44 protein-coding genes, 1 tRNA gene and 1 pseudogene (1 of these 46 cut by a window edge) are annotated in these 57,671 nt (G+C 72.1%); 30 read left to right on the top strand and 16 right to left on the bottom strand.

Translation table 11 applies throughout. The annotated features are described in order from the left end of the window. Nucleotides 1-128 carry the 5' portion of a hypothetical protein gene (locus tag ACIQAC_RS26825; protein ID WP_360215009.1) on the bottom strand. Its footprint begins 25 nt before the window's first position, so 128 of the gene's 153 nt are visible here — the first part of the coding sequence; it begins with the start codon at nt 126-128; the stop codon falls past the left edge of the window. Nucleotides 129-352: 224 nt separating this feature from the next. Between ACIQAC_RS26825 and ACIQAC_RS26820 the strand changes: the two genes are divergently transcribed. Further along, the gene (locus ACIQAC_RS26820; protein WP_402194980.1) at nt 353-1,246 is read left to right on the top strand and encodes an NYN domain-containing protein; all 894 of its coding nucleotides are present in this window, start codon (nt 353-355) and stop codon (nt 1,244-1,246) included. 4 nt (nt 1,247-1,250) lie between these two features. On the opposite strand, the gene ACIQAC_RS26815 is transcribed toward ACIQAC_RS26820, so the two are convergent. Further along, nucleotides 1,251-2,102 (bottom strand): alpha/beta fold hydrolase, encoded by an 852-nt coding sequence (locus ACIQAC_RS26815; RefSeq protein WP_402195119.1) that lies wholly within the window; start codon nt 2,100-2,102, stop codon nt 1,251-1,253. A 280-nt stretch (nt 2,103-2,382) separates the two neighbouring features. Beyond that, nucleotides 2,383-4,728 carry a DEAD/DEAH box helicase gene (locus tag ACIQAC_RS26810; RefSeq protein ID WP_402194977.1) on the bottom strand — a complete coding sequence of 782 codons (2,346 nt, stop codon included), beginning with the start codon at nt 4,726-4,728 and terminating at the stop codon, nt 2,383-2,385. A gap of 527 nt (nt 4,729-5,255) precedes the next feature. On the opposite strand from ACIQAC_RS26810, the gene ACIQAC_RS26805 reads away from it, so the two are divergent. Then, nucleotides 5,256-6,002: a ferritin-like fold-containing protein gene (locus tag ACIQAC_RS26805; protein WP_402194976.1), complete on the top strand. Its 747-nt coding sequence runs from the start codon at nt 5,256-5,258 to the stop codon at nt 6,000-6,002. Between the two features lie 137 nt (nt 6,003-6,139). On the opposite strand, the gene ACIQAC_RS26800 is transcribed toward ACIQAC_RS26805, so the two are convergent. The 4 genes from ACIQAC_RS26800 to ACIQAC_RS26785 all read right to left on the bottom strand — a co-directional run bounded on the left by ACIQAC_RS26800 (nt 6,140) and on the right by ACIQAC_RS26785 (nt 8,051). Further along, the gene (locus tag ACIQAC_RS26800) at nt 6,140-6,409 is read right to left on the bottom strand and encodes a hypothetical protein (protein WP_402194973.1); all 270 of its coding nucleotides are present in this window, start codon (nt 6,407-6,409) and stop codon (nt 6,140-6,142) included. Nucleotides 6,410-6,593: 184 nt separating this feature from the next. Next, a complete protein-coding gene (locus ACIQAC_RS26795; RefSeq protein WP_402194971.1) occupies nt 6,594-6,821 on the bottom strand; it encodes a DUF3107 domain-containing protein in 228 nt (75 codons plus the stop codon). A gap of 150 nt (nt 6,822-6,971) precedes the next feature. Further along, the gene (locus ACIQAC_RS26790) at nt 6,972-7,619 is read right to left on the bottom strand and encodes a TetR/AcrR family transcriptional regulator (protein WP_402194970.1); all 648 of its coding nucleotides are present in this window, start codon (nt 7,617-7,619) and stop codon (nt 6,972-6,974) included. 207 nt (nt 7,620-7,826) lie between these two features. Further along, nucleotides 7,827-8,051 (bottom strand): hypothetical protein, encoded by a 225-nt coding sequence (locus tag ACIQAC_RS26785; RefSeq protein ID WP_402194968.1) that lies wholly within the window; start codon nt 8,049-8,051, stop codon nt 7,827-7,829. A 225-nt stretch (nt 8,052-8,276) separates the two neighbouring features. Between ACIQAC_RS26785 and ACIQAC_RS26780 the strand changes: the two are divergent. The 7 genes and pseudogenes from ACIQAC_RS26780 to moeZ all read left to right on the top strand — a co-directional run. After that, a pseudogene (locus ACIQAC_RS26780) lies at nt 8,277-9,222 on the top strand (alpha/beta fold hydrolase); the annotation flags it as partial. 622 nt (nt 9,223-9,844) lie between these two features. Continuing rightward, nucleotides 9,845-11,563, top strand: coding sequence for a DUF3152 domain-containing protein (locus tag ACIQAC_RS26775; protein ID WP_402194966.1), 1,719 nt, complete (start codon nt 9,845-9,847; stop codon nt 11,561-11,563). A gap of 201 nt (nt 11,564-11,764) precedes the next feature. Further along, entirely contained in the window at nt 11,765-13,525 is a 1,761-nt protein-coding gene (locus ACIQAC_RS26770) for a DUF3492 domain-containing protein (RefSeq protein WP_402194964.1), read from the top strand. Next, entirely contained in the window at nt 13,522-14,796 is a 1,275-nt protein-coding gene (locus tag ACIQAC_RS26765) for a hypothetical protein (protein WP_402194962.1), read from the top strand. Before ACIQAC_RS26770 ends, ACIQAC_RS26765 begins: the two co-directional genes overlap by 4 nt. A 343-nt stretch (nt 14,797-15,139) precedes the next feature. After that, the gene (locus ACIQAC_RS26760) at nt 15,140-16,099 is read left to right on the top strand and encodes an NAD-dependent epimerase/dehydratase family protein (protein ID WP_402194959.1); all 960 of its coding nucleotides are present in this window, start codon (nt 15,140-15,142) and stop codon (nt 16,097-16,099) included. Continuing rightward, nucleotides 16,087-16,839 carry a spherulation-specific family 4 protein gene (locus tag ACIQAC_RS26755; protein ID WP_402194957.1) on the top strand — a complete coding sequence of 251 codons (753 nt, stop codon included), beginning with the start codon at nt 16,087-16,089 and terminating at the stop codon, nt 16,837-16,839. The genes ACIQAC_RS26760 and ACIQAC_RS26755 overlap by 13 nt, the downstream gene beginning before the upstream one ends. Before the next feature lie 63 nt (nt 16,840-16,902). Next, nucleotides 16,903-18,081: an adenylyltransferase/sulfurtransferase MoeZ gene (moeZ, locus tag ACIQAC_RS26750; RefSeq protein WP_402194954.1), complete on the top strand. Its 1,179-nt coding sequence runs from the start codon at nt 16,903-16,905 to the stop codon at nt 18,079-18,081. An 86-nt stretch (nt 18,082-18,167) separates the two neighbouring features. On the opposite strand, the gene ACIQAC_RS26745 is transcribed toward moeZ, so the two are convergent. The 3 genes from ACIQAC_RS26745 to ACIQAC_RS26735 form a co-directional block, all read right to left on the bottom strand. Further along, nucleotides 18,168-19,721, bottom strand: coding sequence for an alpha/beta hydrolase (locus tag ACIQAC_RS26745; RefSeq protein ID WP_402194951.1), 1,554 nt, complete (start codon nt 19,719-19,721; stop codon nt 18,168-18,170). Between the two features lie 135 nt (nt 19,722-19,856). Then, entirely contained in the window at nt 19,857-21,404 is a 1,548-nt protein-coding gene (locus ACIQAC_RS26740; protein WP_402194949.1) for an alpha/beta hydrolase, read from the bottom strand. 113 nt (nt 21,405-21,517) lie between these two features. Beyond that, nucleotides 21,518-24,235, bottom strand: coding sequence for a YbhN family protein (locus tag ACIQAC_RS26735; protein WP_402194946.1), 2,718 nt, complete (start codon nt 24,233-24,235; stop codon nt 21,518-21,520). 186 nt (nt 24,236-24,421) lie between these two features. Here ACIQAC_RS26735 and ACIQAC_RS26730 point away from each other — a divergent pair, with 186 nt between their 5' ends. From ACIQAC_RS26730 to nudC, 5 genes are all read left to right on the top strand, one after another. Beyond that, the gene (locus tag ACIQAC_RS26730; protein ID WP_402194943.1) at nt 24,422-24,808 is read left to right on the top strand and encodes an MGMT family protein; all 387 of its coding nucleotides are present in this window, start codon (nt 24,422-24,424) and stop codon (nt 24,806-24,808) included. A gap of 305 nt (nt 24,809-25,113) precedes the next feature. Beyond that, complete coding sequence (locus ACIQAC_RS26725; protein ID WP_402194941.1) at nt 25,114-28,599, top strand: ATP-dependent helicase; 3,486 nt, start codon at nt 25,114-25,116, stop codon at nt 28,597-28,599. 91 nt (nt 28,600-28,690) lie between these two features. After that, nucleotides 28,691-32,317: a UvrD-helicase domain-containing protein gene (locus ACIQAC_RS26720; RefSeq protein ID WP_402194938.1), complete on the top strand. Its 3,627-nt coding sequence runs from the start codon at nt 28,691-28,693 to the stop codon at nt 32,315-32,317. Nucleotides 32,318-32,327: 10 nt separating this feature from the next. Next, nucleotides 32,328-33,731 carry a dipeptidase gene (locus ACIQAC_RS26715; protein ID WP_402194937.1) on the top strand — a complete coding sequence of 468 codons (1,404 nt, stop codon included), beginning with the start codon at nt 32,328-32,330 and terminating at the stop codon, nt 33,729-33,731. Nucleotides 33,732-33,884: 153 nt separating this feature from the next. Next, nucleotides 33,885-34,829, top strand: a complete 945-nt coding sequence (nudC, locus tag ACIQAC_RS26710) for an NAD(+) diphosphatase (RefSeq protein WP_402194936.1) — start codon at nt 33,885-33,887, stop codon at nt 34,827-34,829. Between the two features lie 66 nt (nt 34,830-34,895). On the opposite strand, the gene ACIQAC_RS26705 is transcribed toward nudC, so the two are convergent. Beyond that, complete coding sequence (locus ACIQAC_RS26705; RefSeq protein WP_402194934.1) at nt 34,896-35,150, bottom strand: mycoredoxin; 255 nt, start codon at nt 35,148-35,150, stop codon at nt 34,896-34,898. Nucleotides 35,151-35,249: 99 nt separating this feature from the next. On the opposite strand from ACIQAC_RS26705, the gene ACIQAC_RS26700 reads away from it, so the two are divergent. The 5 genes from ACIQAC_RS26700 (at nt 35,250) to ACIQAC_RS26680 (ending at nt 39,244) form a co-directional block, all read left to right on the top strand. Continuing rightward, nucleotides 35,250-37,556, top strand: coding sequence for an ATP-dependent DNA helicase UvrD2 (locus ACIQAC_RS26700; RefSeq protein WP_402194931.1), 2,307 nt, complete (start codon nt 35,250-35,252; stop codon nt 37,554-37,556). A 143-nt stretch (nt 37,557-37,699) separates the two neighbouring features. Beyond that, the gene (locus ACIQAC_RS26695; protein WP_402194929.1) at nt 37,700-38,029 is read left to right on the top strand and encodes a hypothetical protein; all 330 of its coding nucleotides are present in this window, start codon (nt 37,700-37,702) and stop codon (nt 38,027-38,029) included. A 177-nt stretch (nt 38,030-38,206) separates the two neighbouring features. Then, a complete protein-coding gene (locus ACIQAC_RS26690) occupies nt 38,207-38,575 on the top strand; it encodes a WhiB family transcriptional regulator (RefSeq protein ID WP_361264358.1) in 369 nt (122 codons plus the stop codon). After that, on the top strand, nt 38,572-38,898 hold the full coding sequence (locus tag ACIQAC_RS26685) for a hypothetical protein (protein ID WP_402194928.1): 327 nt from the start codon (nt 38,572-38,574) through the stop codon (nt 38,896-38,898). Before ACIQAC_RS26690 ends, ACIQAC_RS26685 begins: the two co-directional genes overlap by 4 nt. Before the next feature lie 136 nt (nt 38,899-39,034). After that, entirely contained in the window at nt 39,035-39,244 is a 210-nt protein-coding gene (locus tag ACIQAC_RS26680; RefSeq protein WP_402194926.1) for a hypothetical protein, read from the top strand. 12 nt (nt 39,245-39,256) lie between these two features. Here the strand turns inward: ACIQAC_RS26680 and ACIQAC_RS26675 are convergent, their stop codons facing one another. Both ACIQAC_RS26675 and ACIQAC_RS26670 read right to left on the bottom strand, forming a co-directional pair. Further along, nucleotides 39,257-40,645: an ABC1 kinase family protein gene (locus tag ACIQAC_RS26675; protein WP_402194924.1), complete on the bottom strand. Its 1,389-nt coding sequence runs from the start codon at nt 40,643-40,645 to the stop codon at nt 39,257-39,259. Continuing rightward, nucleotides 40,638-41,852, bottom strand: coding sequence for a TOMM precursor leader peptide-binding protein (locus ACIQAC_RS26670; RefSeq protein ID WP_402194922.1), 1,215 nt, complete (start codon nt 41,850-41,852; stop codon nt 40,638-40,640). The genes ACIQAC_RS26675 and ACIQAC_RS26670 overlap by 8 nt, the downstream gene beginning before the upstream one ends. A gap of 263 nt (nt 41,853-42,115) precedes the next feature. Between ACIQAC_RS26670 and ACIQAC_RS26665 the strand changes: the two genes are divergently transcribed. From ACIQAC_RS26665 to ACIQAC_RS26650, 4 genes are all read left to right on the top strand, one after another. Next, nucleotides 42,116-42,703, top strand: a complete 588-nt coding sequence (locus tag ACIQAC_RS26665) for a M48 family metallopeptidase (RefSeq protein ID WP_402194920.1) — start codon at nt 42,116-42,118, stop codon at nt 42,701-42,703. A 202-nt stretch (nt 42,704-42,905) separates the two neighbouring features. Beyond that, on the top strand, nt 42,906-44,570 hold the full coding sequence (locus ACIQAC_RS26660; RefSeq protein ID WP_402194917.1) for a TerD family protein: 1,665 nt from the start codon (nt 42,906-42,908) through the stop codon (nt 44,568-44,570). A gap of 8 nt (nt 44,571-44,578) precedes the next feature. After that, nucleotides 44,579-45,256, top strand: a complete 678-nt coding sequence (locus ACIQAC_RS26655; RefSeq protein ID WP_402194915.1) for an AIM24 family protein — start codon at nt 44,579-44,581, stop codon at nt 45,254-45,256. A gap of 27 nt (nt 45,257-45,283) precedes the next feature. Beyond that, nucleotides 45,284-46,036 carry an AIM24 family protein gene (locus ACIQAC_RS26650; protein WP_402194914.1) on the top strand — a complete coding sequence of 251 codons (753 nt, stop codon included), beginning with the start codon at nt 45,284-45,286 and terminating at the stop codon, nt 46,034-46,036. 123 nt (nt 46,037-46,159) lie between these two features. Here the strand turns inward: ACIQAC_RS26650 and ACIQAC_RS26645 are convergent, their stop codons facing one another. Together ACIQAC_RS26645 and ACIQAC_RS26640 are read right to left on the bottom strand one after the other, a co-directional pair. Continuing rightward, entirely contained in the window at nt 46,160-46,687 is a 528-nt protein-coding gene (locus tag ACIQAC_RS26645; protein WP_402194913.1) for an NUDIX hydrolase, read from the bottom strand. Next, nucleotides 46,684-48,141, bottom strand: coding sequence for a zinc-dependent metalloprotease (locus ACIQAC_RS26640; protein WP_402194911.1), 1,458 nt, complete (start codon nt 48,139-48,141; stop codon nt 46,684-46,686). The genes ACIQAC_RS26645 and ACIQAC_RS26640 overlap by 4 nt, the downstream gene beginning before the upstream one ends. A 193-nt stretch (nt 48,142-48,334) precedes the next feature. Between ACIQAC_RS26640 and ACIQAC_RS26635 the strand changes: the two genes are divergently transcribed. The 4 genes from ACIQAC_RS26635 (at nt 48,335) to ACIQAC_RS26620 (ending at nt 51,719) form a co-directional block, all read left to right on the top strand. Beyond that, complete coding sequence (locus tag ACIQAC_RS26635) at nt 48,335-49,495, top strand: SDR family oxidoreductase (protein WP_402194909.1); 1,161 nt, start codon at nt 48,335-48,337, stop codon at nt 49,493-49,495. A gap of 248 nt (nt 49,496-49,743) precedes the next feature. Continuing rightward, nucleotides 49,744-50,205, top strand: coding sequence for a molybdenum cofactor biosynthesis protein MoaE (locus ACIQAC_RS26630; protein ID WP_402194907.1), 462 nt, complete (start codon nt 49,744-49,746; stop codon nt 50,203-50,205). Between the two features lie 147 nt (nt 50,206-50,352). Beyond that, nucleotides 50,353-50,553: a hypothetical protein gene (locus tag ACIQAC_RS26625; protein ID WP_402194905.1), complete on the top strand. Its 201-nt coding sequence runs from the start codon at nt 50,353-50,355 to the stop codon at nt 50,551-50,553. Nucleotides 50,554-50,621: 68 nt separating this feature from the next. Next, nucleotides 50,622-51,719: a PDZ domain-containing protein gene (locus ACIQAC_RS26620; RefSeq protein WP_402194904.1), complete on the top strand. Its 1,098-nt coding sequence runs from the start codon at nt 50,622-50,624 to the stop codon at nt 51,717-51,719. A 78-nt stretch (nt 51,720-51,797) separates the two neighbouring features. Here ACIQAC_RS26620 and ACIQAC_RS26615 read toward each other — a convergent pair whose 3' ends face one another. Further along, on the bottom strand, nt 51,798-52,340 hold the full coding sequence (locus ACIQAC_RS26615; protein ID WP_402194901.1) for a PPA1309 family protein: 543 nt from the start codon (nt 52,338-52,340) through the stop codon (nt 51,798-51,800). A gap of 162 nt (nt 52,341-52,502) precedes the next feature. Between ACIQAC_RS26615 and ACIQAC_RS26610 the strand changes: the two genes are divergently transcribed. The 3 genes from ACIQAC_RS26610 to ACIQAC_RS26600 all read left to right on the top strand — a co-directional run bounded on the left by ACIQAC_RS26610 (nt 52,503) and on the right by ACIQAC_RS26600 (nt 57,631). Further along, nucleotides 52,503-55,460: a UPF0182 family protein gene (locus tag ACIQAC_RS26610; RefSeq protein WP_402195117.1), complete on the top strand. Its 2,958-nt coding sequence runs from the start codon at nt 52,503-52,505 to the stop codon at nt 55,458-55,460. Between the two features lie 42 nt (nt 55,461-55,502). Continuing rightward, nucleotides 55,503-55,576, top strand: a tRNA-Met gene (locus ACIQAC_RS26605). A 228-nt stretch (nt 55,577-55,804) separates the two neighbouring features. Next, entirely contained in the window at nt 55,805-57,631 is a 1,827-nt protein-coding gene (locus ACIQAC_RS26600) for a sel1 repeat family protein (protein WP_402194899.1), read from the top strand. Nucleotides 57,632-57,671: the final 40 nt, after the last annotated feature.

The following is a 57,671-nucleotide window of genomic DNA, read 5'->3' as shown; positions in this document are numbered from 1 at the left end:
CGGATCCACAGTCGCTGCCCGATGGCGGCGGCCTGCTGAACGATCCGGTTGACGGAGGCGGCGTCCACAACGGTGGTGTCCACGGGCGTGCCGTCGACGTCGTCGAGTCGCATGATCTCGAAGCGCATGGCTTCTCCCTTCGTCTGGTCATCCTCCTGAGGAGAACTACTGATGGGGGTCGATGAGGCGGCTGTGCCCCATGTTCCGTTCATTCACAACCGGCCGCGCGCCAGAAAGATTCCCTACGCTAAGGAAATTTTTCGAACGACTAAATACTGGCCGGTAAGCGGCTTTTCTGAGACTGATCGGGACCGGTTGTGTTCGCAGCGTGACCGCCGGGACAATGGACCCGATGAACGACGACCCGGCGGCGCTGTCCGCCCGCATCGACCGCACCAACGAGCTGCTGCAACGCATGCTGGCCGAGGTGGCGAAAACGCCCTCGACCCATGCGATCTTCGTCGACGCGGGCTATCTGTACGCGGCCGCCGGCCGGCTCGTCGCCGGCACCGAGGACCGCCGCGCCTTCGACCTCGACGCCGAGGGGCTGATCGAGGCGCTGATCGACAAGGCCCGCCAGATCTTCGCCGACAGCCGGCTGCTGCGCGTCTACTGGTACGACGGCGCCCGCCGCCGCATCCACACCGCCGAGCAGCAGTCCATCGCCGAACTCCCCGACGTCAAGGTCCGCCTCGGCAACCTCAACGCCAACAACCAGCAGAAGGGCGTCGACTCGCTGATCCGCACCGATCTGGAGTCCCTCGCCCGGCACCGCGCCATCAGCGACGCGGCCCTGCTCGGCGGCGACGAGGACCTGGTGTCGGCGGTCGAGGCCGCCCAGGGCTACGGCGCCCGCGTGCACCTGTGGGGCATCGAGGCCCCCGAGGGCCGCAACCAGGCCGAGCCGCTGCTCTGGGAGGTCGACAGCCAGCGCACCCTCGACCTCGACTTCTTCAAGCCCTACGTCAGCAGACGCACCACCGCCGCCTACGAGGCCGCCGCCACCCGGCCCGGCCGCGAGGACGTCCGGTTCGTCGGCGCCCAGATCGCCGCGAAGTGGCTGGCCTCACGCGGTCGCGAGGCCCTCGTCGAGCTGCTGCCCGGCCACCCCTACCTGCCCGGCTCGGTCGACCAGGACCTCCTGGTGGAGGCGGAGGGCATTCTCCAGTACTCGCTGCGCGGCCAGGCCGATCTGCGCCGCGCGCTGCGTGACGGCTTCTGGGAGCATCTGCGCACGCTCTACTGAGCGCTCATCGCCCTACGGTGTCCCAGAAGCCGGCGATCGCACGGGCCGTCGGCAGCGGCTGGTCCACGTTCGGCGAGTGCTCGGCGTCCGCCACGACCGAGCGCCGCGCGTGCAGCCGTTCGGCCATCTCGTCCAGCAGCGGCACCGGCCAGGTGTCGTCGACGGCACCGGACAGCACGTGGAACGGCAGCGGGAGCGCGGCCAGTTCCGCGACCCGGTCCGGCTCCGTGCACAACTGCCGTCCCGTGGCGATCAGCTGGGCCGGCTTGTTGCCCATCCAGCGGCGGCGCAGATGGTCCCGGCCGCCGACCCCCAGCGCCGGACCACCGACGTCCTCCGGGGGGCCCATCGCCTCCATCGCCACCCACACGTCGGCCATCGACATCACCGCGAGCGCGTCCCGCAGCAGCTTCACACGGTCCTGCTGGGGCGGCGAGATCTGCGCCGGGCCCGACGACATGAGGGTCAGCGAGACGAAGGGGGAGTGGTCGAGCAGTACGGCCGCGCGGGCGATCTGTCCGCCGAGCGAGTGCCCGAACAGATGCAGCGGGCCGCCGCCCAGCGCCTCGGCCTGCGCGAGGACGTCCTTCGCCAACTCCGGTTGCGCGTACGCCGATTCGTCCTCCGCCGGCCCGTCGGACTCGTACTGGCCACGGCCGTCGACGGCGACCGTACGGTAGCCGCGGGCCGCGAGCGGTTCGTGCAGGAGGCGGAAGTCCTCCTTGCTCCCCGTGAAGCCCGGCAGCATCAGCGCGACGCCCCTTTGCTCGGCGTCGGGCGCCGCGGGATGGTCCACCACGGCGAAGTCACCGCGCGCGGTACGCAGCGGGTAGGCGCGGGCGGCCGGCGGCGGCATCAGGGTGTGGGGTCGGCTCACGGTTCCGAGGGTAACCGGCGGGGGTTTCGGGGGTGGGGCGGGTGCGGGTTCGTCGTGGCTTGGCGCGCAGTTCCCCGCGCCCCTCAAAAGCGGCAGCTCATCGCCGCTGAGCAAGTAAACGCCGGTTGTGCAGCCCCCTGGGGGCGCGGGGAACTGCGCGACCAGCCACCACGCACCCGCACTCGCCCACCGCTTTCACGGGAACGGCGACGGCCCGGTCCCCCTGGTGGGGGCCGGGCCGTCGACGGTCGGATCCGGGTCAGCCGTCCGCGGACTCCGCTGACGCCGTCGCCTTGCGGGTCCTGCGGACCCTCGGCTTGACCTCGGCCTCGTCGGCCGTGGCCTGGGCCGGGATCGCGGCGGCGGCCTTCTTACGGGTCCGCTTGGGCGCGGCCTCGGCCGCCTCGGGCTCCACGGCCGCAGTCGTGGCCGCGGTCTTGCGGGCGCGGCGCGGCTTGGCCTCGGCGCCCTCGACCGTGTCGACGGCAGCCTCCGCGGCGGTCGCCTTCTTGCGCGTGCGCTTCGGCTTGGCCTCGGCGGCCGCCTCAGCGGCCTCCGGCGCCTCCGGGGCCACGGCGGCGGCCTTCTTACGGGTCCGCTTCGGCTTGGCCTCGACGCCTTCGACGGTGTCGAGGGCCGCCTCGGCGGGCGCCGCGGCCTTGCGGGTCCGCTTGGGCGCGGCCTCGACGGCCTCGGGCTCCACGGCCGCAGTCGCGGTCGTGGCCGCGGTCTTGCGGGTGCGGCGCGGCTTCGTCTCCGTGGCCTCGGCCGTGTCGACCACCGCCTCGGCGGCTTCGGTGGCCTGGGCGACCTTGCGGGTACGGCGACGCGGCTTGGTCTCCGTAGCCTCCACGGCCTCGACGGGCGCGACCGTCTCCACGGCCTCGACCGCAGCGGTGGTCGCCGCGGTCTTGCGCGTACGGCGACGCGGCTTGGCCTCGGCCGTGTCGAGCGCGACCTGCGGAGCCTCTACGGGGGCCTCCGCGACCGGAGCCTCCGTCACGACCGGCGTCGTCTCCGCGGTCTTGCGGGTACGGCGGCGGCGCGACTTGGCGGGCGCCTCGGCGGTGTCGGGGGCGTCGTCCAGGACGGCCGGGCCCTCCGAGACACTCACGGCGGCCTCGGCCTCGACCGGCGTCGCGACGGCGGCCGGTGCCTGCTCGCCCGCTGCTCCGTTACGGGTGCGGCGACGGCGGCGCGGGGTGCGCGGCCCGGCGACGGCCTCCGCCCCGGCGGTGCCGGCGGTCTCCGCGACCGGAGCCGGCGTACCGGCCTGGGCGTCCCCGCCCTCCAGCGGCGTACCACTGCGGGTACGGCGACGGCGGCGCGGTGTACGGGCCGGACGCTCGCGCTCGGCGGTGCGGGACTCGTCCCGGCCGCCACGACCGCCACGGCCGCGCGGACCACGGCCGCCCGTCTCGCCCAGGTCCTCCAGCGCCTCCGCCTCCAGCCCGGCGAGCGTGCGCTCCGAGCGCGGCAGCACACCCTTGGTGCCGGCGGGGATGCTGAGGTCGGTGAAGAAGTGCGGGGACGTGGAGTACGTCTCCGGCGGGTCGTTGAAGTTCAGCTGCAACGCCTTGTTGATCAGCTGCCAGCGCGGGATGTCGTCCCAGTCGACGAGGGTGACCGCGATGCCCTTCTTGCCCGCGCGGCCGGTGCGGCCGATGCGGTGGAGGTAGGTCTTCTCCTCCTCCGGCGACTGGTAGTTGATGACGTGGGTCACGCCCTCGACGTCGATGCCGCGCGCGGCGACATCGGTGCAGACGAGGACGTCCACCTTGCCGTTGCGGAAGGCGCGCAGCGCCTGCTCGCGGGCGCCCTGGCCGAGGTCGCCGTGGACCGCGCCGGACGCGAAACCGCGCTGCTTCAGCTGGTCGGCGAGGTCGGCCGCGGTGCGCTTGGTGCGGCAGAAGACCATGACCGGGCCCCGGCCGTCCGCCTGCAATATGCGGGCGACCAACTCGGGCTTGTCCATGTTGTGCGCGCGGTAGACGTACTGCGCGGTGTTCGCGACGGTCGCGCCCTCGTCGTCGGGCGAGGTGGCCCGGATGTGCGTGGGCTGCGACATGTACCGGCGGGCCAGGCCGATGACCGCGCCCGGCATGGTCGCCGAGAACAGCATGGTCTGGCGCCGGACCGGAAGCAGGTTGATGATCTTCTCGACGTCGGGCAGGAAGCCCAGGTCGAGCATCTCGTCGGCCTCGTCGAGGACCAGGCACCGCACGTGCTTGAGGTTGAGCTTCTTCTGGCCCGCGAGGTCGAGCAGCCGGCCCGGGGTGCCGACGACGACGTCGACGCCCTTGCGCAGGGCCTCGACCTGGGGCTCGTAGGCGCGACCGCCGTAGATCGCGGTCACGCGCACGTTGCGCACCTTGCCCGCGGTCAGCAGGTCGTTGGTGACCTGCGTGCACAGCTCGCGGGTGGGGACGACGACGAGCGCCTGCGGGGCCTCGGTGAGGGCGTCGGGGGCGGCGCGTCCGGCCTCGACATCCGCGGGGACGGTGACGCGCTCGAGGATGGGGAGGCCGAAGCCCAGCGTCTTGCCGGTGCCGGTCTTGGCCTGGCCGATGACGTCCGTGCCGGAAAGGGCGACGGGGAGGGTCATCTCCTGGATGGGGAAGGGAGTGATGATGCCGACGGCCTCAAGGGCCTCGGCGGTCTCGGGAAGGATCCCGAGCTCTCGGAACGTAGTCAGGGTGCTGCCTCTTCTGTGTGCGCGGTGCGAGGCGAGCGCGGGGGTCGTGTCGGACCGTGCCGGGGACGTCGGCCGCCGTACGGCGAGCCGTATGGCACGGGACCTCTGCCGACGCTCTAGCGCTCGTACCGCTGAGGGGGTCCCTCCGATCGTCGTACGCAGGAAGCCGTACGGTCAGGGAAGGCTGTCGGGTCGGAGCCGATCGGGCCAACGACCGGGCATCCTCATACGTGTGGCCTGACCGGAGCGCTGACGTGTCAAGACGTCCCTGTGCTCAGCAGGCGCATTACCACCATACCCCGGATTGGCGCACATGCGATGGCCGATTGGGTCACGTTGTGGTCGTCACACTTGGCGGGTCCGTTCACCAGGTCGTCGTTGTCACACTGACTGACCAGGGACTTCCGCTCCGGAACGAGCGGGCTATTGTGCGCTTCATGACGACCGCTGACAAGCCTCACAACGCCTCCGACACCCCCGACGCCCCCACCGGCGTCGCCGCGCAGGACTGGGCGCGGGCCGCCGCGGATCCGCAGTACCGGGCAGCGGTCGTGGACCTGCTCGGCGCGCTCGCGTACGGGGAACTCGCGGCGTTCGAGCGGCTCGCCGAGGACGCCAAGCTGGCGCCCACGCTGGCGGACAAGGCGGAGCTGGCGAAGATGGCGTCGGCCGAGTTCGGCCACTTCGAGCGGCTGCGCGACCGGCTGACCGAGATCGGCGCGGAGCCGACCGAGGCGATGGACCCGTTCGTCGCCGCGCTCGACGGCTTCCACAAGCAGACCGCGCCCTCGGACTGGCTGGAAGGCCTGGTCAAGGCCTACGTCGGCGACTCGATCGCCAGTGACTTCTACCGTGAGGTCGCCGCCCGTCTCGACTCCGACAGCCGTCAGCTGGTCCTCGCCGTGCTCGACGACACCGGGCACGCGAGTTTCGCCATCGAGAAGGTGCGTGCCGCGATCGACGCCGACCCGCGTGTGGGCGGGCGGCTCGCGCTGTGGGCGCGGCGGCTGATGGGGGAGGCGCTGTCCCAGTCCCAGCGGGTGGTCGCCGAGCGCGACGCGCTGTCGACGATGCTGGTGGGCGGGGTGGCCGACGGGTTCGATCTCGCGGAGGTGGGGCGGATGTTCTCGCGGATCACTGAGGCGCACACCAAGCGGATGGCGGCGCTGGGGCTGGCCGCCTAGGGGTTCGGGGCGCCTTCGGTGGGGGTGGGCGGCTGCCGGGGGGCGGGTGCGGGTGTGTGGGGGCTTGTCGCGCAGTTCCCCGCGCCCCTTCTGGCGGCGTTGCGCCACCCGGCGTTGCTCCGGGCCGTTCCCTGTTCCTACGCCGGTGCTGAGCGGCGGCGTAGGCGGGCTGCCGGGCGGAGCAGCAGGGAGAGCGAGGCTGCTGAGACCGTGACTGCGCCGGCCAGGATCAGGAGGAGGCTCGCGGTCTCCAGGGCGCTGTGGGTGACGAAGGCGCCGAAGAGGGAGCCCGCGACGCCGGTCGACAGGACGAGGGGGCGGGCGGGCAGGCGGTGCGGCAGCCGGCTGGTGGCCACCCAGGCCAACGCCAGACCGAGCAACGCGGAACTGATCGCTTCCAAGAGCATGTCGGGGTTCCTCCCACCCGGCCGTCCTGCCCTAAACGGTCGTAGCCCGTCATACCCCTGACCTGCGGAATGCAATCCTCCCCTGTGCGTGAACCGTGTTCGATTCGTGAAGAGCGGACAGGCCGGAGGGCCCGGGGTTCTCGACCCCGGGCCCTCCGGCCTGCTCAAGCTCTTCGCGTGCGTCCTACAGCGCGCCGAAGCCCACCTTGCGCGGGGCCTGCTCGCCGATCTCGACATAGGCGAGACGCTCGGCCGGGACGAGAATCTTGCGGCCGTGCTCGTCCACGAGGCTCAGCAGCTGTGCCTTGCCCGCCAGTGCCTCGGCCACCACGCGCTCGACCTCTTCGGCGGTCTGACCGCTCTCCAGAACGATCTCGCGGGGCGCGTGCTGCACGCCGATCTTGACCTCCACGGCTATGTCCCTCCGACGGTCAGTGAAGTGCGCGACCTTCCGCGCCGTACGCAGCACACATTAGCCCGGTGAGGGGACGTACACGCTCCGCCCTGCCACGCCAGGAGCGAACAGCGGTCGGGAACAAACGGCCCCGGCCGTGCCGCGCCCTCAGTGGTGGTGCTGGTCGCTGCCGTGCAGCGGGAAGCCGGCGATGCCCCGCCAGGCCAGCGAGGTGATCAGCTGGACCGCCTGGTCGCGCGGGACGCTGCGGTCGCTGTGCAGCCAGGAGCGGGCCACGACCTGCGCGAGACCGCCCAGACCCGACGCCAGCAGCATCGACTCGGCCTGCGAGAGGCCGGTGTCCTCGGCGATGACCTCGCAGATGGCCTCGGCGCACTCGTTGGTGACCTTGTCGACGCGCTCGCGCACCGCGGGCTCGTTCGTCAGATCCGACTCGAACACCAGACGGAAGGCGCCGCCGTCGTCCTCGACGTACGCGAAGTACGCGTCCATGGTCGCGCGGACCCGCTGCTTGTTGTCGGTCGTCGACGCGAGCGCGTGGCGCACGGACTGGATCAGCGACTCGCAGTGCTGGTCCAGCAGCGCGAGATAGAGGTCGAGCTTGCCCGGGAAGTGCTGGTAGAGCACCGGCTTGCTGACGCCGGCGCGCTCGGCGATGTCGTCCATCGCGGCCGCGTGGTAGCCCTGCGCCACGAAGACCTCCTGCGCGGCGCCCAGCAGCTGGTTGCGTCGGGCACGGCGCGGCAGGCGGGTGCCTCGCGGGCGGGCCGCCTCTGTCTGCTCGATGGCTGTCACGCCGCCTCCCAAAATCGTCCACATGCGGTGTGCGCCGCGCGGCCATCGTACTTTTCGGTAACCGTGCTGTGCGCGGTGCGAGCGCAGAATTTCACGGACCGGACGGTCATGAAAGCCGCGCGTACACGGTCGAACGCGCTCCGACCGGGCGATAACGGCGGGCCGGACAGGAACTCGACAGGTATACCGGGAGGCGGTGCCGTCCGGTCACCGGTAGTCGTCCTCGTCGAGGGAGACGACCCGGGCCTGCTCGGCCAGGTCCCCCTCGTCGGCCTCGTCCGTGTTCACGCCGGTCAGCGGGTCGTCGCGGTCCGGGCCGACAGCGGTCGCCTGCTCGGCGGCGTCGGCGTCCGGGGCCTCGACGTCGATCTCGTCGGCGTGCTGCGCGATCTCGTCGGCGAATGTCTCGGGATCGGTGGGGTCGACGGCCATGGTGGGCTCCCTTCCTACGAACGTCCCTGTTGAATGCAGGGGTCCCACGCGGGTGCCCTCTTTTTGAGCGTAGGAGACACCGGAGCGGGGCGCTATGCGATCCGCGTCCGAATCGTCACCCGTCGCGCAGGGGCCGTTCCGTCCGTCTCCGGGTTACTCGACGCCGATCGAGCTTGTGATGGCGAACACATGAGCCACTGCGTGATCGTCTCGTAACATTGCCGCATGTCTTCGACCGAGTTGCCGTCCGTAGCAACTGCCAACGCGCTTCCCAAGGTGTTGCCCGTCAGGGTCGCGGAAGGCGAACGACTGAGGTCGGTGCGGCTGCCGGGAGTCACCCTGACGCTGCGTTCGAGGCCCCCGGCGCGCAAGGGACTGCCGCCCGCGCTCTACGTCCATGGACTGGGCGGTTCCTCGCAGAACTGGTCGGAGCTGATGGAACGGCTCGACGGCACCGTGGACAGCGAGGCCCTCGACCTGCCGGGCTTCGGCGACTCCCCGCCGCCGGACGACGGCGACTTCTCGGTCACCGGGCACGCGCGTGCCGTGATCCGTTATCTCGACGCGGCCGAGCGGGGCCCCGTCCACCTCCTCGGCAACTCGCTCGGCGGCGCCGTCACCACCCGGGTGGCCGCCGTACGCCCGGACCTCGTCCGGAGCCTCACGCTGATCTCGCCGGCCCTGCCCGAGCTGCGGATCCAGCGCAGCGCCCTGCCGACCGCGCTGCTCGCGATGCCCGGCATGATCCGGCTGCTGACCCGCTTCTCCCAGGGCTGGACGGCCGAGCAGCGGGTCCGCGGCGTCCTGGCGCTCTGCTACGGCGACCCCGGCCAGGTCACGACGGAGGGCTTCGAGCACGCCGTCGAGGAGATGGAGCGGCGGCTCCAACTGCCGTATTTCTGGGACGCGATGGCGCGTTCCGCGCGGGGGATCGTCGACGCGTACACGCTCGGCGGCCAGCACGGGCTGTGGCGCCAGGCGGAACGGGTGCTCGCACCGACCCTTCTCGTCTACGGCGGCCGGGACCAGCTCGTAGGCTTCCGCATGGCACAGAAGGCAGCGCGTTCCTTCCGCGACAACCGGCTGCTGTCGCTGCCCGACGCCGGGCACGTGGCGATGATGGAGTACCCGGGGACGGTGGCCACGGCGTTCCGTGAACTGCTCCGGGACGTGGACGCCGCATCGGGTACGGATGCGGAGCCCGCGGCGGCGCGGGGCGCGGTGGTGCGGGCCGTGGAGGACGGCGGGAGCGGCGGGAGCGGTGTGACGGTGGGTGGATTCGGCGGGAGCGGGGCTCGGGGTCCGGGGAGTTCGGGTGCCTCGGCGGCCTCGGGGCGTTCCGGGGATTCCGCCGGTTCCGCCGGTTCCGGGAGGGGCCGTTCGGGTGGCAATCGGGCGGCGGGGGACTCCGGGGCTTCCGCCGGTGGCGGTGGGGCCAGTAACGGTTTGCGTGGCAACGCTCCTGCGGGCGGCGACGGCGGCAGGAGCGGCAGCGGCAGCAGCAGCGGTGGTGGCGGTGGTGGTGGCTCCGTCGGGCGTGGCGGGGACGAGGGTCAGGCGCGTGGTTCGCAGACGCGTCGCGGTGAGGGGCAGACCGCCGGGCGCGGTCGGCCGAACAACGGACTTGGTGAGAATTCGGCCGGGCGTGGTCAGGCACAGAGCGGGATCGGGCACACTGAGTCCGGGCGCGGTCAGGCCCAGGCAGGGCGCGGTCAGGCGCAGACAGGGCACGGCCAGGGCCAGAGCGGTCCCGGCGGGGCCGATTCCACGACGACAGGGAGCTGAGGCGCAGAGTGGGACGCCACAGCCGCCGCGGGTCCGCCCCCAGGGGCGACGCCGCGGACACCGGGAGTCGTCGTAAGGGATCGGAACCGGGCCGAAGTACCGGGGCACCGGGATCCGCCGGCCCGAACTCCGGTCGGCAGCAGGGGCCGTCCGTGCCGGGTGCCGGCGGCGGACAGGGACCGGGAGCGAGACCGGGGTACGGGTCGCCGCGGTTCCCTGACGGTTCGCCACCTCATGGCTCCCCGCGGTTTTCTGACGGGACGTCGCGGTTTTCCGAGGGCACGCCAGGATCTGGCGTGCCCCGCTTCTCGGACGGCACGCCGGCCCACGGACTTCCGCGGCTGCCGGACGGCACCCCGGCCCACGGCTTCCCCCGGCTCCCGGACGGCACTCCCGCGTACGGCTTCCCGCATCTTCCGGACGGCACGCCTCCGCACGGCCATCCCCGGCTGCCGGACGGCACCCCCGCCCAGGGCATCCGCAGGTTCCCCGACAGCCCGCCGCCGCGCGGTGCGCAGCGGATGCCCGACGGCACCCCGGCGCACGGCATGCCGCGGGTGCGCGGCGGACACCCCGAGCAGCACGAGACCGGAGGCGGCTGGGGCGAGTTGAGAGGTCGCGGGCCCGGTGCCGGACTCGGCGGCGGCTCCGCCCCGGGACCCGGTGGCGGTGGCATACCGCGACAGCGGCCGACGTCGCCCGGGGGTCCCCGGGGGCCCCGGCAGGACTACGTCGACGCCTTCGACGCCGACGACGACTTCTTCACGTCGCGCCACCCGTCCGCGGGCCGCGCCGACGACCCGTACGCCTCCGTCACCGAGTGGGAGACGGGGTCCCGTACGCGGGTCGGTCTGCTCACCGACGCCCGTGCGGACCACGAGGACGCGCCGCCGTACGACGAAGCCGAGCGGGGCAGGGGCGGCAAGGGGCGGACCTTCGTCGGTATCGCCGCCCTCTCCGTCACCACCGTGCTGGCGCTGATCGTCGCCGGGCAGATCGACGACGGCGGGGACGACGACGCCGTGCAGTCGCAGTCCGCCACCGACCAGGCGCGGGACGCCCGGGACCCGGCCTCGCGCAGCGACGAGCGGCCGACGCCCACCGAGCCGCCGGCGCCGGTGCCGCTGACGTACGACCAGATGATGGCGAAGACGTACCCCCTGAGCGCCTCGATGGACGGCCCGGGGAAGTTCGACGCGATCCCCGGGATCGCCAAGGCGCCCGGTGACGGGCAGAAGTTCACGTACCGCGTCGATGTCGAGAAGGGGCTCGGGCTCGACGGCACGCTGTTCGCGCAGGCCGTGCAGAAGACGCTGAACGACGAGCGCAGCTGGGCCCACGACGGGGCCCGTACGTTCGAGCGCATCTACTCCGGCAACGCCGACTTCGTGATCACCCTGGCCAGCCCCGGCACCACCGCCGAGTGGTGTGCCAAGTCCGGCCTGGACACCACCGTCGACAACGTCTCGTGCGACTCCGCCTCCACCGAGCGCGTGATGATCAACGCCTACCGCTGGGCCCAGGGCTCGGAGACGTACGGCGACGAGGAGATCCACGCCTACCGGCAGATGCTGATCAACCACGAGGTCGGCCATCGGCTCGGCTTCTCCCATGTGACCTGTGACAAGGACGGCGATCTCGCCCCCGTGATGCAGCAGCAGACCAAGTTCCTGGACTACGACGGCATCCACTGCCTCCCCAACGCCTGGGCGTACCCCGGAAGCTGACGCTCCGTGTTCGCTGTGTAGTCGCCTGATCGCCTAGCGCGACCGAACGCGATCCGCACGGGAAAGTTACGACCGTTCACCCCTTCTGGTGGCGCGATGGACAACCGTCCGTCGCGCCACGGTCATGTCCGCATACGTTCGTCCCGCTGCGAGCCGCCGGTTCAACGGCGGCTCCCCATACGGGAGAACGGGGGTGCACTCGTGCGCATCGGACTGCTTACGGAGGGTGGCTATCCGTATGTGAGCGGTGACGCCAGGCTCTGGTGCGACCGGCTCGTACGCGGGCTCGGGCAGCACGAGTTCGACCTCTACGCGCTCAGCCGCAGTGAGCGCCAGGAGGGCGAGGGCTGGCTGCCGTTGCCGCCCCAGGTCAGCCGGGTGCGGACCGCACCGCTGTGGACGGCCGAGGACGACGGGGTCGCTTACGGACGGCGTGCGCGCCGGCGGTTCGCGGAGGCGTACGGGGAGTTGGCCTCGGTGTTGTGCGCCGGGGGCGCCGGGGGCGTGGGGGGCTCCGGGGGTGCTGGGGGTGCTGAGGCGGGGGTGCCGGGTGAGGCCTCCCGTGGGGCGTCCGCCCTTGAGGCGGACCGTTTCGCCAACGCGCTCTACGGGCTCGCCGAACTCGCCCGCGACGAGGGCGGATTGGTCGGCGCTCTGCGCTCGGAGGTCGCCGTACGTGCGCTGGAGCGCGCCTGTCGTGCACCCGGAGCCCTGCGCCCGGCGCGCGAGGCGCGCGTACCGGATCTCCTCGCCGTCGCCGCCCACCTCGAACGCGCCCTGCGCCCCCTCTCCCTCGACTGGTACGAGGACGACGGACTCGGCTCGGTCGACCTGTGCCACGCCGCGTCCGGCGGCACCGCCGCGCTCCCCGGCCTGCTGGCCCGGCACTTCGGCGGGATACCACTGCTCGTCACCGAGTACGGCGTGCAGTTGCGTACGCACTACCTCGCGTCCGGCGCCGACGCGGCCGCCCCCGCCGTACGCGCCCTGCTCGCCGCCTTCCACGGCCGCCTCGCCGCCGAGGTCTACCGCTCCTCCGCCCGCGTCACGCACGGCAACGCGCACGCCCGGCGCTGGCAGGAGCGGTGCGGCGCCGACCGGGCGAAGCTGCGCACGGTCTACCCCGGCATGGACGCCGCGCCCTTCGCGGAGGCCGGGGAGTCGCCCCAGCACGCCGACCCGGACACCCTGCTCTGGGTCGGCCGTGTCGAACCCGCCAAGGACCTCGTCTCCCTGCTGCACGCCTTCGCCGACGTCCGCCGGGCCGAACCCAAGGCGCGACTGCGGGTCGTGGGCGCCCCCTCGGGCGCCGAGGGCGCCGCCTATCTCGCCCACTGCCGGGCCCTCGCCGCCCAGCTGTTCCCGGACGAGGCCGCCGGTCCGCACTCCGTCGGCGAGAACCCGGTGTCCTTCGAGGAGTTCGGCGACCCCGACGTGCCGACGCCCGCCGCGGCCTACGCCTCCGGCGCGGTCGTGGTGCTGTCCAGCGTCGTCGAGGGCTTCCCGATCAGCCTGGTCGAGGCCATGTTCAGCGGACGCGCCACCGTGTCGACGGATGTCGGAGCGGTCGTCGAGGTCATCGGCGGTACGGGACTCGTGGTGCCGCCGCGCAATCCGCGGGCGCTCGCCGAGGCGTGCGTGTCCCTGCTGCGCGACCCCGAGCGCCGTGAACGCCTGGGAGCCGCCGCGCGCGCCCGCGCACTCGAACTGTTCAGCGCCGAGCAGAACATCACGGCATTTCACGGCATTTACCTGGATATCGTCTCGCAGTGCCCGGTCCGCCGTGTTGTCCTCGGCGACTCCGGTGAGCCGCTCCCCTTCGCCGTCCCGGCCGAGGTGCACGTCCCGGGCCGCTGGACCGACCTCACCGACCGTGTCGTCGCCCGTGGCGGCCCGACCTGGGCGGCGGGGCCACCGGTGCGGGCCACCGGGATGGCACCGGCTCCGGAGGGAGCGCGATGAGCGACCTCGACAGGCCCGGTGCGCCGGTCGGCGCCGGGGCGTGGGACGCCCGGTCGGAGGCGCTTCTCGGCGCGCAGCCCAAGGGTGCCGGGTCGGAGGCCTTTTCCGGTGCGAAGTCCGAGGCCGCCGGGTCCGAGGCCCTTCCTGGCGCGCAGCCGCAGAAGACGGCCGTCCCCCGCCGGGGCGCGGCCGACCCCGTCAAGGCGCTGATGCACCGCCACCGCGAACTGTGCGAACAGGCCGTCGACCCGCTGGAGATCGCGGCCGGCCTGGAGGCGCACGGCGTCACCGACCGCACCGCCGCCCGCTTCCGTCACCGTGACGTCTTCTCCCTCGCGGAGGAGATGTACGCCCGCGTCTCCCGTGACGACGAGACCCGCCCCCGCCCCGACGGCCCGGGCGGGCCGAGCGTGCGTGTCGGCTGGGTCGTCCGCACCCTGCTGCCCGGAGCGCTGTGCGCCGCCGGGGTGGCCGGACTGCGGATCACCGACGGTCAGAACCGCCTGCTCGTGGCCGCCGCTGCCGTCGTCGCCGTGGGCCTCGGCCTGCGCGCGGCCCTGTCCAACGGCCCGCTGCGCACCCGCCGCACCTCGTCCGGCCCCTACCCGTCCACCGGCACCTGGACCTGCTGGCTCCTCGCCTACGCCGTCCTCGGCGACGGTCTGCTCCGCGTCGCCGCCGGCGGCGGCCCCGACACCCTGCCGACGGGCGGCGCCGACGACACCTGGCCCCTGGCCACCGCCCCGCTGCTCGCGCTCACCCTGGCCTGCGCGCCCGCCGCCTGGACCGCCCACCTCTTCGCGGCCGGCGCCCGCCGCAGACTCACCGCCAGCCGCGGCCTGGAGGACTTCGCCGGTTCCGTACGACCGCTGTTGCTCGGCGCGTTCGCCCTGTACCTCGGCGCCCTCGCCGCCCTGCTCGCCGGCTGCGCGGCCGTCCTCGACGAACCGGCCGCACCCTTCCAGACCCTCACCCTCGGCGCCCTCCTCCTGCTCGCCCGGCTCCTCCACATCCACGGTTTCACCTACGCCCCGGCCGTGATCCTCACCTGCGCGGCCGGCGCCGAGGCGCTCGCCCTGGCCAGTGTCTTCGCCGCCCGGCTGCCCGGCTGCGACTTCCTCGCCACCCCGGTCCAGGCACTCGTCGACACCTGGGGACCGGGCAGCGTCCCGGCCCTGGCCTGCGCGGCCGGTGCGCTCGTCCTCCTCGTCCACGCGGCCCGCGCCCTGACCCGCGCCTCCGCCCACGCCGAGCCGGAGCCCCCACGATGACCCGGCCTCCGGCACACCCCGAGGCCGCCCCCGAGGACCCGGCCGGCCCCGGCCCCGCGGCCGGAACGCCCGTACGGCCGCCCCCGCCGTCGTCCCCGTCGACGCCCACGACCGCGTACCGGCACGGGCACCCGCCGGCCGGCATCCGTGCCGACCCGCACGGCCACCCCCACGCACCACACCCCCGACCGGCCCAGGACGCCCGGCCCGTCCGCCGCAGGCACCCGCACCACCCCCTCGAAGGAGAACACCAGATGACCACCTCCCGACCCGGAACAACCGGAGCACCAGGACCCGCTGGCGTCTTCGGCACCACCGGAGCGCACACCCCGGGAGCCGCGCGATGAGGGTCCTGCTGATCGGAGCCAACGGATACATCGGCCGGTTCGTCGCCGACCGGCTGCTCGCCGACCCGGCCGTCCAGCTCACCGCGCTCGGCCGCGGCGACGACGCCGACGTCCGCTTCGACCTCGCGTCCGGCAGCCCCGGCGCGCTCACCCGCTTCCTGGACGCGGTCCACCCGGGCGTCGTCGTCAACTGCGCCGGCGCCACCCGCGGCGGCGCCCGCGACCTCGCCCGGCACAACACCGTCGCCGTCGCCACCGTCTGCGAGGCCCTGCGGCGCAGCGGCTGCGGCGCCCGGCTCGTACAGATCGGCTGCGCCGCCGAGTACGGGCCCAGCCAGCCCGGCTCGTCCACCGCCGAGGACGCCGTGCCCCGCCCCGGCGGCCCCTACGGCGTCAGCAAACTCGCCGCCACCGAACTCGTCCTCGGCTCCGGCCTCGACGCCGTGGTGCTCCGCGTCTTCTCACCGGCCGGCCCCGGCACCCCCGCGGGCTCCCCGCTCGGCCGGCTCGCCGAGGCCATGCGCCGCGCCATGCAGTCCGGCGACGGCGAACTCAAGCTGGGAGGCCTCGGCGCACAGCGCGACTACGTCGACGTACGCGACGTGGCCCGCGCCGTGCACGCCGCCTCGCTCTCCGCCGCACAGGGCGTCATCAACATCGGCTCCGGACGCGCCGTACGCCTGCGCGACGCCGCCGCGACTCTCGCCCGCGTGGCCGGCTACGGCGGCGCGCTGCACGAACTCGACGGCCCACCCGGCCCGTTGCGGGCCACCATCGGCCACCCGCGCAGCGAGTCCGACCACGCGGCCCCCGTCGCCTACCCGTATCCCGACGGCTGCGGCAGCTGGCAGCAGGCCGATGTGCGCACCGCACGCGACCGGCTCGGCTGGCGCCCCCGGATCAACCTCGAAGAGTCCCTCGCAGACATCTGGATGGAGGCGGCATGCCGTATCTGACCAGCACCACTCCGAGCACCGCGAGCACCGACGTCCGCACCGGCTTCGGCGTCCCCGGCTATGCGCACCCCCTTGTCGCCTCCGCCGAGTGGGCCGGACTCGCCCGCCCCGGCACCCCGCTGCACTGGGTCGTCCTCGACGTCGCCGACGGCCCCGGCGACCGCCCCGACCCGCACTGCCTGGAGGCGGCCGGCCGGCTGCGCAACGCCGGCATCCGCGTCCTCGGCCATATCGACACCGGCTACGGCACCCGCGGCTTCGGCGACGTGATCTCCGAGGCCCACCGCTATCTCGACTGGTATCTCGTCGACGGCTTCCTCCTTGACCGCTGCCCCGCCGAGCGCGACGCGCTCCCCGAGATCCGCCGCACCATCACCACCCTGCGCGCGATCAGTGACGGCGAACCCCATGTCGTCCTCGGCCACGGCACCCACCCGCACCCCGGCTACGCCGAGAACGCCGACCAACTGGTCACGTTCTCCGGCCCCTGGAGCGACTACCGCTGGTCGCAGGTGGCCGAGTGGACCGCCTCCTATCCGCCCGAGAAGTTCTGCCACTTCGTCCACGGGGTGCCCGGCGGCCATCTCGACGAGGCGCTGCGCATCGCCCGCTGGCAGGGCGCGGCCACGATCTGGTTCACCGACCGCACGGACCGCTCCGGCCGCCAGGACCCCTGGGAGGCCGTGCCCGGCTACTGGGACGAGATCGTCTCGCGGATTGGAACAGGTGTCTCGGAATGAAAAAGGCCGTGGCACTGTTACGGGGAGAACAACTGTAGTGATCGACCGACCAACGGAGTCCCCGTGTCGCTGCCACCCCTGGTCGAGCCCGCCGGCGAGCTCACCGTCGACGAGGTCCGCAGGTACTCCCGCCACCTGATCATCCCCGACGTGGGCATGGACGGGCAGAAGCGGCTGAAGAACGCCAAGGTGCTCTGTGTGGGCGCCGGCGGCCTGGGCTCGCCCGCGCTGATGTACCTGGCCGCGGCCGGCGTCGGCACGCTCGGCATCGTGGAGTTCGACGAGGTCGACGAGTCGAACCTTCAGCGCCAGATCATCCACAGCCAGGCCGACATCGGCCGCTCCAAGGCCGAGTCCGCCCGCGACAGCGTCCTGGGCATCAACCCGTACGTGAACGTGGTCCTGCACGAAGAGCGGCTCGAGGCCGAGAACGTGATGGACATCTTCAGCCAGTACGACCTGATCGTCGACGGCACGGACAACTTCGCGACCCGCTACCTCGTCAACGACGCGTGCGTGCTGCTGAACAAGCCGTACGTCTGGGGTTCGATCTACCGCTTCGACGGCCAGGCGTCGGTCTTCTGGTCCGAGCACGGCCCGTGCTACCGCTGCCTCTACCCGGAGCCCCCGCCCCCCGGCATGGTCCCCTCCTGCGCCGAGGGCGGCGTCCTGGGCGTGCTGTGCGCGTCCATCGGCTCCATCCAGGTCACCGAGGCCATCAAGGTCCTCACCGGCGTCGGCGACCCGCTGGTCGGCCGCCTGATGATCTACGACGCCCTGGAGATGCAGTACCGCCAGGTCAAGGTCCGCAAGGACCCCGACTGCGCGGTCTGCGGCGACAACCCGACCGTCACCGAGCTCATCGACTACGAGGCCTTCTGCGGCGTCGTCTCCGAGGAGGCCCAGGAGGCGGCCGCCGGCTCGACGATCACTCCCAAGCAGCTCAAGGAGTGGATCGACGACGGCGAGAACATCGAGATCATCGACGTCCGCGAGATCAACGAGTACGAGATCGTCTCCATCCCGGGCGCCAAGCTGATCCCGAAGAACGAGTTCCTGATGGGCACCGCCCTCGAAGGCCTCCCGCAGGACAAGAAGATCGTCCTGCACTGCAAGACCGGTGTCCGCAGTGCGGAGGTCCTGGCCGTCCTCAAGGCCGCGGGCTTCGCCGACGCCGTCCACGTCGGCGGCGGCGTGATCGGCTGGGTCAACCAGATCGAGCCGGACAAGCCCGTCTACTAGACCGGCCGGCCGGTCCACCGGTCCGGCCCCACCGACCCACCGGCGGGGGTCCCTGGCACCACGGGTGTCCGGGACCCCCGCCGTCGTCATGAGCAGACCGTGCCGTCCTTCGGCGCCCTGCCGTCCAGCAGATAGGCGTTCACCGCGGAGTCCACACAGTCGCTGCCGCTCCCGTACGCGCCGTGGCCCTCGCCCTTCCAGGTGAGCACCACACCCACGCCCTTGCCCAGTTCGTCGGCCATCTCGCGGGCACCCTCCACGGGCGTCGCCGGGTCGCCGGTGTTGCCCACCACCAGGATCGGCGCCGCGCCCGGCGCGCTCACCTCCGGGGTGTCGTGCTGCCCCGCCACCGGCCAGTCGTGGCACCAGCCGGCCGTGTCCCAGCCCAGGAACTGCCCGAAGACGGGCGAGATCCTCTCGAACTCCGGCAGCAGCTTCTTGGTCTCCGCCACGGTCGGCCGCTGCTTGTCGTCCAAGCACGATATGACCCGCTGGGAGTGGGTCGTCGTGCCGTAGTTGCCCGCCGCGTCCCGCTCGTTGTAACCGTCGGCCAGCGCCAGCAGCTCCGAACCGTCGCCCTCCTCGGCGGAGGCCAGCGCGCTGGTCAGGCTGGGCCAGCCCGACTCGCTGTACAGCGGCAGCACGATGCCGGTGATCGCGAGCGACTGGGTGAGCTTGCGGCTGGTCGACGTGGACAGCGGCTCGGCGTCGATCCGCTCCAGCAGATCCGCGATCCGCGCCGTGCCCTCCTTCGGGTCCTCGCCGGTGGAGTCCAGATAGTCGTTCAGGGCGCGCTGGAAGCCCCTCGTCTGGTTCTTGGCGTGGCCGACGGTGTCCGCGGCCGGGTCGACGACCGCGTCCAGGATCAGCCGCCCCACGTTCTTCGGGAACAAGTGGGCGTAGACGCCGCCCAGTTCGGTGCCGTACGAGATGCCGAAGTAGTGCATCTTGTCGTCGCCGAGGACCTGGCGCATCAGATCCATGTCCCGGGCGGTGTCCGTCGTCGACACATGCGCGAGCAGCGGACCGGCGCTCTTCTCACAGCCCTCGCCGAACGCGGTCGCGTCCTTGAGATAGGCCTGCTCCTCGGCCGGTGTGTCCGGTGTGGCGTCCACCGACGCCTCGGCCGCCTGGATCGCCTTGTCGTCGCGGCAGCGCACCCCCTCGCTCGCGCCGACACCACGCGGGTCCCAGCTCACCAGGTCGTACCGCTCGTGCAGCGCGGAGACCGTCGACGCGTACGACGGCATCGACGACACCCCGGAGCCGCCCGGCCCGCCGAAGTTGAACAGCAGCGAGCCGATGCGGTCGTCGCCCTGCGCCGCGGCCCGGATCAGGGCCAGATCGATGGTGCTGCCGTCCGGCTTCGCCCAGTCCAGTGGGACCTTGAGCGTGGCGCACCGCCAGTCGTCGCCCGGCGGAGGCGAGTCGGAGGTCCCCTCGCACTCGCCCCAGTCGAGCTTCTGTGCGGTCAGCGAGGACGGCAGCGCCGAGCCCCCGGACGAGGACGCGCCCGTCGAAGGATCGGAACTCCGGCCGCCCTCACTGCTTTTCCCGTCGTCCGACGAGCCCGAGCTGCAACCCGTGGCCAGCAGCGCGGCGGCGGCACCGAGCGCCGTCCACCGTACGAAACGCGTCATCGCACATCCCCCCTCGCAGGCCGTCCGCACTTCGGAGGCGAACGGTGTCAGGCCATCGTAGGCGGGGATCGCGGAATCCGTTGAAGCCTGTGGATAACGTTCTGACCTGCTATTTCTCCGGGGCAGACGGTGCTTTTACGAGCAGACCGTGCCGGCCTTCGGGATCCGGCCGTTCAGCAGATAGCCGTCGACCGCGGATCGCACACACTTGTTCTTGCTGTCGTAGGCCCCGTGCCCCTGGCCCTCGTAGGTCAGCTCGACGCCGACACCCTTGCCGAGCGCGGTCACCATCTTGCGCGCGCCCTCGTACGGGGTGGCCGGGTCGCCGGTGTTGCCCACGACGAGGACCGGCGCCGAGCCGTTCGCGGAGACGTCGGGGTGGTCGGCGGCGCCGGGCACCGCCCAGTCGGTGCAGCTGACCATGGACCAGGCCAGGTAGTCGCCGAACAGCGGTGACGCGGCGCGGAACTCGGGCAGTCTCTCCAGCACGTAGTCGGTGGTGTAGCGGGGTTTGTCGTCGGCGCAGTTGATGGAGATGTTGGCCGCGGCGAGATTGCTGTACTCCCCGTTCTGGTTGCGGCCGTTCATCGAGTCGGCCAGCAGCATCAGGACCTGGCCGTTGCCGTCGTACGCCTGCTCGAGGCCCTCGGTGAGGTACTCCCAGAAGTCCTGCGAGTACAGCGACTGCGCGATGCCGCTCGTCGCCGCGGTCTGGGTCAGCTCACGCGGGAAGATGCCCGGGATGGGCTTGCCGTCGAGGTCCTTGAGCAGCTTGGCGATACGGTCCTTCACGTTCTGCGCGCTGTCGCCGACGGGGCAGTCCTCGGTCTTGGAGACACAGTCCTCGGCGAAGTTGTCGAGCGCGAGCTGGAAGCCCTCGGCCTGGCCGAGCGAACCCTGCTCCGAGTTCTGCGTCGGGTCGACGACCGCGTCGAACACCGCCCGGCCCACTCTCTTCGGGAACAGATGGGCGTAGACGCCGCCGAGTTCGGTGCCGTACGAGATGCCGAAGTAGTACAGCTTGTCGTCGCCGAGGACCTCGCGCATCAGGTCCATGTCCCGGGCCGCGTCGGTGGTGCGTACGTGCGGCAGCACCCGGTCGGAGTTCTTCTCGCAGGCCGCGTTGAAGTCCTTGACGTTGTCGAGGTACTCGGTGCGCTCGGCGGAGTCGTCGGGGGTCGCGTCCTGCTGGAAGTACGCGTCCAGCTGTTGGTTGTTCTCGCAGCGCACGCCGGCGCTCCGGCCGACTCCGCGCGGGTCGAAGCTCACCAGGTCGTAGCGGGTGCGCAGGGTGTCGTAGTCCGTCCCGAAGGCGGGCAGCGTGGTGACGCCGGAGCCGCCGGGTCCGCCGAAGTTGAAGATCAGCGAGCCGATCCGCTTGCTCTGGTCGCCGCTGGTCTTCGCCCGGATCAGCGCGATGTCGATCGTGTCGCCCTTGGTGTCGGCCCAGTCCAGCGGCGCCTTCATCGTGGCGCACTGCCACTTGGCGCCCCCCGGCAGCGGCGAGGGTGCGTCGCCGCCGCCCTCCGCCTCGGAGGGGGCAGGGCAGTCCTTCCAGCCGAGCTTCTGGGCCGTCAGATCCACGTCCTTGGTGTCGTCGTCACTACAGGCCGCCAGCGCGGAGGCCAGGAGTACGGCGGTGGCGGTCACGGCGGCTGCGCGCAGGCGGGATCGTTTCGGCATGAACCCATCCTGCGGCGCGGCCGGTCGGGGCGCTCGGGGCACGGGCCGTACGAGGTACGCGCGCGGGGAGGGGCGGAGGGGATGCGCGATGAGCGTGCCGCTGGAGGCGGCTGTCAGAGGGCGCCCTTGCGGCTGAGGTGGTTGAAGGCCAGCCAGCCCGGCAGCACCGGCAGCCAGAGCGTCAGCAGACGGAACATCAGTACGGCCGGGGCGGCCACCTCGCTGGGCAGGCCGACGGCGATCAGACCGACCGTCAGGGTCGCCTCCACCGCGCCGACACCGCCCGGCGTGGGCGCCGCGGACCCCAGCGCGTTGCCCGCGAGGAAGACCACCGCGACGCTGGCCAGGCTGATCGAGGCGGACTCGTCGCCGAAGGCGCGGATCGAGGCGTCCAGGCACATCACGAAGCAGGCCGTCAGCAGCAGCATGCCGCCGATGCCGGTGACCAGCTTCTGCGGCCGCTGGAGCACGTCGAGCATGCGCGGCACGACCCCGGCGAAAAGGGATCGCACGCGCGTGGCGACGAATTTCCGCAGGAACGGCACCGACGTGACCACCAGCACCAGCACGGCCACGGTGAGCAGACCCGCGATGACGGTCCGGGACGGCGAGAGGGACGGGGTCTTCTCGGTGCCGGTCAGATAACCGAAGGACAGCAGCATCAGGATGTGGCAGCCCAGCCCGAACAGCTGCGACGCGCCGACGCTCGCCACCGCCAGGCCCGGCCGCACACCCGCGCGCTGGAGGAACCGCGTGTTGAGCGCGACACCGCCCACCGCGGCGGGCGCCACGATCTTCACGAACGACCCGGCGACCTGCGCCGCGATGGTCCGCACGAACGGCACCCGTTCCGGCACGAACCCCAGCAGGCTCATCGCCGCCGCGACATAGCTCAGCGCCGAGAACAGCACCGCCGCGGCGACCCAGCCCCACTCCGCGTTGGCGAACAGCGTCCCGAACTCGATGTGGGTGAGCTGCGACAGCAGGAAGTACGCGGCGATCGCGCCCGCGATGATGCTCAGCAGCGTGCGCGGCCGCACCCGCTCCAGGCGGGCCGGTTCCACCGGAGCCTGCGGCCTGATGCGCAGCACCTGGTGCCGGATCTGCGTCAGCAGATCCTCCTCGCGTGCCTCGTCCAGCGCCTCGTCGATGGCCCGCTTCTCGGCCCGGGACTGCGCGCGGGCGGCCTTCTTGTCGAGTTTTTCGAGGACGACCATGGAGTCGCTCTCGGCCGCCTCCGCGCGGGCCAGCTTCGCGTGCCTGGACGCCTCAAGAACCGCCTCGCGCTCCCGCTCGGCGCGCTCCCGGCCGAGACGGCGCAGCGTCGCGCGCGTGGAGCGGGTCAGGCCGATCGGCTGAAGCATCGGCAGACAGTCGGCCACGGCGTCCGGGCCCAGCACGCTGAGCGCGGAGTCGACGGCGCGTTCGGCGCCCACGCGCAGGCCGAGGGTCGTCACCAGCTGGGCGATGTCCATCCGCAGCAGCAGATCGCCGGCCGCGATCTCGCCGCCGCGCAGGTCGGTGAGGATCACCTTGCCGGAACGATCCACCAGAATCGCGTCACCGGCGAGCCTGCGGTGGGCGATCCGCCGGGACTGGAGCGCGCGCACCTGGTGCCAGGTGCTGCGCAGCAGATCGTCGGTGATCTCCTCGTCCGCGAGGGTGTCGAGCGAGCGTCCGCCCGTGTGCTCGTAGATCAGCATCACGGCGTCCGGGCCGAGCTCGGAGGTCGCGATCAGCTTCGGCGCGTGGGCGCCCGCGGCGATCGCCGCGTACGCCAGCAGGGCCTCCTGCTCCAGCGCCTGGCGCAGCGACTGAAGGCTCCGGCGCGTGGCGAAGCCGCGCAGCGTCAGATTGCGCCACACCCGGTAGAAGAAGCCCTGCGCCTGCTGTTCGCGGTCCACGACCGTGACGTCCAGGGGTGGGCCGTCCTCCAGGGTGACGAAGTAGCGCCGGCCCCGGTCGCCGCTGTCGATGCTCTCCGGGATCTCCTCCCGCGCGGCGCTCACCGGGCGGAAACCGACCGTGCGCAGGCCCGCCATGAGGGTGCGCCCGGTGGGCCGGACGTTGGGCGAGCCGACCGCGTACAGCGTGCCGTAGGCGACGCTCCAGCCGATCAGCACGGTCAGGATGATCGAGAACGGCGTGGTGTAGCCGGTGACCAGCATCGAGAACGCGTCGAGCAGCAGCACGATCCACAGCACCGCGCGCCAGCGCGGCCGGCGCGACATGCCGACGGCGGTCATGTACGCGATCACCGGCGCGAGATAGCCGTGCACCGGGTCGGTGAGGGCGTTGATGTCGCCGGGGGAGGGCTGGGTCAGCGCCTCCTGGATGGAGTCGGGGGCGGCCCTGGCGACCCAGAGATCGGTGGCGAGGGTCACGCCGTGCGCGAGGACCGCGGCGAGCACACCGTCGGCGATGCGCAGTCCGTCCCGCTTGATCAGGCGCTCGATCGCGAACGCCACGGGCACCAGCAGGATCGCGATGCTGGACGCCAGTCCGGCGATCTTGATCAGGAGGTCGGGGGCCTGTCCGGTGCCCTTGCTGATGTCCTGTTCGAGGCCCGAGGTGGTTCCGTGTGCGAATCCGGCGATCGCGAGGAGTATGACGACGCCGAGCACACCGACGAGCAGCCGCATGAGGTCGGAGGGGCGGTGCACGCGCGCGGGGAGCAGCGGTTCGTCGCCCTCGACCTCGTCCGTGTGCGGCTCCTCGGGGTAACGCTCCGCGTCCGTGTCGGCCTGGTCGGCGGGGTCGGCGGCGTCCGGGCGTGACGCAGCGTCAGAGGTGCCCTCCGCGTCCTCGGGGTGCACACCCTGCTGCTTCATCGTCTCTTCTTGATCTCGTATCACCGGTCACCGCCCGCATGATGGTGGCATGCCCCACCGACACACGGGGGCATCAGGGTGCAAATGCGGGGGCGCACAGTCTGCCGGAAGCGCTCCCGCGGGGCGAGGGCCACGCTCCGTCGCGAGCCCGTCACATTGTCGGTGGCGTGGGGCAGGATGGGACGAATGAGCGAGGAGAGCCTGCCGGCGGACGCCCGCGCGGAGTACGCGGACGCGCTGCCGGAATACGCCGAGCGGGTCCTTGAGGTGGCCGAGCTGATCCCGCCCGGCCGCGTGATGACGTACGGCGACGTCGCGGAGTGGTTGCAGGAGGGCGGACCGCGCCAGGTCGGCCGGGTGATGGCGCTCTACGGCAGCGCCGTGCCGTGGTGGCGCGTCGTGCGCTCGGACGGCGCCCTGCTGCCCGGACACGAGCTGCGCGCCCTCGACCGGTACAGAACCGAGGGAACGCCTCTCAAGGAGGCGAGCCGGGCCGCCGAGGGCCATGTGCCCCGTATCGATATGAAACGGGCGCGATGGGACGGCGGCGACCACGCGGAGGTTCACACCTGACAGCTTCCGGCATCGAGCGCCGCCATGGGAGACGCGTGATCCGTACGAGGGAAACAGGGCACTTCCGTGACATGACGTACGGTCGTGCGGTGAGAGGCGCGCGTGACGTGTGGGCCGCACGGGAACAACCGGAAGACCGGCCTCCGCCATGCTCGGCGGCGTACCGTCGGCTGCGCGCACCCCACTCACCCCGCGGCCACCGCCCTCCACACCCGGCGGCGACCGCCCCCCGACTCCCTCGCTGAGACGGCACCCACCGCCGCCCGCGACAGAACCGAGCACGACCACCAGGACCGGCGAACCACGTGAGCTCCTCATCCTCCACAAGGCGCCTGCCGCACCTCCAGGTGCGTCAGGGGAACCGTGGCGCTTACCGGCTGGTACGTACCCCACCGGCGCCGCCGGACCCCCCTCGTCTGGACGCCGAACAGCGCGAGGTGGTTGCCCACGACCACGGGCCGCTGCTCGTCCTCGCAGGTCCCGGCACCGGGAAGACCACCACGCTGGTGGAGTCGGTGGCCGCCCGCATCGCGCGCGGAGCCGACCCCGAGCGGATCCTCGTCCTGACCTTCAGCCGCAAGGCCGCCGTCGAACTCCGCGACCGGATGGCCCTGCGCATAGGAGCCGCACAGGCGCCGCAGGCGACCACCTTCCACTCGTTCTGCTACGCCCTGGTCCGCGCCCACCAGGACAGCGAACTGTTCGTCGAACCCCTGCGGCTGCTCTCCGGCCCCGAGCAGGACGTCGCCGTCCGCGAGCTCCTCGCGGGCCAGGCCGACCTGGAGCGGCTCGGTCTCGCCCACGTGCGCTGGCCCGACGAGCTGCGCGCCTGCCTGACCACCCGCGGCTTCGCCGACGAGGTCCGCGCGGTGCTCGCCCGCAGCCGCGAGCTGGGCCTCGGCCCCGCCGCCCTGGACGCCTTCGCCCGCCGCATCGGACGCCCCGACTGGAGCGCCGGCGCCGCCTTCCTCGCCGAGTACCTCGACGTGCTCGACCTCCAGGGCGTCATCGACTACGCCGAACTGGTGCACCGCGCGGTGCTCCTCGCCCACCGCGCGGACGTCGCGCAGCGACTCGCCACGCAGTACGACGCCGTCTACGTCGACGAGTACCAGGACACCGACGCCGCCCAGGTCCGGCTGCTGCACGCGCTGGCCGGCGGAGGCCGCACCCTGGTCGGCTTCGGCGACCCCGACCAGTCGATCTACGCCTTCCGGGGCGCCGACGTGAACGGCATCCTCGAGTTCCCGCGGGACTTCCCCCGCGCGGACGGCCGCCCCGCCCCCGTCGAGGTGCTGGGCACCTCCCGCCGCTCCGGCGCCGCCCTGCTGACCGCCACGCGCCTGCTGACCCGGCGTATGCCGCTGACCCGGCTGCCCGCCGACAAGGTGCGCGCCCACCGCGAACTCGCCCCCGTGCGCGACGGCGGTCGCGTCGACGTCTTCACCTACCCGACCGCCGGCACCGAGCTGGACAACATCGCCGACATCCTGCGCCGGGCACACCTGGAGGACGGTCTCCCCTGGCGGGACATGGCCGTCCTGGTGCGCGCGGGCTCCCGGACCATCCCGACCGTCCGCCGCGCGCTGACCTCCGCCGGCGTGCCCCTCGACATCGACGGCGACGACGCACCCCTGCGCCACGAACCCGCGGTGGCCCCTCTGCTGACAGCCCTCCGCGCGGTGGCGACGGCGGAGGCGGGGGAGCGGGAGGAGGAGCCCCGGACTCCGGAGGAGGCGGGCGCCACGGAGGCGGGTGAGCCGGCCGCCGAGGAGGCGGGTGGGCCGGCCGTCGAGGTGGCGGGTGAGCCGGCCGTCGAGGTGGCGGGGGAGCAGGGGGGCGGTTCCGGGGCGCTGGACGAGGTGGCCAACGCGGAGGCGGACGAGCCGGCCGCCGGGGAGGCGGGCGAGCCGTCCTGCTGGCTCGACACCGAAACCGCGCTCACCCTCCTCGCCTCCCCCCTCGCCGGTATGGACGCCGCCGATCTGCGCCGCCTCGGGCGGGCCCTGCGCGACGAGGAGCGGGCCGCCGGGAACGCGCTGCCGCCGCCCTCGGACGAGCTGCTCGCGCGGGCCCTCGCGGAGCCGGAGCGGCTCGCCGTGCACGACCCGGTCTACGCGCGCGGTGCCCAGCGCCTCGGCGCGCTGCTGCGTACCGCGCGTGAGCGCCTGGCGGGCGGCGGTACGGCCGAGGAGGCGCTGTGGGACCTGTGGGACGGCACCCCGTGGCCCGCGCGCCTGGAGCGGACCGCCCGCCGGGGCGGCGCGGCCGGCCGCAACGCGGACCGCGACCTGGACGCCGTGTGCGCGCTCTTCGCGACGGCCACGCGCGCGGAGGAGCGCACCGGAGGCCGTGGCGCGCTGAACTTCCTGGAGGAGATCGACGCCGAGGACATCGCCGCCGACACGCTCACCCGGCGTGCCGTGCGCCCCGACGCCGTCCGCCTGATGACCGCACACCGCTCCAAGGGCCTCGAATGGCGGCTGGTCGTCGTCGCCGGGGTGCAGGAGGGGCTGTGGCCGGACCTGCGCCGCCGCGGCTCCCTGCTGGAGGCCGACCGGATCGGCCGCGACGGACTCGCCGAACCCCTCACCCCGGGCGCCCTGCTCACCGAGGAACGCCGCCTCTTCTACGTCGCCGCCACGCGCGCGAAGGAGCGACTCGTCGTCACCGCGGTGAAGGCCCCCGCCGACGACGGCGACCAGCCCTCCCGCTTCCTCACCGAACTCGGCGTCGAACCCAGGGACGTCACCGGCCGCCCCCGCCGCCCCCTGTCCGTCGCCGCGCTCGTCGCCGAACTGCGCGCCACCACCGTCGACCCGCGCGTCTCCGACACGCTCAGGGAGGCCGCCGCCCGCCGGCTGGCCCGGCTGGCCGCACTCGCCGACGACGACGGCCGCCCGCTGGTGCCCTCCGCGCACCCCTACCGCTGGTGGGGCATGTTCGAGCCCACCGAGTCCAAGGTGCCGCTGCGCGACCGCGACCAGCCGGTGGTGCTGTCCGGCAGCGCCCTCGACCAGCTCGCCAACACCTGCTCCCTCCAGTGGTTCCTGGGCCGCGAGGTGAAGGCCGACGCGCCCGCGACGGCCGCGCAGGGCTTCGGCAACGTCGTGCACGTCCTCGCCGACGAGGTCGCCTCCGGGCACTCCCCGGCCGACCTCCCCGTCCTGATGGAACGGCTCGACTCGGTGTGGAACGCGCTCGCGTTCGACGCGCCGTGGAAGTCCGCCCAGGAGAAGGACAACGCGCGCGTGGCGCTCGAACGCTTCCTCAAGTGGCATGTGATGGACCGCGCGGGCCGCACCCCTGTGGCGAGCGAGCACGACTTCGATGTCACCCTCGAAGCGGGCGACTACGAGGTGCGCATCCGCGGCCAGATGGACCGCGTGGAGGCGGACGGTGACGGCCGCGCCTATGTCGTCGACTTCAAGACCGGCAAGCAGGCGCCCAGTTCGGCCGAGGTCGCCCGCCACCCGCAGCTCGCGGTCTACCAGCTCGCCGTCCGTGAGGGCGCCGTGGACGAGGCCTTCGACGGCGTACGCCCGCGGCCCGGCGGCGCCGAACTCGTCCAGCTGCGCCAGGGCGCGGCCAAACGCGACGGCGGCGAGACGCTGCCGAAGGTGCAGGCGCAGGAGTCCCTGGAGGGGGAGTGGGTCGGCGAGTTGCTGGCCACCGCCGCCGGCAAGGTCCTCGACGAACGGTTCGTCCCGACCGCCGGCCAGCAGTGCGCGCACTGCGCGTTCCGGGCCTCGTGCAGCGTGCGGCCCGAGGGACGCCACGTGGTGGAGTGACCTACGGCACCACAGGGGATGACCTGCGGTTCCTCCGTCCCGGCGGCCGATCCGGCATCCGTTGTCAGTGCTCGCCGCTAGCCTCTCGGACATGCCCGCACGTATCACCGATCCCGAGCAGCTCAAGGAGCTCCTCGGGATCCCGTTCACCCCGGAGCAGACAGCCTGCATCGTCGCACCGCCCGCCCCGCAGGTGATCGTGGCGGGCGCGGGCTCCGGCAAGACGACGGTGATGGCGGCCCGCGTGGTGTGGCTCGTCGGCACCGGACAGGTCGCCCCCGAGCAGGTGCTCGGCCTCACCTTCACCAACAAGGCGGCGGGCGAACTCGCCGAGCGTGTCCGCAAGGCGCTGGTCAGGGCGGGCGTCACCGACCCGGACGCCATCGACCCGGACAACCCGCCGGGCGAGCCGGTCATCTCCACCTACCACGCCTTCGCGGGCCGGCTGCTGACCGACCACGGCCTGCGCATCGGCCTGGAACCGTCCTCCCGCCTCCTCGCCGACGCCACCCGCTTCCAGCTCGCCGCGCGTGTCCTGCGCGAGGCCCCGGGCCCCTACCCGGCGCTCACCCGCTCCTTCCCGGACCTCGTCAGCGACCTCCTCACCCTCGACTCCGAGCTGGCCGAACACCTCGTACGGCCGGAGAGCCTGCGCGCGTGGGACGCCGAACTGCTGCTCGCCGTCCAGAGTGCCCGGCTCACCAACGCCGACCTGCGCAAGGTCCCCGAGACGGCCGCCGCCCGCCGCGAACTCGCCGAACTGGTGGTGCGCTACCGCGCGGCCAAGCGCGAGCGCGACCTGCTCGACTTCGGCGACCAGATCGCCCTCGCCGCCCGGCTCGGCGGGCTCCCCGAGGTGGGCCACATCCTGCGCGACGAGTTCCGCGTGGTGCTCCTAGACGAGTACCAGGACACGTCCGTCGCCCAACGCGTCCTCCTGGCGGGCCTGTTCGGCGGCGGCACCGGCCACCCCGTGACCGCCGTCGGCGACCCCTGCCAGGCGATCTACGGCTGGCGCGGCGCCTCCGTCGCCAACCTCGACGACTTCCCCGAGCACTTCGCCCGCTCCGACGGCGGCCCCGCGACCCGCCAGGCCCTCAGCGAGAACCGCCGCAGCGGCGGCCGCCTCCTCGACCTCGCCAACGGCCTCGCCGAACCGCTGCGCGCCATGCACGCGGGCGTGGAGGCCCTGCGCCCTGCCCCCGGCGCCGAACGCGACGGCCAGGTCCACTGCGCCCTGCTGTCCACCCACGCCGAGGAGATCGACTGGCTCGCCGACTCCCTCGCCCACCTCGTGCGCACCGGCACGGCGCCCGGCGAGATCGCCGTCCTGTGCCGCACGGCGGGCGACTTCGCCGAGATCCAGGGCGCACTCGTCGCCCGCGACGTCCCCGTCGAGGTCGTTGGCCTCTCCGGGCTGCTCCGCCTGCCCGAGGTCGCCGACCTCGTCGCCGTCTGCGAGGTCCTCCAGGACCCCGGCGCCAACGCCTCCCTGGTCCGGCTGCTGACCGGCCCGCGCTGGCGCATCGGCTCCCGCGACCTCGCCCTCCTGGGCCGCCGCGCCCGGCTGCTCGTCTCCTACGCGCGCGTAGGAGACGACGACGATCCCGACCGCCGGCTCGCCGAGGCCGTCGAGGGGATCGACCCGGCGGAGGTGATCTCCCTCGCGGACGCCCTGGACACGTTCCTGGAGTCACCCCTGGAGGGCGGGGACGACGACGGGCTGCCGTTCTCGCCGGACGCGCGCGTGCGGTTCGCCCGGCTCGCCGCCGAACTGCGCGACCTGCGCCGCTCGCTGTCCGACCCGCTCATGGACGTCCTGCACCGCGTCCTCGCCGTCACCGGCCTGGAGGTCGAACTCTCCGCGTCCCCGCACGCGCTGGCCGCCCGCCGCCGCGAGACCCTCTCCAACTTCCTGGACGTCGCCGCGTCCTTCGCCGCCGGCGACGGCGAGGCCACCCTCCTGGCCTTCCTGGGCTTCCTGCGCACCGCCGCCCAGTACGAGAAGGGCCTCGACAACGCGCTGCCGGGCGGCGAGAACACCGTCAAGGTGCTCACCGCGCACCGGTCCAAGGGCCTGGAGTGGGACGTCGTCGCCGTCCCCGGCCTGGTCACCGGCACCTTCCCCAGCGGCCAGGGCCGCGAGAAGTGGACCGCCCAGGCCAAGGTGCTGCCGCACGAGCTGCGCGGCGACGCCGACACGCTCCCCGACATCAGGACGTGGGACGCGCGCGGTATGAAGGACTTCCACGAGGCGATGAAGGACCACCAGCACACCGAGGAACTCCGCCTCGGCTACGTGACCTTCACCCGCCCCCGCTCCCTCCTCCTCGGCTCCGGCCACTGGTGGGGCCCCACCCAGAAGCGCCGCCGCGGCCCCTCCGACTTCCTCATGGCGCTGTACGACCACTGCGCCGACGGAAACGGGGAGATCGACGCCTGGGCCGACGAACCCGCGGAGGACGAGGAGAACCCCGCCCTCCACCAGCAGACCGCCGACCAGGTGTGGCCCCTGCCCCTGGACGACGTCGCCCTCGTCAGGCGCCGCGCCGCCGCCGCGACGGTCCTCGCCCACCTCGACGACATCGCCGCCCGCGAAACCGCCCACCGCGCGGCGGAACACGACCCCGACACCTACGACGACCCGGACTGGCCCACCGCACCCGACGACGACGCGACGACGCACGGGGAGGACGGGGGACACGGGGACGACCGGGTGTACGGGGAGGAGTACGAGGACGACGTCCCGTACGGCGAGTCTCCTCACGACCACGTCCCGTACAGCGAGTCGTCCCACGACCACGTCCCGCACGACGAGTCGTCCCACGACCACGTCCCGTACGGCGAGTCGCCCCACGACAACGAGCCACCGGGCACCGAGCCCGACGACGACCCCGCCGGCTGGGACTCCTGGGACACCCGCCGCCCCACCGTCCCGCACCAGACGCCGAAGCCGGAACAGGCCACCCGGCCCCGTCCTGCGCGGCTCACTCCGGAGGAGGCCCGGCTCGTCGCCTCCTGGGACCGCGATCTCGACGCCCTCACCGGCGAGCTGCTGCGCGCGCGGGAGCGGGTCACCGATGTCCCGCTGCCGTCCTCGCTGACCGCGTCGCAGGTCATGCGGCTCGCCGACGACCCCGACGGGTTCGCGCAGGAGCTGGCCCGCCCCATGCCGCGCCCCCCGCAGCCCGCGGCCCGCCGGGGCACCCGCTTCCACGCCTGGGTGGAGGCCCGTTTCGAGGAACTGACCCTGCCCATGCTCGGCCCCGACGAACTGCCCGGCGGCGACGCCGAGATCGCCGACGAACGCGACCTGGAGGCCCTCAAGGAGGCCTTCGACCGCACCGAGTACGCCCACCGCACGCCCTACCGCGTGGAGGCGCCCTTCCAGCTCGGCATCGCGGGCCGCGTGATCCGCGGCCGTATCGACGCCGTCTACCGGGAGGGCGACGGCGACACGGCGACGTACGAGATCGTCGACTGGAAGACCGGGCGCGGCCGCACCGCGGACCCGCTCCAGCTCGCCCTGTACCGGCTCGCGTGGGCCGAACAGCAGGGTGTACCACCGGAGTCGGTGACGGCCGCCTTCGTGTACGTGCGTACCGGAGACGTCGAACGGCACGACGCCCTGCCGGACCGGGCCGCGCTGGAGTCCTTGCTGCTCGGCGAGGAGCCCGGTGACGAATCGCACGGTCGGGCTGTCACTGTGGGCCGATAGGCTCGTGACCATGAGCCACACCCCGGACAGCGCCGTCCGCGCGTACATCGACGACCACCGCGAAAGCTTCCTCGACGATCTCGCGGAGTGGCTGCGCATCCCCTCGGTGTCCGCCCAGCCCGCGCACGCGGACGACGTCCGGCGCAGCGCCGACTGGCTCGCCGCCAAGCTGACCGAGACCGGGTTCCCGGTCGCCGAGGTCTGGCCGACGCCCGGCGCCCCCGCCGTCTACGCGGAGTGGCCCAGCGACGACCCACAGGCGCCCACGGTCCTCGTCTACGGCCACCACGACGTACAGCCCGCGGCCCGCGAGGACGGCTGGGACAGCGACCCCTTCGAACCGGTCGTCCGGGAGAACCGGCTCTACGCGCGCGGGGCGGCCGACGACAAGGGCCAGGTGTTCTTCCACACACTCGGCGTCCGCGCCCACCTCGCCGCGACCGGGCGCACGGCCCCCGCGGTGCATCTGAAGCTGCTCGTCGAGGGCGAGGAGGAGTCCAGCTCGCCGCACTTCCGCGCCCTGGTCGAGGAGCGGGCCGAGCGGCTCGCCGCCGACGCCGTGATCGTCTCCGACACGGGCATGTGGTCCGCCGACACCCCCACCGTCTGCACCGGCATGCGCGGCCTCGCCGAGTGCGAGATCAGGCTCTTCGGCCCCGACCAGGACATCCACTCCGGGTCCTTCGGCGGCGCCGTGCCCAACCCGGCGACCGCCCTGGCCCGCCTGGTCGCCGCCCTGCACGACGAGCACGCGCGCGTGGCCGTCCCCGGCTTCTACGACGGCATCGTCGAGCTCACCGACCGCGAGCGCGAACTCTTCGCCGAGCTGCCCTTCGACGAGCGGAGCTGGCTGCGCACCGCCAAGTCGCACGCCACCCTCGGCGAGGCCGGACACACCACGCTCGAACGCATCTGGGCCCGCCCGACCGCCGAGGTCAACGGCATCGGCGGGGGCTACCAGGGCCCCGGCAGCAAGACCGTCGTACCGTCCGACGCCATGGTCAAGCTGTCCTTCCGGCTGGTCGCCGGCCAGGACCCCGACCACGTCGAGAAGGCCGTCCGCGCGTGGGCCGCCCAGCAGCTGCCCGACGGAATCCGGCACGAGATCTTCTTCAGACCGGCCACCCGCCCGTGTCTGACCCCGCTGGACCACCCGGCCGTGCAGTCCGTGGTCCGTGCCATGAGCCGCGCCTTCGAGCAGCCGGTGCGCTTCACCCGTGAGGGCGGTTCCGGACCGGCCGCCGACCTCCAGGAGGTGCTTGACGCCCCCGTGCTGTTCCTGGGCATCTCCATCCCCTCCGACGGCTGGCACGCCCCCAACGAGAAGGTGGAGCTCGATCTGCTCCTCAAGGGCGTCGAGACCACGGCGTACCTCTGGGGCGACCTTGCCGAGCACTGGCGTCATGAGCCCTGACCGGCCCGCGCCGTCCGAAACGGCCGCACGCGCGGGGCACACTGGAAGGACCGCCCCGCGCACCGCCCCGACGGACAAGGCCACCTCCTGCCGTACGTCCCGCCGAACCACCCGCCGAAACGAACCGTTCCACAGGGGGAGTTGGAAGCACCCGTGACCACCTGGACCGACCACACCGCCGACCGCCCCATCTCGCTCACCGCCCCCAGTGGCATCGACCGCGCCGCGCACCACCGGCTCGACGAGGCCTGGCTCGCGGCGGCGTGGAGTCACCCGTCCACCCGCTGTTTTGTGGTCTCCGGCGGCCAGGTCCTGATAGACGAGACACCCGAGGGCCGCACCGAACTCGTCATGACCCCGTCGTTCGAGGCACCCCTCACCGAGGCGCACCGCTACTTCCTGGGCATCGACGACGACGGCGTCAGCTACTTCGCGCTCCAGAAGGACGCCCTGCCCGGCCGTATGGACCAGTCCGCGCGCCCGGCCGGCCTGCGCGAGGCCGGACTGCTGCTGTCCCCGCGCGACGCCGGACTCATGGTGCACGCGGTCGGCCTGGAGAACTGGCAGCGCACCCACCGCTTCTGCTCCCGCTGCGGCGAGCGCACGGTGATCGCCGCCGCCGGACACATCCGCCGCTGCCCCGCCTGCGGCGCCGAGCACTACCCGCGCACCGACCCCGCCGTGATCATGGCGGTCACCGACGAGGACGACCGGCTCCTGCTCGGCCGCCAGGTGCACTGGCCCGAGGGCCGCTTCTCGACGCTGGCCGGATTCGTCGAGCCCGGCGAGTCCATCGAGCAGTCCGTGCGCCGCGAGGTCTTCGAGGAGGCCGGCGTCACCGTCGGACAGGTCGAGTACGTCGCCAGCCAGCCGTGGCCGTTCCCGTCCAGCCTCATGCTGGGCTTCATGGCCCGCGCCACCACCACGGAGATCAACGTCGACGGCGACGAGATCGGCGAGGCCCGCTGGTTCTCCCGCGACGAGCTGGGCGCCGCCTTCGACTCCGGCGAGGTGCTCCCGCCGTACGGGATCTCGATCGCCGCCCGCCTGATCGAGCTCTGGTACGGCAAGCCGCTGCCGACCCGCAGCTTCGCCTGACCCGGCCGCGGACGCGGAACGGCCCCCTTCGGCAGTCACCGAAGGGGGCCGTGAGCCGTGCCGGCGTCAGACCGCGAGGGCCTGCTTCACCTGGGCGAGGCTCGGGTTGGTCATCACGACCTCGTTACCACCGGAGGCAATTACACGCACGGTCGGAACTGTCTGATTCCCGCCGTTCGCCTTCTCCACGAAGGCGGCGGACTCGGGGTCCTGCTCGATGTTGATCTCGTTGTACGCGATGCCCTCGCGGTCCAGCTGGCTCTTCAGCCGACGGCAGTAGCCGCACCACGTGGTGCTGTACATCGTCACAGTGCCCGACATGTCTCTCGTGCTCCTTCGTCGGTTCCGGGGAACGGGTGCTCGCGCTGATGGAACGTACGCGACCGGGCTGCCATTCCCACAGGGGGTATCGGTACGGAGGTGACGCCTGCCGCATTAGTACGACTGCGTGCGTCCCCCTGTGGACAACCGACTCATCCGTCTCCGGCGACCTGGCAGCATGGCGGTGTGACAGCAGCAACGCACTCCACCCTCTTCCCGCGGGTACCGGACACCCCCGACGCGGTGCTCGACGGACTCGACCCCGAGCAGCGCGAAGTGGCCACCGCCCTGCACGGTCCGGTGTGCGTCCTGGCCGGAGCAGGTACGGGCAAGACGCGGGCCATCACCCACCGCATCGCCTACGGGGTGCGCGCGGGGATCCTCCAGCCGTCCAGCGTGCTCGCCGTCACCTTCACCAACCGCGCCGCAGGGGAGATGCGCGGCCGGCTGCGGATGCTCGGCGCGCAGGGCGTCCAGGCCCGCACCTTCCACTCCGCCGCCCTGCGCCAGCTCCAGTACTTCTGGCCGAAAGCCGTCGGTGGTGGCATGCCGCGGCTCGTCGACCGCAAGGTCCAGCTCGTCGCCGACGCGGCCGCCGCCTGCCGCGTCCGCCTCGACCGAGGTGAACTGCGGGACGTCACCGCCGAGATCGAATGGTCGAAGGTCACCCAGACCGTGCCCGCCGACTACGCCCGCGCGGCCGTGAAGGCGGGCCGCGACACGCCCCGCGACCCGGCCGAGATCGCCCAGCTCTACTCGGCCTACGAGGACCTCAAGCGGGCCCGCGCGGTCATCGACTTCGAGGACGTACTGCTGCTGACCGTGGCCATCCTCCAGGACCGCCACGACATCGCCGACCAGGTCCGCGCCCAGTACCAGCACTTCGTCGTCGACGAGTACCAGGACGTCAGCCCGCTCCAGCAGCGGCTGCTCGACCTGTGGCTCGGCGACCGGGACGACCTGTGCGTGGTCGGCGACGCCAGCCAGACGATCTACTCCTTCACCGGAGCCACCCCCGACCATCTGCTCGACTTCCGCACCCGCCACCCCGGCGCCACCGTCGTCAAGCTCGTCCGCGACTACCGCTCCACCCCCCAGGTCGTCCACCTCGCCAACGGCCTGCTCGCCCAGGCCCGCGGACGGGCCGCCGACCACCGGCTGGAACTGATCTCCCAGCGGCCCGCCGGTCCCGAACCCGTCCACACCGAGTACAGCGACGAACCCGCCGAGGCCGAGGGCGCCGCCCACCGCATCCGCGCGCTGCTCGACTCCGGCGTCCCGGCCGGCGAGATCGCCATCCTGTTCCGCACCAACGCCCAGTCGGAGACCTACGAACAGGCCCTCGCGGACGCCGGCATCCCCTACCAGCTGCGGGGCGCCGAGCGCTTTTTCGACCGCCCCGAGGTGCGCAAGGCCGGAGTCGCGCTGCGCGCCGCCGCCCGGTTCGGGGGCAACGACTCCCTGCTGGACGAGGCCGTCGACCTGCCCTCCCAGGTCCGTGCCGTGCTCTCGGGCGAGGGCTGGACCGCACAGCCCCCGGCCGGCTCCGGGGCCGTCAGAGAGCGCTGGGAGTCCCTCGCCGCGCTGGTGAACCTCGCGCACGACTTCGCCGCCGCGAGAGCCGACGCCACCCTCGGCGACCTCGTGGCGGAACTCGACGAGCGGGCCGGCGCCCAGCACGCCCCGACCGTGCAGGGCGTCACCCTGGCCTCCCTGCACTCCGCCAAGGGCCTGGAGTGGGACGTCGTGTTCCTCGTCGGCGTCGCCGAGGGCATGATGCCGATCACCTACGCCAAGACCGACGAGCAGATCGAGGAGGAGCGTCGCCTCCTCTACGTCGGAGTGACCCGCGCCCGCGAGCGCCTCCACGTCTCCTGGGCGCTCTCCCGCTCACCGGGCGGCCGGGCCAACCGCCGCGCCAGCCGCTTCCTCGACGGGCTGCGCCCCGGCTCCGCCGCCGTGGCGGGCCGCGCCGGGGCGGGCGGGCCGGGCGGCGTCGAGCGCGGAGTGCCCGGCGGCCCCGCCGGTGTCGTCCCCAGACGCACCCGGCGGACCCCCGCCCGGTGCCGGGTCTGCGGACGCACCCTCACCGAGGCCGGTGAGATGAAGCTGATGCGCTGCGAGGACTGCCCGTCCGACATGGACGAGGGTCTCTACGAGAGGCTGCGCGAGTGGCGTGCGGACATCGCCCGGCGCAGCGGCCAGCCCGCCTTCTGCGTCTTCACCGACAAGACCATGATCGCGATCGCCGAGACCGGCCCCGAGGACGAGGCCGAGCTCGCCAGGATCCCCGGCGTCGGGATGCGCAAGCTCCACCGCTACGGGACCGACGTCCTGGCCATCTGCGCAGGCCGGGCCCCGGAGGGGACCGAGGACGAGGCTGATACGAACTCGTCGAAAAAATAGTTTGCGCATGCCCCGGCAATCCCCATAGGTTCTTAGCCACGGGAACGGAGGCCTTCTCGAAGGCCCCGATTCCGTGTTGTAATCACATATCCGCTTGGGTTGGTTCATCCCAGCCCTCGATACGCCGAGAGGAGGCGAGTCCAGTGATCAGCATCAACACCAGCTTCAGCAGCCCGGTCAAAATGACCGATCGCTCGGCCGTCTCCCTGTGCATGCTCGGCGTTTCGAACCTGGGCACCGGTCTGTCCGGCATCCGTGCCGCACGTCCGGCCGCCTCCCTGTCTCTGCCTCTCGCGGGCCTTCCCGTCCGTGAGCGCAATGAGCGACCGAGCAAGGCACTGGAAGCAGCCGTAGAGGCACAGGCGAAGGCCTATGCCTTTGCAGCGACCGGTGCCGGATTCCGGAAGCAGACGACCCAGCACCACACGATGTGGGCCTTCCGTGGGCCAGACCCCTGGAGTGATCCAGCCTGATCTCTGATCAGGCCGGCGCCTTCCAGGGCCGCGGAACCCCATCCGGGATCCGCGGCCCTTCTGTTTTCCCCGAACGGGGAGAGCAGGCCGAAGGGGCCTCGGGACAAGAAAAGAACCCGGTACCAAGCCGACACCCGGCCCAACAGGGCCCGGACCGACAGACGAGGAAGACCAACCGTGCAACTCGAAGCGCACGCCCCGTCCGTACCGCCTTCCGAAACGATCCCCCCGCCCGGCCTCACGGAGGACTCCACCTTGACCCCGCTCACTGCGCTCACCGCGCTCGACGACGCCATCGAGAACCTCGGCGTACCCGTCCCCTGCCGTTCCTACGACCCGGAGTTCTTCTTCGCCGAGTCCCCGGCCGATGTCGAGTACGCCAAGTCGCTCTGCCGCACCTGCCCGCTGATCGAGGCCTGCCTCGCCGGCGCGAAGGAGCGGCGTGAGCCCTGGGGCGTCTGGGGTGGAGAGCTGTTCGTCCAGGGTGTTGTCGTCGCCCGGAAGCGGCCGCGTGGCCGCCCGCGCAAGAACCCGGTCACGGCATGAACACCATCGCAGGAACGATCGACCGCCCCTTTACGCACGACCCCCAGAAGCAGGCCCCGATGAAGCCGTCCCCCAACGAGCCCACCGGCTCCGCGACAGAAGACGTCACCACCACCGGTGCGAACGACTCGCGCCAGAACAGGACCCGCGAGATGCAACTCATCCCAGAAGCCCTGGCTCGTGCGCATATGCACGACCGCCTGCGTGACGCGGAGCAGGAGCGCCGGGCCATGAACCTGGCCGCCGCCCGCCGTATGCAGCGCCGGGCGGAGCGCGCCTCCCTGCGCGCCCGCCGTGCGCTGGCGATCGCCGTCATGCAGTAACCCACCCACACTCGAAGCGGTGGCCTCCCGGACCGGGAGGCGAAGGCTTCTCGCGGGGGCCGGTCCGTCCGAACGGACCGGCCCCCGCGGTGCGTTGTGTTCCGGTATTCCCCGGGGGCGGAGATATCGTCGCCGGGTGAAGAGTCGTGCCGGAGGCAGTGACCAAGGCGGCCGGGCCGGGCAGCCGCAGACCCTCGTGTGTGCCCGCTGCGGCACCCCTGCCGAGGGCCCGCAGCCCACATGGACCTGCTCCGTGGAGCACGGTGTCCGCAACTACTTCTGCGACAGCTGCTCGAGAGACAACCTCAGAGCGATCGAGGGACGGCTGGACTCGGCCTGGTGGTAGCCGCGGTTCCGCTCAGGCCTCCGCCGCGGCCTCATCGGTGCTCTCGGTGTTCTCAGTGTTCTCGGTGTTCTCGGACACGAAGCCCGGCAGCCACTCCTCCAGCTCCTCGCGCAGCCGGACCGTCGCGTTCAGCTGGCACAGCACCCCGATCGTGCTCAGCGTGACGCGGTGTATCAGCAGGTACGCCGGCGGCAGGTTGAGCTGCTTGCCCAACTGGTAGGCGGGGGAGCGGACGTCGGCGACACGGGCCGCCTGGCTGCGCATCCAGCCGCGCGTGAAGGTGAACGAGTCGACCAGGGCCGGCTCGATGATCGGCAGCAGGTAGTCCAGGACGGCGTCCGGGTCGAGCTCTATCGAGTCCTTCACAAAACCCTCGGAGCACAGCAGCTCGTAGACCGCCTCCGCCTCGCCGTTCAGCGTCAGGCGCAGGCTGTGGCCGATCGGGGCCGGCAGTCCGCCGGGGAGCCGGTCGACCGTGCCGAAGTCCAGGACACCAAGACGCCAGTCGTCCTCGCCGTCCGGGCCGCCCGGCAGCAGCCGGAAGTTGCCGGGGTGCGGATCGGCGTGCAGCAGACCCGTGCGGGCCGGGCCTGAGAACAGGAAGCGGGCCAGCAGCTGGCCGGCGCGGTCGCGCTGCTCCTCGGTGCCGTCCGAGATGATCTCCGACAGGGGGATGCCGTCGATCCACTCGGTGACCAGCACCTGGTCGCACTGGTGGACCACGGCCGGGACGACGACGTCGGGGTCGTCGGCGAACTCGTCGGCGTGCGCCTGCTGGGCCTGCGCCTCCAGCTCGTAGTCCAGTTCCTCGGAGACCCGGTCGCGCAGCTCCGCGATCAGCGGCTTGATGTCCATCCCCGGGATGAGCGGCCCCAACAGCCGGGAGAAACGGCTCAGTTGGTTCAGGTCGGACAGCAGGGCCTCGCCGGCCCCCGGGTACTGCACCTTGACCGCGACCTCGCGCCCGTCCCGCCACACACCCCGGTGCACCTGGCCGATCGAGGCCGCCGCGGACGGCTTCTCCTCGAACTCCAGGAACAGCTCACGCCAGTCGTCGCCGAGCCGCTCCGCCAGCACGGCGTGCACGGTCCGGGTCGGCATCGGGGGAGCCGCCTCCTGGAGCTTGGTCAGCGCGGCCCGGTAGGGACCCGCGACCTCCTCGGGCAGGGCGGACTCGAAGACGGACAGGGCCTGCCCGAACTTCATCGCGCCGCCCTTGAGCTCGCCGAGCACCTTGAACAGCTGCTCCGCCGTGCGCTGCTGAAGCTCGCGGCCGACGATCTCCGCCGATTCACCGACGATCCGCTTGCCCAGGCCCCAGGTGGCCCGTCCGGCGAAACCGAGCGGGAGCGCGGCGAGCTTGGCGGTCCGGGTGACCGCCTTCCGGGGAAGATCAGACATGCGCCCTCCAAGTGCCGGACGGCCGCGCCGCGCCTGTCGTACGGCACAACTTCGTTGACGACCGTTGCTCCACCATTGTCTCGTGCGGGTGCCCCTCCTCAGAGGTGTGTTCTGCCTTACCTTTCTCCGCGGCGCCGCACGCGCATGCGGAATGCGGCCAGACCGGTCGGGCATGCCACTGGAGGGCGGGGAGCGAGACCTCCCAGCGGGCGCCCGCACTCGACGGTACGTGGCCGTCCAGGAAGGCGAGCGAGTGGGCCGCCGCCAGCCCCGCGACCGTCGTGGCCAGGGTGAGATCGCAGGCCCGCACCTGCCGCTGCTTTCCGGAGCGCCACTGGGTGACCAGGCGGGGCCAGGTCGGGTCGCGGTCGGTGCGGCCCTCGTGCAGACAGCCCGCGCAGCCGGTCTCGCCGGGCAGGACGAGGGGGCCGACGACACCGGTGGCCTCCACGACACCGGCGTAGAGATGCGGCGTACCGGAAGAGAGGAAGGGGTCGGCGGACTCCGGGGCGGGCGCGTGGACGGCGACGTCGTCCCTCGGGGCGAGGATCACCAGGGACAGTCCCGGGTCGGAGTCCTGCTCGGCCGGGCCGGGGGAGCGCCGCGGGGGCCGGTCCGGTGCGGCCCGGCGTACCGCGCGACGGGCCGATTCCGCCCGGTGCTCCCCGACCGCGTCGGCGGGCAGCCCGCCCGGCGCCACGTCCCACGGCTCCACCTTGCCGATGTCCCGCACGTCGACCTCGCCGACGCCCGCGCCGGACAGCAGCGAGGCCAGCACCGTCCCGACGCGGCCAGCGCCCAGGACCCGGACCCGCATCGAGCGGCGCGCGGCCAGGCGGGCCGGGGCGTCGCCCGGCTCGGACGTGGTCACGGAGAGCGAGGCCAGATCGGGGCGGAGCCGGTCGAGCACGTCCATCTTCTTGCGCAGGGCGTCGGCGGCCGGGCCACCGCCCCGCGCGTCGTCGAGCAGCCCGGACCGCGCGAGCCGGTCCACGAGCGCGTCCACATGGCCGTCCGGCAGATCCATCCGCCGGGCCTCCTCCCGCAGCAGCGGCAGTCCGCGGGTGCCGTTGAGCAGTTCGAGGAAGTGCCCCGTCGCCGGGTCCATCGGGCCCAGGGTCATCGCGTGGGCCGGCGCCATGCCGAACTGCACGGTGCCGAGGTCGCGCCAGCCGCGCCGCAGCGCGGTCTTCACCATCGGATGCATAGCAGGCCCCCGTAGCCCGAGAGGACGAGAAGAGTTCTGGAGGGGGTCGTGGAACCGCCCCGTTCGCCGGTGGAATCACGAGGACCGTCCCCGGTCCGTGCTCCGCCGACGTGACTCAGGATGCCGGGACCGCGGCGGGGGTGCGGAAAGTTGTCCACAGGCGTCGGGTATTCGTCGTACAAATCAGACGCTTGGTGGGGGATCGCCCACGGAACCGTTCACGAGCCGGGACTTCACTCATGTGCAGCGGGTAACGTCGGGGCGTGCCCGCCGACCCACTGCACCGCGCCGGAACGCCACAGCGCAGCACGACGAGCCCGCCGCCGAGCGGCTCGGGGGCGAGCGCGATCGAGGTCCGCAGGAGCGCCCGTCGACGACGGACGGTCTCGGCGTACCGCGAGGGCGATCGCACCGTAGTGCTCATCCCTGCCCGGATGTCCGAGGCGGAGGAGCAACGCTGGGTGAACGTGATGCTCGCCAAGCTGGCCGCCCAGGAGAGCAAGCGGGTACTCGGCGACACCGAACTGGCGGAGCGCGCGGAGCGGCTGTCGGAGCAGTACTTCGACGGACGGGCCCGGCCCGCGTCGGTGCGCTGGGTCACCAACCAGAACACCCGCTGGGGGTCGTGCACCCCGTCCGACGGCAGCATCCGGCTGTCCCACCGGTTGCAGGGCATGCCCGAGTACGTCGTCGACTACGTCCTTCTGCACGAGCTGGCGCATCTGCTGGTGCCGGGTCACGGGCCTCGTTTCTGGCGGCTGCTGGAGGCGTTTCCGCGCACCGAGCGGGCCCGCGGCTATCTGGAGGGTGTGGTCGCGGCGGAGCGGCTGCCGCAACTGCGGGGCGACTGACGTGCCCGCGCGGAGCGAATGACGTGCCCGCGCGGAGCAAATGACGTGCCCGCGCGGAGCAAATGACGTGCCCGCGCGGTAGAGGGCCGGCGGCGCGGGTCGACGTTCTGTACCGGGTCTGTACCGACTTCTTCCCTTGTCGGCGATTGCCGTTAGCCTGACGCGACGCAATCGCATTCGGGATGGGGGACGGTCGTTACGCATGGCCAGGGAATTCCAACGCGGCCACAAGGCCAGGATCAGTGACCTCACCGCGGGGACCGATCTGTATGTGGGTGTGCAGATCTCGGGTCCCGGGCTGACCTTCGACATCAGTTGCTTCGGGCTCGACGCCGATGAACGGCTCTCCGACGACCGCTACTTCGTCTTCTTCAACCAGCCGAAGTCCCCCGAGGAGTCCATCCAGCTCCTGGGCGCGCAGGCGGGCGACACCGAGTCCTTCCGGGTCACCCTCGACCGGATCCCCGCGCAGATCCAGAAGCTGTCGTTCACGGCGACACTCGACGGCAGCGGGCAGATGTCCCAGGTCGCCCCGGGGTACATCCGGATCGTCGCGGGCGGCGAGGAAGTGGCCCGCTACGCGTTCGACGGCTCGGAGTTCTCCACCGAGCGGGCCGTGATGCTCGGCGACTTCTACCTCAAGGACGTCTGGCGGTTCGCCGCCGTCGGACAGGGCTTCGACGGCGGTCTCGACGCGCTGCTCCAGAACTTCGGCGGCGAGGTCGCGGAAGAGGAGACGCCCGCCGAGCCGGCCGCGCAGTCCGGTGCCGCGCCCGGTTTCGCGCCGCCCGCCCAGGCGGCCGCGCCGCCCGCTTTCGGCGCCCCCTCGGCCCCGGCGCCGGCGCCCGTCCCGGCCCCGGCGCCCGCCCCCACACCACCTCCCGCGCCCGCGCCCGCGCAGGGCTTCGCGCCGCCGCCCGGCGCGACCCCGCCACCGCCCTCTCCGGCACCCTCGGTGCACTCCGCGCAGACCATCGTGGCGCCCCTGAACACCCCGCCCGCCGGGACCGTCCCGGCGCCGTCGGCTCCACCGGCGCCGCAGGGCGGCCCGTTCACACCCCCGGGCGGCGCCCCCGCGGGCGGACCCGCGGGAGGGCCGTTCACACCTCCCCCCGGCGGCCCCTTCACGCCGCCTCCCGGCGGCCCCGCCTTCCCGGGACAGGCCCAGCCCTTCGGCGGTGGCGCGGCGCTCGCGCCCGTGCCGCAGGAGGCCGGTCTGCGGGCCGTACTGACGAAGTACGCGGAGGCGCCGGTCGGTGACCGCTGGACCGAGCAGAACCCCGAGCTGGTGCGCGCGACCCTCACCAAGGGCGCCAACCTGCTCGCCAAGCAGGGCAGCATGGTCGCCTACCAGGGCGACATCGACTTCGCCCACAAGGGCTCCGGACTGCTCGGCAAACTGACCGGACAGCTCACCGGGCAGGGCATGGCCCTGATGCGCTGCTCCGGCGACGGCGAGGTGTTCCTCGCCGACGAGGCCAGCCGGCTCTTCGTGATCCGCCTCCAGGGCGAGCAGCTCTACACCAGCGCGCGTGGTGTGCTCGCCTTCGACGAGGCGCTGGACACCGAGGTCCGCCGTATCGAAGGCGCGGGCCTGCCCGGCGGCGGGCTGTTCAGCATGCTGTTCTCCGGCACCGGCGCGGTCGTCGTCAAGACGCGCGGTGTGCCCGTGGTCCTGCCCGTGGGACCGGCCACCTATGTGGACGGCAACGCCGTCATCGCCTGGTCCGCGGGCGCGCAGGCGGTCACCACGACCTCGCTCAGGCTGCGCCGCTCCGGCTACGCACGGCAGAACTCGGAGGCCATCAACCTCCAGTTCCGCGGCGCGCCCGGCAACTTCGTCGTCGTCCAGCCCTTCGAGGTGTGAGGCAGTCCATGGACCTCCAGACACTCCACGCGCAGCGCGCCGCGGCCGGCAACGTCCGGATGAGCGTGCACAACGCCAAGACGCTCAAGGTCATGATGGTCAGCGGACAGGACCTGTACGCGAAGGCCGGCTCGATGATCGCGTACGACGGCTATGTGCAGTTCGACGCGCCGCCCGGCAGCCTCCGCCGGACCGCCGAGCAGATGGTCACCGGCGAGGGCGGCAGGCTGATGCTCTGCCGCGGCGACGGCGAGCTCTACCTGGCCGACTACGGCGGCGAGGTGCTCGTCGTTCATCTGAACAACGAGGCCATCTCCGTCAACGGCCCGACGCTGCTGGCCTGCGACGCCTCGCTCCAGCTCACCATCGAGCCGGTCAAGGGCCTCGCGAAGCTGTCCGGCTCCGGCCTGACCAACCTCGTCGTAAGGGGCACCGGCTGGGTCGCGCTCGTCACGCGCGGTGTGCCGATCTCTCTGGACTGCGGCGAGCGCGAGACCTACGTCGACCCGGACGCGCTGATCGCGTGGACCGAAGGCCTCGACATGAAGGCGCGACGCAGCATCAAGGCGAGTGCGCTGATCGGGCGGGGCAGCGGCGAGGCCTTCCAGATCGGCTTCAAGGGACAGGGCTTTGTGGTCGTCCAGCCCAGCGAGGACACCGGCGACCGCTTCAAGATCCGTGGCTGACCGGGGCTGAGAGGAGCACCAGCAGACATGCACAGCACACTCTTCGCGCACATCCCGGTGGAGCACACCGAGCGCTACACGCTTCAGAACCCGCAGCTGCTCAAGACCGACGTCACGCGCGGCGGCAGTCCCGTGCTGGCCCGACAGGGCGCCATGGTCGCCTTCGAGGGACAGATCGAGTTCGACAGCCAGTACCGCAACCGCAGCTGGCGCAACGTCGAGCGGATGACCGGCGAGCAGCTCGAACTCATGCGCTGCAAGGGCAACGGGATCGTCTATCTCGCCAACTTCGCGCAGCACCTCCAGATCATGGACGTCGGCCGCGGCATCACCGTGGACAGCAAGTCCGTCCTCGCCTTCGACGGCTCGCTCAACGTGGGCATCGTCGCCGTGGACAGCGCCGTGGAGGTGGCCTCGGCGGGCGCCTACAACCTGGAGCTGTCGGGCTCCGGTGAGGTCGTCCTGATGACCTCGGGCGAGCCGCTGGTCCTGGAGGTGACGCCCGAGCGGAACATCTGCTGCGACGCGGACGCGGTCATCGCCTGGTCCACGTCCCTGCGGACCCAGCTCCAGGCGCCGACCTCCACGTCGGCCGTGTGGCGCCGCCGCGGCTCCACCGGTGAGGGCTGGGAGATGCAGTTCACCGGCACCGGACACGTCCTCGTGCAGCCCAGCGAGCTGCTGCCGCCGCAGCACCTGCGCACCTCGGGTGTGCTCGGACAGTTCGGCATGGGGTCGGGCGGCCTGACCGGGAACTCCCTCGGCGGCAGTCGCAACTGACACTCCGCGCGGGCAACAGGTAAGGGGCGACCACCCAGGCGGTCGCCCCTTACTCACGTCGACCCATGTCTACCTACACCGACCTACGCCTACGAATCCCCACGCACGCCTGCATCGACCGGCTCACGCGCCCAGCCGCGCCCGCGTCGCCTCCAGCAGCCGTACGACGGACCCGTCCGCCACGTCCGCCACCTCGTCGTACCCGAACCAGCGCACGTCCAGGGACTCGTCGCTCACCGCGTGCAGCGCGTCCGGGGGCGCCAGGACCGCGTACTGCACGTCGTAGTGCCAGTTGCACGGCGGCGGGATGGGATGGCGGTCCAGGCGCACCGGGCCGCCCGGCAGCAGGCTCAGCCCGCCGATGCCGGACTCCTCCGTCGCCTCACGCAGGGCCGCGGACTCCAGGTCCGCGTCCCCCGGCTCGCAGTGGCCGCCCATCTGAAGCCACATGCGCAGCTTCCTGTGCAGCGTCAGCAGCACCCGGTCGCGCGTGGGGTCGATCACCAGCGCGCTGGCCGTGACATGGCCCGCGTGGCAGGCCTTCCACATGCCGTCCGGGTGGGCGGCCAGGTGGTCCAGGTAGTCCTGGCGCAGGTCGGCCTGGTCCTCGTAGCCCTTGAGTACGAGGACCGCGTCGTCGTACAGGCTCACTCGGTGTCGTCGCCCTCGGTCTCGGGGTCGGCGTCGGTCTGCGGCTTCTTGTCGGTCTGCGGCTTCTTGAGGTCCGGCTTGGGGCCTGAGCCGTCCGCCGCCTCGCCGAGCATCTTGTCCAGCTCGGAGAAGTCGATCTGCTCGCGGTGCACGAATCCGTCCGGGTCGTCCAGGTCGGAGGCCGTGGGCAGCATGTCCGGGTGGCTCCACAGGGCGTCGCGGCCGTCCACACCGCGCGCGTCCGTCAGGGACGCCCACAGGCGGGACGCGTCGCGCAGCCGGCGCGGGCGCAGCTCCAGGCCGATCAGCGTGGCGAAGGTCTGCTCGGCCGGGCCGCCTGTGGCACGGCGGCGGCGCAGGGTCTCGCGCAGCGCGTCGGCGGACGAGAGACGCGGCTTCGCGGCGGCGTGCACCACCGCGTCGACCCAGCCCTCCACGAGCGCCAGAGCCGTCTCCAGACGGGCCAGGGCGGCCTTCTGCTCCGGCGTGTCCTCCGGCTGGAACATGCCCTGCTGGAGTGCCTGCTGCAACTCCTCGGGGTTCTGCGGATCGAACTGGCCGACGACGTCCTCCAGCTTCGCGGTGTCGACCTTGATCCCGCGCGCGTAGCCCTCGACCGCGCCGAACAGGTGTGCGCGCAGCCATGGCACATGCGCGAAAAGGCGCTGGTGGGCGGCCTCGCGCAGGGCGAGATACAGCCGCACCTCCTCCTTCGGCACACCGAGGTCCTTGCCGAACGCCTCGACGTTCAGCGGGAGCAGCGCGGCCTTGCCGATCGGGCCGAGCGGCAGACCGATGTCGGTCGAACCGACGACCTCGCCCGCGAGGACGCCCACGGCCTGCCCGATCTGCGTGCCGAACATGGCGCCGCCCATGGAGCGCATCATGCCGATCAGCGGGCCGGCCATGGCCTGCATCTCCTCGGGGAGGATGTCGCCCATGGCGCCGCCGACGCGCTCGGCGACGGGATCGACGAGCTCCTTCCAGGCGGGCAGGGTGGCCTCGACCCACTCCGCGCGGCTCCACGCCACGCCGGAGCCCGCGCCGGACGGCAACGACGTCGCGTCGTCCAGCCACAGGTCCGCCAGGCGGACGGCCTCCTGGACCGCGGTGCGCTCGGCCGGGCCGACGCTGGAGTCCTTGACGCCGTCGGAGGTGCCCTGGGACACCGTCTGGCGGGCGATCTGCTTGGCCATGTCCCAGTTCACCGGGCCGCCCTCGTAGGAGAGCATCTGGCCGAGCTGCTGGAACGCGGCACCCAGGTCGGTGGGGTTCAGCGAACCGAACATGGCAGCGAGCGGATTGTCCGCACCGGGGCCGCCGGCTCCTGGGCCGAAACCGAACGGGTTGCCCGGTTCCTGACCACCACCGCTCTGCTGGTCCTTCTTCTTGCCCTCGTCGCCGTCGTCCGGCTCCTCCGGCGGAAGGCCGAATCCGAATGGGGTGTCACTCACGGGATTCCTCGGCTGGTTAAGGCCGCCGGTTCTGTCCGACGGCACGACTGCCCTTCAACACCACCCAGCGTAGACACCCCGGGCGGTTGGGGCCTCGGTGCTTCGCCCACAGCATCGCTGCGGCAGGATGGATGCCACCTGGTACGTACGCGTCACTCGCGCTACGTATGTAGACAACCGCTGGAGACGCCCGGTGAGTTCCCCAGATCCGCAGGTTCGCGCACCGCGAAACCCCTCAACCCCCTCGCCCGAACCGAGCACGGCTTCGGCCGTGGCGCGCACCGGCGAGTCGGCGGGTGGCCGCGGGCCCGTCGTCGCGGTCACCGGCGCGGCGTCCGGCGTGGGTGCGCTGCTCACCGAGCGGCTCGCCGCATCCGAGGAGATCAAGCAGGTCATCGCCATCGACGAGCGGCGGGGCGAGTGCGCGGCGGCGCAGTGGCACATCCTCGACGTGCGGGATCCGGCGATCGCGGACAAGCTGCGGGGCGCCGACGTGGTCGTACATCTGGCCCTCGACCTGGATCTGGAGACCGATCCGGCGGCGCGTACGGCGTACAACGTGCGGGGTACGCAGACCGTGCTGACCGCGGCCGCGGCGGCCGGGGTGCACCGCGTGGTGCTGTGCACGTCGGCCATGGTCTACGGGGCCCTGCCGGACAACGAGCTGCCGCTGTCGGAGGACGCCGAGCTGCGGGCCACGGCGGAGGCGACTGGGGTCGGGGACCTGCTGGAGATCGAACGGCTCGCGCGGCGTGCGCCCCGGGCGCATCCGGGGCTCAATGTCACCGTGGTGCGGCCCGCGGTGCTGGTCGGGGGCACGGACACCGCGCTGACCAGGTACTTCGAGTCCCCTCGGCTGCTTGTGGTGGCCGGGTCGCGGCCGGCCTGGCAGTTCTGCCACGTCGAGGATCTGTGCAGCGCGCTGGAGTACGCCGTGCTGGAGCGGGTGGAGGGGGAGCTGGTCGTCGGGTGCGACGGGTGGCTGGAGCAGGAGGAGGTCGAGGAGCTCAGCGGGATCCGGCGGATGGAGCTGCCGTCCGCCGTCGCGCTGGGGGCGGCCGCGCGGTTGCACCGGATCGGGCTCACGCCGTCTCCGGCGGGGGATCTCGCGTACACGATGTATCCGTGGGTGGTCAGCGGGAGCCGGCTGCATGACGCGGGGTGGCGGCCGCAGTGGAGCAACGAGGAGGTGCTGGCCGAGCTGCTGGAGGAGGTGGCCGGGCGGCACACTGTCGCCGGGCGGCGGCTGGGGCGGAAGGATGCGACTGCTGCGGGGGCTGCGGGGGCGACGGTCGCGCTGCTGGGGGCGGCGGCCGTGGTCCGGCGGGCCCGGAAGGCACGACGCCGGATCTGAGGGCTACGTTCGTGAGAGCGGCGTCTCCCGCGCTGTGCCCGGCGTGGGGGTGACCCTGCGGGGCGTTCGCGCAGCCCGGCGCCGACGGGGTGCCGCCGCGCCCACCCGTGCCGCCCTGCGGCACGCCTGCCCGCGGCTACGCGGGTGGGAACCGTCCTGCGGCACGGCTGTCCGCGGCTGTGTGGGCTTTTGTCTCCGGAATGGAATCGGGATTCCGTTGGGGGTGGGTGTTCGGGCACGATGGCGTTATGGCTGTCACGCATGATCACCCCGGCGAGAGCGCCGCGTCCGCGCCCGTGAAGTTGATCGCCGTCCGGGAGACGGCCCTCTCCCTGGACGAGGTCTTCACCGCCGTCGGCGACTCCGCCGCCGGCGGCATCGCGCTGTTCGTGGGGACCGTGCGCAATCACGACGGCGGAGCCGACGTCGACGCGCTCGGGTACTCCAGCCATCCGTCGGCCGAGGCGGAGATGCGCAGGATCGCCGAGAAGGTCGCCGGGGAGTACCCGGTACGCGCGCTGGCGGCCGTGCACCGCGTGGGCGACCTCAAGGTCGGCGATCTCGCCGTGATCGTCGCCGTGGCGTGTCCGCACCGGGGCGACGCCTTCGACGCGTGCCGGATGCTGATCGACACCCTCAAGCACGAGGTGCCCATCTGGAAGCACCAGACGTTCTCCGACGGATCGGAGGAGTGGGTCGGCTCCTGCTGAGGCGATCGGCCCCCTCCCGGGCGTGTCCCAACCCCCTTGCATGCCCTCAGGTTGCGTAACCGCACCCCTGGCGTGAGCGTTGTCAGTGCGGATGGTTAATCTGCTGATCAGTCAGTTGCGAATGCTCATTTGGGGTTGGTGGTCGGCATGGCGGCGCTCGCCTGGTTGCTGATTCCGCTGGTGGCGGCGATCGCCGCGGGTCTGTGGGGCAGTTGGGCCAACCGCACCCGCAAGGCGCGCAGCGACGGGCCGGAGCTGGACGGGTACGCGCGCTTCCGCGCGGCCATGGAGCGGACCGGCCCGGAGGCGATGGAGTCCGAGGCCGTGGAGACCCGCAGCGGTACGTGATCTCGGCCCCGTCCCCCGACGGGCGGCCCTGACGGTGCGCTGACAGAACCGTCCCGTACTGTCGAGGCATGCCACGCCGTACCGTGACGATGCTCGCGTCCACCCTGATGCTGATCGCGCTGCTGTGCGCCGGAGTGCTCATCAAAGTGCCCTACGCGGAGATGTCCCCGGGGCCGACGGTGAACACGCTCGGGGACCACGACGGCGAGCCCGTGCTCCAGATCGCCGGTCACAAGACGTATCCGACGTCGGGCCACCTCAACATGACGACGGTCCGGGTCACCAGCGCCGACTACCGGATGAACCTCGTCGAGGCGGTCTACGGCTGGCTGGCCCACGACAACAAGGTCGTCCCGCACGACACGCTCTACCCGGACGGCACGACCGAGGAGCAGTCGACGCAGGAGAACGCCGAGGAGTTCAGCCAGTCCCAGGAGAGCGCCAAGGTCGCCGCCCTGAAGGAACTCGGCATCAAGGTCCAGTCCTGGGTGATCGTCTCCACCGTCGTCAAGGACTCGCCGGCCGAGGGCGCGCTGCACGCGGGCGACGTGATCAAGGCCGTGGACGGTACGGCGGTCAAGGTGCCGACCGACGTCGCCGAGCTGGTGACCAAGCACAAGCCGGGCGAGGACGTCGTCTTCACCATCGTGCCCGCCAAGGAGCAGGCGGCCGCCGAGAAGGAGAACCGGCAGCCGACGGGGTCCGAGAAGGTCACGATCACCACCACGGCCTCGGACGACACCGCGGAGAAGCGGGCCATCGTCGGCATCTCCGCCGGGACCGACCACACCTTCCCGTTCAGCATCGACATCAAGCTCGCCGACGTGGGCGGCCCGAGCGCCGGACTGATGTTCGCGCTGGGCATCTACGACAAGCTCACCAAGGGCCCGCTCACCGGCGGCGCGTTCGTCGCCGGCACGGGCACGATCGACGACAGCGGCAAGGTCGGCCCGATCGGCGGCATCGAGATGAAGACGGTCGGCGCGCGCGACATGGGCGCCAAGTACTTCCTGACGCCGGCCGACAACTGCGCGTCGGCCGCCCGGGACACCCCCAAGGGCCTCACGCTGGTCAAGGTCAACACCATCAAGGACGCGCTCGCGTCCCTGAAGGACATCCGCGCGGGCGACACCGCCGACCTGCCCAGCTGCACGACCAAGGGCTGAACACCGGTACGCGCGCGGGGGCGCCCTCCCCGAGAAGGACGAAGGTCGCCCCCGCGCGCGTACGGCCGGACCCGTGGCTCAGTCCTCGAAGGTCGCCCTCAACGCGTCCGCCAGACCCGGCACCAGCTCCGAACCCGTGACCACCTCCGTCGGCGAGTCCTTCGCGCGCAGCCGCAGCGCCGAGTCGCGGGCGCCGTCGCGCAGCACGGCGACCGTCATCCGGACCTCCTGGCGCTCGGGGTGGTCGGCCACCCAGGTCGCCAGCTGAGCCTCGTTCAGGTCCTGCGGCACCTGGGCCTCGGCGGACGGCGGCAGCATCAGCCGCTCCACGGTCAGCGCGCAGCCGGCCACCGCGTCGGGCCAGGCGATGGTCGCGAGGAACTCGTCCAACGGCTTGTCCGTTGCGATCTCGTCCTGCTCGATGGGGGTGAAACCGGTGGTCTCCTGCTCGTCGCCGAGTCCGAGCTGGGCCGCGAGGGAGGGTTCCTGGGCCTTGAGCCGAGCGGTGTCGACGAGGGCGAAGAGGCGGGCGGGCTGGTCCCAGCCGAGGCCGGAGGCGTACTCGTCGATCTCGAGTACGGCCCGGGTGAGCGGGCTCGCCGCCATGGGAGTGTTGGACATAGTCACAATCCTGCCTCGTTCCCTTCCGAAATCGGGAACCGAGTAAAGCGTGAGTAAGTTGCATAGGTGAGGGCCTTCGATCAGAGGGCCCTCCGGACGGCCACAAAACCTGGGCCTGACGGATCAACAGCGAATTTCGAGGTGCGCACCTTGGCTTTCCAGATGCCGGACCGCGGCGGAGGCCCGACGGGGCCACGGATCAGAGTGGGCCGCCCGTCCCGGCGTGTCCGGACCCTGCTCATGACGCTGGGCGTCCTTGCCGTACTCGGCATGGCGTTCACCATGTTCGCGGGGTTCTGGACGGACTGGCTCTGGTACCGGTCGGTGAAGTACTCGTCGGTCTTCACCACCACCCTGTGGACCAAGATCGGCCTTTTCTTCGTCTTCGGGCTGCTGATGGCCCTGGCGGTCGGGTTCAACATCTGGCTGGCCCACCGCCTGCGTCCGCCGCTGAGCGCGATGTCGTCGGAGCAGCAGAACCTCGACCGGTACCGGATGGGCATCGCGCCCTACAAGAAGTGGCTGCTGTTCGGCATCACCGCGCTGGTCGGCCTGATCGCCGGAGCGTCGGCGTCCGGCCAGTGGCGGACCTGGCTGATGTGGGTCAACGGCGTGCCGTTCGGCCAGAAGGACCCGCAGTTCAACCTGGACGTGTCGTTCTACGCGTTCGACCTGCCCTGGTACCGGTTCCTGCTCGGCTTCGGCTTCGCCGCCACGATCCTCTCGCTGATCGCCGCCGCGCTGACCCACTACCTGTACGGCGGGCTGCGCATCACCAGCCCCGGCGCGCGTGCCACGGCCGCGGCCACCGGTCATCTGTCGGTGGTGCTGGGCCTCTTCGTCTCCCTGAAGGCCGTCGCGTACTGGCTCGACCGGTACGGCCTCGCGGTGAAGTCCAGTGACTTCAAGGCCACGGACAACTGGACGGGCCTGAGGTACGTCGACGCCAACGCCTATCTGCCGGCCAAGACGATCCTGTTCTGCATCGCGGTCATCTGCGCCGTGCTGTTCTTCGCCACCCTGTGGCGGCGCTCGTGGCAACTGCCCGTCGTCGGCTTCGGCCTGATGGTGCTCTCGGCGATCCTGATCGGCGGGCTCTACCCGGCGATCGTCCAGAAGTTCCAGGTCCAGCCGAACGAGCAGGCCAAGGAAGCCCCGTACGTCGCCAAGAACCTCGCGGCGACCCGCGCGGCCTACGGCATCGAGGACGCCCAGGTCACGGACTACGACGGCAAGAGCGACACCACGGACATGACCCAGCTCCGGGACGACGTGGACGCCGCGGCCAGCATCCGGATCATGGACCCGAACATCGTCTCGCCGACCTTCCAGCAGCTCCAGCAGATGCGGAAGTACTACGCGTTCCCGACCAACCTGGACGTGGACCGCTACAGCGAGAACGGCACGGACCAGGACACGGTCATCGGCCTGCGTGAGCTGAACCTCGCCGGCGTGGACAAGCAGAACTGGATCAACACCCACTTCCGCTACACCCACGGCTACGGCGTGGTGGCCGCCAAGGGCACCACCGCCGACGCCGAGGGCCGCCCGGTCTTCACCGAGTCGGACCTGCCGTCGAAGGGCGAGCTGGGCTCGTACCAGCAGCGGATCTACTACGGCGAGAAGACCAGCACGTACTCGATCGTCGGCGGTCCCCAGAAGGAGATCGACTACTCCGACGACAGCGGTGAGAAGACCTACAGCTACGAGGCGAACAGCGGGGTCAACCTCTCCAACCCGGTCAACCGGGCGGCGTACGCGGTCGCGTTCAGCGAGCCGCAGATCCTCTACTCGGGAGCGATCGGGGACGGCTCGCGGATCCTGTACAACCGCACGCCGAAGGACCGCGTCGAGGCCGTCGCGCCGTGGCTGACCATCGACGGCGACGCCTACCCGGCGGTCGTGGACGGCAAGATCCAGTGGATCGTCGACGCGTACACCACGACCAACGGCTATCCGTACGCCTCGCGTACGACCCTGGGCGACACCACGGCGGACTCGCTGACGGCGACGAACAACTCCCGCGCGGTGGTGGCCCAGCAGAACCAGGTCAACTACATCCGCAACTCCGTGAAGGCGACCGTCGACGCGTACACCGGCGAGGTCAAGCTCTACGAGTGGGACACCAAGGACCCGGTCCTGAAGACCTGGATGAAGGCGTTCCCCGGCACGGTGGAGAAGCGCAGCGCGATCAGTGACTCGCTGATGGCCCATCTGCGGTACCCGCAGGATCTGTTCAAGGTCCAGCGCGAGCTGCTGACCCGCTACCACGTCAAGGACGCCGACACCTTCCTCAGCGGCAGCGAGGTGTGGCAGGTGCCGGACGACCCGACCAACAAGTCGGGCAACGCGGTGCCGCCGTACTACCAGAGCCTGAAGATGCCGGACCAGAAGGCGCAGGCGTTCTCGCTGACGACGACGTTCACCCCCAACGGGCGGGACAACCTCAGCGCGTTCATGTCGGTCGACGCCGAGGCGGGGACCAGCGACTACGGCAAGATCAGAATTCTGAAACTGCCGACCAGCACGACCGTCGACGGACCTAAACAGGTGCAGAGCCAGTTCAACTCCGAACAGGACATCGCCGAGTCGATCCGGCTGCTCAGAGGTGGCGACTCCGAAGTGGAGTACGGCAACCTGCTGACGGTGCCACTCGACGGAGGACTGCTGTACGTGGAGCCCGTCTACGTACGCGGTGGTGGACTGAAGTACCCGCTGCTGCGCAAGGTGTTGGTGACCTACGGCGGCAACACGGCCTTCGAGGACACCCTCGACGAAGCCCTCAACAAGGTGTTCGGAGCGGAGGGGGCGACTCCCGAGCCACCGGACGAGGGCGAGGACACCGGGCAGCCACCACCGCCGACATCCGAGAATCCCAACGTCCAGGACGCGCTGAACGACGCTCAGAAGGCGTTCGACGAGGGCCAGGAGGCCCTGAAGAACGGCGACTGGGAGGCGTACGGCCGGGCGCAGGCGGACCTGGAGGACGCCCTGCGCAGGGCCGAGGACGCGCAGTCGCAGCCGGCCGACGGCGGTGGCGGCGGCAGCACTCCGAGCGGCAGTCCCAGCGCCACTCCGAGCGGCAGTCCAAGCCCCTCCACCAGCCCCGACTCCGGCTGAGAAATGCTCCTCCCGCGCCGTGGTACGGTTGCAACACAACGGCGCGGGGTGGAGCAGCTCGGTAGCTCGCTGGGCTCATAACCCAGAGGTCGCAGGTTCAAATCCTGTCCCCGCTACTGGAGTCGACGTCACTGGCGTACGACATCGAAGGCCCGGATCCGATCATGGATCCGGGCCTTCGTGCTGTGCGAACGCATGTGCCGGGGCGAGGGATCGCCGTGCCGCCGTGCCCAGTTGGGAAACCCGTGTTTGACTTGTCTCTCTGTGGGCATGTCGACAAAACGCTGAAGTGACCTCACTGGCTGCGGTATACCAGGTGTACCCAGGTTGTTGGTGGTGCGACGATGGACGTTATGGGGGACAAGGCAACTCTGTTGGAGACAGGGCGTTTTGTGCAGCCTTCCCACCGGGAAGAAACCAGCCCCGACCGGGACGAAGCGGGCGAGGCTGTGGCGGAGGCGCGTCACCGCGTCGCCGCCGAGGCCGGCGATGTCGAGGCGATGAGCGTCCTCGGAGCCATGCTGCTGCGCCGCGGTGATCTCGACGGAGCCGAGCCCCAACTGCGTGCCGCCACCGCCGCCGGAGACCGCGCCGCCGCCAACAACCTCGGAGTTTTGCTCCACCAGCGCGGGTACGCCGAAGAGGCCGCCGGCTGGTGGCGGATCGCTGCCGTCGCCGGTTCCGCCGCGGCCGCGCACGCGCTCGGCCGGCACCACCGCGAGCGCGGCGACGAGCCGGCCGCCGAGTACTGGCTGCGCCAGTCCGCCGAACAGGGCCATGTCCTGGGCGCCTACGCCCTCGCGGACCTTCTGGAGCACCGCGCCGACGACGCCGCCGGGCAGTGGATGCGGGTCGCCGCCGAACGCGGGCACCGGGAGGCGGCGTACCGGCTCGCCCGCGCGCTCGACCGGCTCGCCACCCGGCAGGCCGAGGAGGGCGCCGAGGGCGGCGTGGGGCAGCCCTTCGCCCAGGAGGCCGAGCAGTGGCACCGGCAGGCCGCCGCGCGCGGACACCGGCGGGCCGCGCTCCAGCTCGGCGCGATCCTGGAGCGGCGGGGCGAGCTCAAGGAGGCCGGGCGCTGGTACCTGACGTCCGCCAAGGACGGCGAGGCGCGGGCCGCGTGCGCGCTGGGCTTCCTGCTGCGGGACGCCGGCGACAGCGAGAACGCGGCCGTGTGGTGGCTGCGGGCCGCGCAGGACGGCGACGGCAACGCGGCCAACGCGCTGGGCGCGCTGCACGCCGAGCGCGGCGAGACCCAGACCGCCGAGCGCTGGTACCGGGCGGCGATGGACGCCGGCGACATCAACGGCGCGTACAACCTCGGGCTGCTCTGCGCCACGCAGGGGCGGACCCCGCAGGCCGAGCAGTGGTACCGGCGCGCGGCCTACGCCGGACACCGGGAGGCGGCCAACGCGCTCGCCATCCTGCTGCTCCAGGGCGGGGACACGACCGGCGCCGAGCCCTGGTTCTCCAAGGCGGCGGAGGCGGGGAGCGTCGACGCGGCGTTCAACCTCGGGATCCTGTACGCGGGTCGGGGCGAGGACCGCGACGCGCTGCGGTGGTACGAGCGGGCCGCGTCCGCCGGGCACACCGAGGCGGCGCTCCAGGTCGGTATCGCCCGGCTGCGGGAGGGCGACGAGCGCGAGGCCGAGCGGCATCTGCGGTGCGCGGCGGGCGGGGGCAGCCCCGAGGCCGCCTTCCGGCTGGCCGCCGTGCTCGACGCGCGCCGCCCGCCGGTGTCCCCGCACGAGCTCGGGGAGCCGGCGCAGGAGAAGAGCGAGTGCGAGGAGTGGTACGAGCGGGCGGCCTCGCAGGGGCATCGGCGGGCGCAGGTGCGGGTCGGGATGCTGGCCGCGGCGCGGGGCGATGTGGTGGAGGCGGCGCGGTGGTACCGGGAGGCGGCCGAGGCCGGGTCTCGCAACGGGGCGTTCAATCTTGGGCTGTTGCTGGCCCGGGAGGGTAGCGAGCCGGAGGCTGCCGTGTGGTGGAAGCGGGCGGCTGACGCGGGGCATGGGCGGGCGGCGCTGCGGCTTGCGCTGGTGTATGCGCGGCGGGGGGAGCTTGCTGAGGGGAAGCGGTGGGCCGATCTTGCGGTGTCCCTGGGGCCGGGGGAGGTGGCGGAGCGGGCTGCGCGGTTGCGGGACGCTCTGCGCGAGGAGCTTTCGGCGTAGGCGCGGGCCGCTTGGGGGTACGGGGTTTTGCGGGGCCGGT

The sequence above is a fragment of the Streptomyces sp. NPDC088387 genome, assembly GCF_044753385.1.
Taxonomy (GTDB): Bacteria; Actinomycetota; Actinomycetes; order Streptomycetales; family Streptomycetaceae; genus Streptomyces.
Note: the sequence above shows the minus strand (reverse complement) of the source record. Positions and strands in the feature narration are given on the sequence as shown.

Excerpts from the sequence above, each read along its gene's own strand:
- ACIQAC_RS26820 (WP_402194980.1), top strand. The coding sequence starts at position 353 with ATGAACGACGACCCGGCGGCGCTGTCCGCCCGCATCGACCGCACCAAC.
- ACIQAC_RS26815 (WP_402195119.1), bottom strand. The coding sequence starts at position 2,102 with ATGCCGCCGCCGGCCGCCCGCGCCTACCCGCTGCGTACCGCGCGCGGT.
- ACIQAC_RS26810 (WP_402194977.1), bottom strand. The coding sequence starts at position 4,728 with ATGACCCTCCCCGTCGCCCTTTCCGGCACGGACGTCATCGGCCAGGCC.
- ACIQAC_RS26805 (WP_402194976.1), top strand. The coding sequence starts at position 5,256 with ATGACGACCGCTGACAAGCCTCACAACGCCTCCGACACCCCCGACGCC.
- ACIQAC_RS26800 (WP_402194973.1), bottom strand. The coding sequence starts at position 6,409 with ATGCTCTTGGAAGCGATCAGTTCCGCGTTGCTCGGTCTGGCGTTGGCC.
- ACIQAC_RS26785 (WP_402194968.1), bottom strand. The coding sequence starts at position 8,051 with ATGGCCGTCGACCCCACCGATCCCGAGACATTCGCCGACGAGATCGCG.
- ACIQAC_RS26765 (WP_402194962.1), top strand. The coding sequence starts at position 13,522 with ATGAGCGACCTCGACAGGCCCGGTGCGCCGGTCGGCGCCGGGGCGTGG.
- ACIQAC_RS26760 (WP_402194959.1), top strand. The coding sequence starts at position 15,140 with ATGAGGGTCCTGCTGATCGGAGCCAACGGATACATCGGCCGGTTCGTC.
- ACIQAC_RS26755 (WP_402194957.1), top strand. The coding sequence starts at position 16,087 with ATGCCGTATCTGACCAGCACCACTCCGAGCACCGCGAGCACCGACGTC.
- ACIQAC_RS26745 (WP_402194951.1), bottom strand. The coding sequence starts at position 19,721 with ATGACGCGTTTCGTACGGTGGACGGCGCTCGGTGCCGCCGCCGCGCTG.
- ACIQAC_RS26740 (WP_402194949.1), bottom strand. The coding sequence starts at position 21,404 with ATGCCGAAACGATCCCGCCTGCGCGCAGCCGCCGTGACCGCCACCGCC.
- ACIQAC_RS26735 (WP_402194946.1), bottom strand. The coding sequence starts at position 24,235 with ATGAAGCAGCAGGGTGTGCACCCCGAGGACGCGGAGGGCACCTCTGAC.
- ACIQAC_RS26730 (WP_402194943.1), top strand. The coding sequence starts at position 24,422 with ATGAGCGAGGAGAGCCTGCCGGCGGACGCCCGCGCGGAGTACGCGGAC.
- ACIQAC_RS26720 (WP_402194938.1), top strand. The coding sequence starts at position 28,691 with ATGCCCGCACGTATCACCGATCCCGAGCAGCTCAAGGAGCTCCTCGGG.
- ACIQAC_RS26715 (WP_402194937.1), top strand. The coding sequence starts at position 32,328 with ATGAGCCACACCCCGGACAGCGCCGTCCGCGCGTACATCGACGACCAC.
- ACIQAC_RS26705 (WP_402194934.1), bottom strand. The coding sequence starts at position 35,150 with ATGTCGGGCACTGTGACGATGTACAGCACCACGTGGTGCGGCTACTGC.
- ACIQAC_RS26685 (WP_402194928.1), top strand. The coding sequence starts at position 38,572 with ATGAACACCATCGCAGGAACGATCGACCGCCCCTTTACGCACGACCCC.
- ACIQAC_RS26675 (WP_402194924.1), bottom strand. The coding sequence starts at position 40,645 with ATGTCTGATCTTCCCCGGAAGGCGGTCACCCGGACCGCCAAGCTCGCC.
- ACIQAC_RS26670 (WP_402194922.1), bottom strand. The coding sequence starts at position 41,852 with ATGCATCCGATGGTGAAGACCGCGCTGCGGCGCGGCTGGCGCGACCTC.
- ACIQAC_RS26660 (WP_402194917.1), top strand. The coding sequence starts at position 42,906 with ATGGCCAGGGAATTCCAACGCGGCCACAAGGCCAGGATCAGTGACCTC.
- ACIQAC_RS26655 (WP_402194915.1), top strand. The coding sequence starts at position 44,579 with ATGGACCTCCAGACACTCCACGCGCAGCGCGCCGCGGCCGGCAACGTC.
- ACIQAC_RS26650 (WP_402194914.1), top strand. The coding sequence starts at position 45,284 with ATGCACAGCACACTCTTCGCGCACATCCCGGTGGAGCACACCGAGCGC.
- ACIQAC_RS26630 (WP_402194907.1), top strand. The coding sequence starts at position 49,744 with ATGGCTGTCACGCATGATCACCCCGGCGAGAGCGCCGCGTCCGCGCCC.
- ACIQAC_RS26625 (WP_402194905.1), top strand. The coding sequence starts at position 50,353 with ATGGCGGCGCTCGCCTGGTTGCTGATTCCGCTGGTGGCGGCGATCGCC.
- ACIQAC_RS26620 (WP_402194904.1), top strand. The coding sequence starts at position 50,622 with ATGCCACGCCGTACCGTGACGATGCTCGCGTCCACCCTGATGCTGATC.
- ACIQAC_RS26615 (WP_402194901.1), bottom strand. The coding sequence starts at position 52,340 with ATGTCCAACACTCCCATGGCGGCGAGCCCGCTCACCCGGGCCGTACTC.
- ACIQAC_RS26610 (WP_402195117.1), top strand. The coding sequence starts at position 52,503 with ATGCCGGACCGCGGCGGAGGCCCGACGGGGCCACGGATCAGAGTGGGC.
- ACIQAC_RS26600 (WP_402194899.1), top strand. The coding sequence starts at position 55,805 with ATGGACGTTATGGGGGACAAGGCAACTCTGTTGGAGACAGGGCGTTTT.